The organism is Prevotella sp. HMSC077E09 (assembly GCF_001814685.1).
Lineage (GTDB): Bacteria > Bacteroidota > Bacteroidia > Bacteroidales > Bacteroidaceae > Prevotella > Prevotella oris.
In genome coordinates, this window is the sequence record NZ_KV817502.1 from 1 (window position 1) to 57,671 (window position 57,671).

Consider the following 57,671-nt stretch of genomic DNA (forward strand, 5'->3'; position numbering starts at 1 on the left):
GACTGTCGCATTTACTAATTTAAACTGCACTTCATAGCTCCACCAAATAGAAATGGAAACTCCATTTTTCCGTTTGTGCGAGGCCATTTTATGGCTTCGATGACTCCGTTTTTATCTTCTTGCTGTGCAACTCCATTCACCATGCACTGCATTTTGACGCAGATTACACCGCTATTTGCACCAAATTGCGTGGTAATCTGATGCAGTTTGGAAGCTCATTTGATGCAAATTGCATGGATTTTCAACGTGAATACAGGGCGTTATTTGAATGCAATTTCATAACAACCTGATAGTCAACATATTGCAAAATCATAAAAATGAGGCGTATTTGAGACAAGAGTGCGCCTTCGGTTTAAATTTACAAATTTAATGAAAGTAATTGTAAAGTTAATTGATAAGATTTAACCTATTTCCCGCTTGTCATGATTTTCAATCTTCTCCTTACTGTAAAGAGAACTTCACAGACAACCCTATCCTGTGCCGTGACATAGAGATAACGCAACATGCACATACAACTTACTACGCCAAACGAGAACAGGGAGAAGCATCGCTGCCCCTCCCTGCCATGTAAGAATACTGTAAATCGTAACTCCTTACCTATAATTCATGAAACAAAATCATTTGCTTTCCTTTATCGTCAGTACGCTCAGCGCACCCAATACCAAGCAGACTGCGGCCACAAACATCATGTTGGTCTGGTTTGAACCCACCAAGAGCAGCAGACCACCGCCACAAAGTGAGGCTATAATCTGGGGCACACAGATAGTTCCATTGAACAGTCCGAGGTAGGCACCCATATGTCCATAGCCCTGAAGAGCATTCGTAACGAAGGTGAACGGCATGGCCAACATCGCGGCCCAAGCACAGCCTATGAGCAGGAATGAAACGAACTGAACGTAAGGATGATGGATAAACGGCACGAGAGAGAAACCTACTGCACCAAGAACAAGACTCACAATATAGCCCAACTTGCGGTTCTTGAACTGTGGAAGTACCATGGCCCAGATCACACTTCCTACTGCCTGGACAGCATAGAGCATGCCAACCCAGTTGCCGGCTTCCTGATAAGCTTTGGAAGTTGAAGCGTGGGCATCCTGCATGTCGACTCCCCAACAGGTGTCGGCAATAGTGCCATTGGCGTAAACCCACATGTACATGAACGCAGCCCAGCAGAAGAACTGCACCAATCCGACACGCCAAAACGTGGCAGGTGCCTTCTTCAACAAGGTCAGCCAATTGCTTTCCTCTTTCTTTTCGTCCTGAGCCACCTTGGTCTCACCGTTATATCGCGCGTAATCCTGTGGGTTCCACTCTTTCACTTTGAGCGTAGTATAGAGCACACAGAGTATCAGTATGGCCGCTCCGCCATAGAAAGCCCAGATGACAGAGTCGGGAATTACACCCCTGGGGGCATCATTTCTAATGCCGATTTTCGTCAGGAAGAAAGGGAAAACAAAGCCCACGATACTGCCGGCATTGCAGAGAAAACTCTGAATACTGTAGGCTAAGGCTTTCTGTTTTCCGTTGACCATGTCACCAACGAGCATCTTGAAAGGCTGCATGGCCATGTTGATGCTCGTGTCGAGGAACATCAATGCAATGAGTCCGAATATCATGGCAGCTCCCAAGGTGAGCCCTAACGACCCGGCATTGGGCAGCATGCACATCACGAAAACAGCCATGGCAGCCCCTATAAATAAATAAGGTATGCGGCGACCGAAGCGACACCATGTCTTATCACTCAGTGTTCCGACGATGGGTTGCACCAGAATACCCATCAACGGGGGCAATATCCAGAAATAACTAAGGTTGTGAGGGTCAGCGCCGAGCGTGGCGAAGATTCTCGAAATGTTTGCACTTTGCAGGGCGTAAGCTATCTGTACGCCGAAGAAACCGAAGCTGAGGTTCCATAACCCCCAGAACTTCATGTCAGGTTTTTGTGTCAATCCGCTATTCATTTTTATTGTTTTGTTTGGTTCTTTCTGTCTTTATTGCCAATGGTATGGCCGTTCATGCTGTGAAATTCACAGGCTGATATCATCTCATAAAATTCAAAGTTCAACGCTCAAAGCTCAATATCTAACCCCTCAATGTTCAAAGTTTAAAGTTCAAACCTCAAAGCCTATCGCGTTGTTCCCCTCACAATCAGGCGTGTTCTGACGACGCGTTTCTCCACCTTACCCTTGGGGATGGAGCCTTCTGCCAAGCCAATGAGAATGTTGGCGGCCTCTTCTCCCACCACCATTCCACGCTGTTCGACCGTCGTAAGCATAGGATCACAGGCGATAGCTCGCTGCCCGTTGGTGAACCCGCAGATGCTGATATCATCGGGAACGCGTAGCCCCATGCGCTTAGCGGTATAGAGAATACCGATTGCAGTGTCGTCGTTGACGGCGAAGAATGCATCAGGACGGTCGTCATCGGCCAAGATGTCAGGTGTGATAACCTCGGCATCTGTGCGGTTGTCACACAGTTTGACAAACCGTTCATCGGGCTGTAATCCCTTATTGACCATAGCATCATGATAGCCATTATAACGGTTTTTCGTAATCTCAAGCTTCATGGAAGAGCCATAGAAAGCAATCTTTCGGCATCCCGTATCAATGAGATAGTTCACCGCTGTATAGGCTCCCATGTAATCATCTACCACGACCCGGCTGCAATTGACACCTGTACAGATGCGGTCATAGAACACCAATGGCACGCCATGGTCAATCAAATGCTGGAAATGATCGTATTGAATGGTGTCCTTAGCCTGCGACACAATGATGCCACAAACCTTGTTTTCATAAAACGACTTGCATATTTCTACCTCGCGACCATACTTTTCATTGCTCTGCGCTACCATGATTCTATAGCCTCGGGCAGATGCTTCTTCCTCAATACCACTAAGAATTGAAGAGAAATAGAAATGCGTAAACTGCGGGATAATGACGCCAATAACCTTGACAGGCTTCGTGCGACTGTTGCGCAAACTCTCTGCAATGACATTCCGAAAGAAATGATGTTCTTCTGCAAAGGCCTTGATAGCCTCGCGTTTCTCCTGGCTGATGCGGGGGCTGTCTTTCAGTGCGCGCGACACCGTAGCCACCGAAACACCAAGCTCGCGGGCTATATCTTTCATCGTTATAGGCGAAGTTTCTTTCATGGTTGGTAATTAGTTACGCAACAAAGATATGCAAAACTACAAAAAGTTTCTCGATTACTTAAGTTTTAAACAACAAAAGATTATGCAAACGTTTGCGCAACTTTACAAATAGATTTAACGTTAAAAAAGAAGAAAGTTGGTCAAACAAAATTACTTTTGCAGTATAAACCTAATGACAATATGCTATGTCATGAAAGCAACAACTAAGCAAATAAGAAAACGAAACGTGTTGCCTAAACGATAAAATAACAAATAAATATACTAACGTTAACTTAAATTCAAAGCAAATGATGAAGCAGGTAAAATTCAAATTGCCTCTGAGGAGTCTGGCCATTGCCGGTGGTCTGTTCCTTTCTGCAACGGCCTTTGCACAGTCAGGTTCTGTCAGAGGTCAGGTCAAGGATGCTTCCGGAGAGCCTATTATCGGTGCCACGATTATGGCAAACGGTAAACCCGTGGGCGTAACCGACCTTGATGGAAACTACGTTGTGAATGTACCTCAGGGCACAGAAATTACGATTACCTATGTCGGTATGACCCCAAAGAAGGTTAAGGCAACCGACAATCTCTCTACAACTCTCGAAGATGATAACAAAACACTCAATGAAGTTGTTGTTATCGGATATGGTGCCGTGAAGAAATCAGACCTTACCGGTTCGGTAAGTCAAATTCAACCGGACAGCAAGAACAAAGGTCTTGTTGTCAATGCACAGGATATGATGCAAGGCAAGATAGCCGGTGTGAACGTCACAACCGGTGGTGGTGTACCGGGTAGTGGTGCCAGTATCCGTATCCGTGGCGGTTCTTCGCTGAACGCGTCCAACGATCCGTTGATTGTGATTGACGGTGTTGCAATGGACAACAACGGCGTACAGGGACTGTCAAATCCTCTCTCTATGGTCAACCCTCAGGACATTGAAAGCTTCAATGTGCTGAAAGATGCTTCGGCAACTGCTATCTATGGTTCGCGAGGTTCCAATGGTGTTATCATCATTACGACCAAACGAGGACATGCCAACCAGCCTGTTAAGGTGTCGTATGCCGGTAGTGTGACGATGAGCATGAAGAAAAAGACACTCGATGTGATGACCGGTGACGAGTATCGTGAGTTCATCAAGAAGACCTATGCAGGCAACCAGCGTGAAGCTTTGGCGCTTTCGCTTCTTGGAAAAGCCAATACCGACTGGCAGAAAGAAATCTATCGCACGGCTTGGAGCCATGACCACAACGTCACAGTGTCGGGATCTCAGAGCTTAGGAAACCCAAAAGAATATCTTCCTTGGCGTGTTTCTGCCGGCTATACCAATCAGCAGGGTATCGTGAAGACCTCTAAGTTTGAGCGCTTCACAGCTGCATTGAACCTCAATCCACACTTGCTGAACGATCACCTTACGCTCAACATGAATGCCAAAGGCATGGTTGCCAAGAACCGTTATGCCGATGGTGACGCTATCGGTGCAGCTACACGCATGGACCCAACTCAGCCTGTTTATGACACAACTTCAGCTGACAAAGATAACTTCGGAGGATATTTCGCATGGCGTGGACCCGGTGCTTCTCTCAATGATCCGACTTATCCTTTCAACAAAAACAGCCTTGCTCCCAACAACCCTGTTGCTGACTTGATGCTCAAGAACGACCGGGCTACAAGCCGAGACTTTATCGGTAATGCCGATGTTGACTATCAGGTACACGGCTTCGAAGACCTCCGCTTGCATGCAACTGCCGGTGCTGACATTGCAGAAGGTAAGCAAACTACAGACGTTGACCGTACATCTCCGTTGGCTTTCTACTTTGGTTCTACCGGTTTCAAGAAGTCGTTGAAGCGCAATCTGTTGCTCAATGCCTATGCACAGTACTATCATGACTTCAAAGATAAATATCAGAACCACTTTGATATCATGGCTGGTTATGAATGGCAGCACTTCTGGAGAAAGGAAACAAAACGCTACCTATCTTATTATCCAAAGACAAACAGCGTGCATCCGGGTGAGCTTAACAGCGATTCCGGACAGGACTACAATGGTGATGGCAAGAAAGAAGACTACAAATATATGACAGAGAACTATCTCGTTTCATTCTTCGGGCGTGCCAACTGGAACTGGATGCAGCGCTATTATCTTACGGCAACTGTCCGTGCTGATGGTGCATCACGCTTCAAGAAGCACTGGGCTACATTCCCATCTTTCGCTTTCGCATGGCGCGTCAAAGATGAGAATAAGTTCAAAGAGATTAAATGGCTCTCTGATTTGAAACTGAGATTAGGTTGGGGTATGACCGGACAACAAGAAGGAATCGGCGACTATACCTACTTCGATATCTATCAGATTAACACAGGAACCAACAACTATTATCCTTTAACAGGTGACGGTTCAATGGTTCGTCCCGATGCAGTTAACAAGGATTTGACTTGGGAAACCACCACAACTTATAATGTAGGTCTCGACTGGGGTATCCTTGATCAGCGCCTCACAGGTAGCATTGATTGGTACTTCCGCAAGACAACCGACCTGTTAAACACGGTATATGTGCCCGCAGGTTCTAACTTCCGAAATCAGGTTTCATCGAATATCGGTAGCCTTACCAATACGGGTATCGAGGCAACTTTAAGCTGGACAATCCTCAATCAGCAGAATTCTAAAGACTGGTTCTGGAAAGTTGACTACAACTTCACTTACAACAAGAACAAGATTACGAAGCTAACCGGCGGTAGTTCAGACTACTATGTATCACCGGGTGGAATGGGAATATCCGCTGGAACGGGTCTAAACGTAGGCGCACATAAAGTCGGTTATCCTGCAAACTCATTTCTTGTATATCAGCAAGTGTATGATCAGAACGGCAAACCTATCGAAGGTGCTGTCGTAGATCGCAATGGAGATGGACAGATTACAGATGCCGACCGCTACATCTACAAGCAGGCTGCACCTCCTGTTACTATGGGCCTGTCATCTCGTTTGGAATATAAGAACTGGGACTTTGGCTTCAGTTTCCGTGCCAACATCGGCAACTATGTTTACAACGACAAGTATGCTGATCGTTCAAACATGAACCCTGCCGAGATTGTTTCACCCTCCAACTATCTCTCAAACCGTCCTCGTGCACTCCTGTCTGACAATTGGCAGACCTACGATGAGCGTGCTTTGCTGAGCGATCGCTGGATCCAGAATGCTTCATTCCTGAAACTTGACAACGTTACTTTAGGCTATAGTTTCAGCAAACTGTTCAATACAAGCATCTCAGGTCGCATTTATGGCACCGCTTCTAACCTATTAACGATTACCAAATATGACGGCATTGACCCTGAAGTTACAAACTTTGTTGACGGCAAATGGGTCATGGGAATTGACAATAATGTATATCCACGTCCGATGTCATTCATCCTTGGTGTCAACCTCAACTTCTAATTTTTAAAGAATACACAGTATGAAAAAATCTATTAAGAATATACTTCCAGCTGCAGCACTACTGCTGTCTATGGGATTGAGTTCTTGTATAGGCGACCTTGATGTAACCCCGATTGATCCTAACAAGAACACTAAAGCTAATCCCGATCAGCTATTTACCAAGTGTTACGCTGACCTCGCTTTAGCGGGTCAAAGTGGACCAGATGGAGACTGTGATATCGATGGTTTAGATGGTGGTACGACTGGTTTCGTACGCCAACTATTCAATACCAACGAGCTTCCTACAGACGAAGCAATCTGTAACTGGGGAGATCCTGGCATAGCAGAGTTCAATTATATCAGCTTCGATTCTAACCATCCAATGGCTAAAGGCTTTTATTATCGCCTGTATTTTGGCGTTACTATCTGCAATCAATACCTTGCAACCTTTGCTAAAGTGGATGAAACGAAGACAGCAGAAGTGCGTTTCCTGCGTGCATTGAACTATTATTATCTGATGGATCTTTATGGAAACGTGCCGTTTACAGAGCAAGTTTCTGCTGCAGCTGCACCTCAATACACACGCAAACAGATGTATGATTACCTTGAGAAAGAGTTGCTTGAGATTGAACCGAAACTCTCTGCAGCCACTCCAAAGAAATCAACCGAAGCTGGTTATGGCCGTGTTGACAAGGCTGCTGCATGGATGTTACTGGCTCGTTTGTATCTCAATGCACAGGTTTATACGGGAACAGCACAGTGGCAAAAGGCTGCTGAATACGCTAAAAAGGTAATGGATTCCAACTATAAGCTTTATACTGGTGCGACAAAGAACGGCTGGACGGCTTACCAACAGCTCTTTATGGGCGACAATGGAGAGAACGGTGCTTCTGTCGAAGCAATCTTTCCAGTACTTCAAGACGGTAAGAAGACTGCTTCATTTGGTACGACTTTGTTCCTCATGGCCAGCACATTCGATGCCGGAGTCATTGTAAATTCGAACGGAACTGCAGGTAACAACACGTCAGAGAACTGGGCTGGTAACCGCGCTCGCAAGAGTTTGGTCGACAAGTTCTTCCCCAACAACAACGCACCTTACGTTCATGCCAACCAAATGACTGCTGCTGCAGGTGATGACCGCGCCCTCTTCGATGCATTACAAGCCGATGGAAACAAGCGCAACATAGACCAGGCAAATGCTGATCAGGTAAGTGTTTTCTCCAATGGTTTCGCAGTTGCCAAGTTCACTAACTTCCATTCAGACGGTTCTGCCGGTCATGATGCCAAGTATCCGGATACCGATTTCTTCCTGATGCGTGTTGCAGAGGCCTATCTCACCTATGCAGAAGCAACGGCACGCCTAAACGGTAATCAGACGACAGCAGAGGGAACAGCTGCTGTTAACGCCCTCCGCAAACGTGCACATGCCCAAGAACGCACCGGCGGAAGCTATACTTTGGACGACATTCTCGATGAATGGAGCCGTGAATTCTACTTTGAAGGACGTCGTCGCAGCGACCTCATTCGCTTCGGACGCTTCGGTGGTAACAACAATTATACATGGCCTTGGAAGGGTGGCGTGCATGAAGGAACGCAGATTCCTGCTACAAAGAACATCTACGCCATACCTACAAACGACAAGAATGTCAATCCAAATATCAAACAGAACCCTGGTTATTAATTCAGAATATATAAGGGAAGGAGACTCGTTCTCCTTTCCTAACCAAACAACATTTTAAACTGAATAACAATGAAAAATATATTAAAGTCAACCTTGTTACTCATGTGCGGAGCCTTTATTTTGGCCTCATGTGCAGACGACAACGACTCTAATCCGGTGCTTCAGAAGCCTACGAAGTTCGTCTTGAACACGCCCGCATTAGCAACAAACGGCACGTACGACCTCGCCAACTCATCGACAGTAGAGTTCACATGCACACAACCTGACTACGGGTTTCCTATCACAACGAAATACACTATCGAGGTAGCGACCAAGGCCGACATGTCGAATGCCACCACAATGAGCAACAGTTTCAAGACTGCCAAGATGCAAGTTGACGCAGCAGAAATGGCAGCTGCACTGACCGAACAGGCCACAAAGGAAGGTAAAACCGAGGCCGATTTCCCTATTGACATTCCTGTTTATGTGCGTGTGAAAGCCACTCCACTGACTGCCATGGGCTCTGAAATCGACAGTTTGAACCACAGTTATGCCATACAGTCAAACATTGTGACGCTAAAACACGTTCATCTGGCCTTCTCATTGCCTCCGGTAAGTCTTCCTGAACATATCTATATTACGGGTAGTTTCAATAACTGGTCATGGGATAATCCATTGGATATGGTTATGGTTAATGGCGTTGACCACGTCTATTGGCATCTTGTTTACATTGACGGAACGGGTATCAAGTTCAACACTGCCAAGAAATGGGACGGCAACGAGAAAGGCTTTGCCGGCATTACTGTCAATGCTTCAAGTGAATTGGGCAGCGAAATCAAGGATGCAGGAGGCAATATTGCCTCGTCAAATCCTGGCTGGTATCTCATGATTGTAGATGCAAAGGTAGTAGGACGCGATATCAGTTACGACGTGACCTTCAATAAACCAAATGTATATCTCATTGGTACTGCCACACCAGGAGCATGGGCAGAGGAGCAACCTGATCAGGTTTTCACGGTTCCAACCACGAAAGATGGTCAGTTCGTTTCACCTGCTTTCGCCAATAACACAAGTGGTGACTCTGGTCTTCGTGTGTATGCAAAGATTCCTGGTTACGACTGGTGGAAGTCTGAGTTCATGGTATTCGACAAGAAGATCAAGTATCGTGGCAACGGAGGTGACCAGGAACGTGTCAATGCCACGGCCGGACAGAAGCTCTATCTGAACTTCACTTCTGAAACCGGAGAAATCAAGTAATCACCTAACAGATAAAGTATAACACAATGAAAAAGTTATCATTATATATCACACTCGCACTTGCAGGCCTCTTCATGGGGGCTTGCAGTGACGACTACACGGACTGGACAAGTCCTCAGTCGAATGCACAGGAAGACGCCATCACCTTTCCCGACTTCAAAGCAACGGCCGTGAAAGCCTTTGACTTGAATAATCCCGGTGCTCAGGTAAAGACCTTTGCACTCAACGAAGCTGCCCTTCCGGAGGGTTATAAGCTTGCCAATGCACGCATAGAACTAACGGCCGACGGCGTGGCCAATGCCAAAACTACAACTGTAAGCACTACCCTTGCAGGTTTGGCTGACAGTGCTACGATACAGAAAGTGGTTTCTGAAGCGTTCGGACTCCGCCCTATTCCCCGCACACTTAATGCACATGTATTTGTCAACGCCATTAAAAACGGACAAGCAGCTTATATCGATGCAGGTACCGTTAAGGTTGTTGCAACACCTAAAGCGCCGAAGATTGACACAGAATACTATCTGACTGGTAATATCAACAACTGGGAGAACAGCGACAACACGTATGCTGTGAAGAACAGTGGTGCCGATGTTTACACCGATCCTGTATTCAATATCACGCTCACAGCAGCGCAGGTTGCAGGCCAAAGCAAGGTAGAATTCAAACTCACACCAATATCCAAAATTGGCACAAAGGACTGGAGTGAGTGTATCGCTGCAGCCAAGGAAGATGGCAAACTTGTTGGCAACAATGCAGGAGGCAACATCAGCTTCGACGTTGTTCCTGGCGCAAAGGTATATAAACTCAGTTTCAACCTGCTCGACCAGACATGGACTTGCACTCCGTTGAGCTTTGATGACTATCTTTATATGGCTGGAGATGCCAACGGTTGGAAGCATATTGACTATCTCTATGGCAAGGAACACGACGGTAAGTACACAGGCTACATGTATCTGAACAAGAATGGTTTCAAGTTCTGTACACAGCCTTCATGGAATGGTGACAACTATGGCGCAGGCCTTTCTACTGCAGGTGGCGACATCACCATAAGCGAACCAGAGGGCTACTACAAAGTAGATGTCGACCTTGCCAATTCTACGATGAGCCTCACTGCTATCACTCGCATCGGCGTTATCGGTGATGCTACTGTAGGAGGTTGGGGAAGTGACCAGGCAATGACCTATAATGAAGCTGACCGTGCATGGGAAATCAGTAATATTACACTGACTAATGGAACGATAAAGTTCCGTGCCAACAACGATTGGAAGATTAGTTGGGGCGGCACTGTTAACAGCTTGACGACCGACAATGGTGATAATATTACAGTCACAGCAGGCACTTACAACATCAAACTCTATGCTTGGGCAGATGGTAAGGGCAAGTGTGAGTTGACTCAGGTTGCACCAGCTAAGCAAAACAAATAATATGAAACGAGAGTCTGTTTTGCAGTACTTTCATTCATGATAAATAGGGAGCAGCCATCGGATTTGACATTCGATGGCTGCTTTTTTATGGCAGCATCCTTTAAAGTGTGTAACTTATCTTTCTTTTATCTGTTTGGAAAAGCCATTCAAGTATTGTCCTGATTTCACTTTCAGAAAGTCGTCCTCTTACGATTTCTGAAACGTTTTCTATTACTGTTATGGGAAGTAAACATAGATTTTCTACTCTGTTCAACATTCAAATTCTTATCAAATTTATCAATAATACAGAAAGTTTCTATAGGTTTGTCTTGGGTTATCATCGCTTAATTATTTTTAAGTTATTGATTTTCAACTATGGAATCACAAAAGAACAACGAGTTCACTAACTTTTACAAGGACTTTCTTAACTCGAATTCGTGTAAAGATAAGAAAAATGACTTACACTTTCTTATAGGACTGTACCGAATAACCTAAAACTTATATAGAGCTGGAGTAAAATATATCTAATCTGAAAATGAAAGGTGCATTCGTTAATTCGAATGCACCATACAGAAGTTCAATTAATGTGTTGGGATAGAAATAAATTTATCCCCCCATTAGAAAATAAAAATAATTATCATATCAACCAAACCTATTCATCTGTACCAAACAGATTGAATTCAACAATACTAACACGACCTGTTGTAGGCATTTTCAAGATACTATATTTAAGATAACGTGCCTTAGGGCGACTCAAAAGTGTGATATTCTGATATCCACCACTCGTTTGAATAGTTCCCAACGACTTCCAAGTTACATTATCTTTCGACACAGCCACCTCAACTTCTTGGGGTGCATATCGGTTGGTAGTCCAAGACCACGAGGTCGTATTAATGCCTGTGATTGTCTTCACTCCACCTACATCAATCGTGATAGTGAAGCCTTGACCACTGCGTGCGACATCCGTCCAATAGTTTCCATCGATAAGATTCGTGCCAGGATTTTCTGCTCCTTCACTTAATGTAATCGTCCATGAGCTTCTATCAAGCACATTATTAACTTCAGGTTCTCCCATCTTCATCGTTTGCAGTGCTCCTTTCTCGATCTTAGCCGTGAGGTCATTGAGATCGGGAATGGGCGAAATATAAGTGTTTGCTTGCGCTGTTTCAATGCTCGTCAGTGCCACATCGAAGTTCAAGCTAACTTTCTGCTCATTCTTTTTCAGTTCGTTGATTTTGGTTGCCACAATATGGAACGTATCAGAATGTTGCTCACCAGCTTTGATAAGGATTTGTGAGGTTTCAATCTTTTTGCCCGTCTTATCTTGCAACTCCAATCCTACATTGGACGCCTTGGCATCACGGAGTTCTATATTCACACGCACATCTTGGCTTGTGGGCTTCTGCGTTTTAACCACAAAGGGCATGTTAACTCCTGCGGATAGTCCTTCGTCCGTATGATCAATACGGAATGTCTTTGGTGAAGGTGTTAAATAATCCACGCGTTGCAGATAGACATAAGTGGCAGTCCACTCATCTTCAACCGCATCGTTATCACTATGGCATCCGCTCAATAACAATAAACTTGCTATGATGAAGCCACTCATTTGGAATTTATTATATTTGCATTTCATAACTTTTTATTTTTATTTCCAGTCTGTATGCTCATCCGTAGACTTAATTCCTTGAACCCAAACAGGAGTCACATCCGTGGTGAGCGTGTGTCCTTTTCCTGTTGCATCTTTGAAAACATTACCAGTCCCCTCGTTAAATCGCCAATAAGCTTCTAAGCCTTTTGCCTTCGGGCTCACGGTTGATTGGTTTTTCTGTATTTGTGTTTCGGTGCGACAAACCGACCATACGCGGGCTTCGGTCATCAGAATTTTACAGCCACCCCAACGGCTAAAAGGATCGTCGCCTTTGGTAAACCATTTGAATTGCTTGAAGGTTGTAGCCCCAGCTGGAATATCTTTGACACCAGCAAAAGCACCATTGATATACAAACGATAGTGAGAGCCGTCGCAAGTAAGTGCCAAATGCTGCCATTTATTAGGTACGAAAGAGAACGTAGGGTTCATATAGATGCGGTTTCTACCCACGATTTGCACCAAAGAGTGTGCCTTATGACTGGCATTATTGCTTTGTGGATCTTCAAAACGAAGCAGTACAAAGTTGGGTTCACCGGGTCCATTGTTCAGAAAAACAGCACGGTCACGGTTACCCGTATTGCTCACTTGAAATTTCACCTCTATTGTATATTCATTATAAGTTTCATCACCCTTAGGCATTGCAGACTCCAACATAGCAGCGCCTGTAAACTGAGGAAGTGCCGAAGTGATTATAGCTTCTGTTGTAATGACAAAAGAGCCGGTCTTTGTCATAGCGGGAATATCGCTATCTTCGCTGACAAGACGTATGGGAATGGCATAACTTTCGCCAATCATTGCCTGTGTCAAAGGCTTAATATTAATTTTAACAGGAGCTATCGAGTATTCACCTTTGGGAATGACTACTTCTGAAGGCATTGTGAAAGCGCCTTCAGGGAGTGGCACATAACTTGTTCCCTGTTGCTCGTTATATTTATTCAACAGTGCAGTATCAACAACTATTTTCAACTTACAATCGTGCGGAGCCTCCTTCGTAAGGCACGGTGTAATCTCTGTTGTCGCACCATCATCAGTGATAATCACCTTTGCACTTGATGCCGTCCGGCTCTCATTGATGAAAGCACTATTATCAAGTGTTTTGTAATCTGCGTCATTACAGGATATAAGTAATATCAAATTACACAATAACATGTATCGAATCAGTTTCATAAGTCTATCATTTTAAAATTCATTTTGTACGGTATGAGCAGCTCAGCTTTCGTAATAGCTGAAGAAACCATACACTATAGAGTTACTCCATACCGCTTTTATTCATTACCTCACAGCAGGATTTTGCGCCTGAATAGCTCTCCTGAAATACTTATAAGAAGGATTGTTTACAGCTTCTCCGTCAATATGATAGGCACCAAATCCACCCTTCATATAGCCATTCAGAGGTTGCCAGCGTGCAAACCCCTCCAATGATCGATAGGGAGTTGCATGCCCGTCACGCGTTGTAAACGGGTACCCTCCATTCAAACAGTCTATGGCACTCTCCAAATTTTCAGTCATCACATATCGGTTTGTGATTTCCTCTTCGGTCATAACCGACTTGAATTTATCCAAACCGATTTGCAAACGGCCGTCCAAGTTGGCTTCCTTTGCAAAATAAGCCTGTATCACATAATAGCTGATGTAAGGTGCTGTTTTCGCATGTAAAGTCTGTGGTTCACCGTCAACGATGAGCAATTTTTCCGGATTGGGCGACTTAGGGCCAATACTCTTCCCAAGTTCTGTAATGAAAACATGCATCAAATCGTTGTTGCTTGCCAACTCTCCTCCGTAGCCATAATGGGGTTCAAAGTCGATATCAAAACCATCGTAATGATACTTATTGATGGTGTCGATAAGAGCATTAGCATATTTCCGGACAGCAGCTTCCTGCTTTTCCACATTACCAGATTCCCATCCCCAAAACTTATTTCGGGTCGCTTCGTCGGTATCATATTCTTTAGGTGTAGCATGTTGTCCTACATAACACGTGAAACTGCAGAACAAAACCTTTGTTCCTTTCACCTTTTGCACAAATTCAAGATCTTTCTTTTTGCCTTCTGTCAAATTGGTAGAATTGTCCCAGAGTGACACAACATCCATTGAATCGGGTAGTCCTGCCAACATGTTTGTAGTAGAAGCGCCGGGATTACTCCAACCTCCAAACCAACCGAACGAAATCGAATGCTTGGTCTTTTTCCACTCTCTGAGTGCTTGATAATAGGTCTCTTTCTTGGCAATCTCCGTGTTTGAGTATTGTGTCATCTGCAAAGCTTCTGCATCTGTCCAGTCACTACACGCGAATACTACCATGGAAAGACCAATCAATGATAGTGCTTTAAAAATACTATGCATAATGTATACTGTTATTCGTTTATAATTTTAAGCGACTCCTTTCGGACATCATGATATTTCCTCTGATAGTCCATAGAAGTCTATCGTTTAGTTTTTCTTTGCCCACGGCAAATCAGTAGCTTCATTATCTGCACCATTCAACAGCTTCACGGCATCTTCATAATTTTTTTTATTCAGATCTCTTTCCGTGTCAGGATAGTGCAAACGGCGCATACCTCGCTGTACATTGGTAATTACCTGTGGGTTCAGATTGTCCAATGAAGGCGCTAATTCAGGGAAGCCTGTACGTCGATATTCAGCCCAAGCTTCAAGCCCCATGGGATACATTGCAATCCATTTCTGGGTGATAATACGCTCCAAGTTCTGATCACTTCCCCCTGCATTCCACTGAATTTTAACTGTCGTATTACGGTGATAGTTATATTTCGAACCGCGGGGATCATTCGCATGACCATCAGGTGTAGCCGTATTATTGTTGATATAGGCTTGAATTGCGGTAGCATCAACACCATATTGCTCCATAGAAAGTTTGATTCCTTCTTCATAAAAGGCTTGTGCCGTTCCACCAACATTCCAACCTCGCAACGCACATTCAGCCTTCAGGAAAGCCACCTCTGCTGCAACACAGATAGGTAATGGCGAAGTTGCTTGAAGCTTTGGTAAAGAATAACCTGCCACATCTTGCTTTTGGAAAGAGGCTTCTCCCGTACGCATTCCTATATAGCGGGTGGGTTCGAAAGCTGAAGTCATGAAATAAGCAGCACAACGAGGATCACCGTAGCCATTCATATAATCCACAATTGAAGAACTTACACGAAGATCGCCCCAACCTGTAGAAGCCAACTGGTATGGATTTCCCTGCACTCCGGGAGACATCAAGGCATTGTATTGGTTAGCATCTATCAAGCCTGCAGGACTCGTGCAAATTTGTTCTGCTGCTGTTTGGTTGCCTATTCTGACCGCTGCACGCAATGCAATGGAGTTTGCCAAGCGTGCCCACTTGCTGTAATCACCACCATAAAGCAAATCATTCGCAGCCAAAGGATGTGATGTAGGATATTGCTTGCTATATTGATACAATATGTTGGCTGCAGAGGTTAAATCGGTAATGACATGTGCATAAACATCTTCAACCGATTCATAAGCCGTGTTAAACTTTCCATTAGCAATGCTGCTATAGGGTATCGGGCCATAACAATCGCACACTCTCATCAGCACTGAGGCTTTCAACAGCGTTGCCATAGCCCAGAAATGACCAGACTTGTGCGTAGCTTTCTCTATGTCATAGAGGTTAACGAGTCCTTTAAGAGGCGTATTAAAAGGTATCGCATTCCAACCTTCCGAGGCATTAAAAGTATCAAAATTTTGTCCTCCCCAACGGTTAGAGCATGTCATATAGCCTCCTAACGCGCCAACCATCTGATCAACCATCTGTGAATTGTTCTGTTGGACAAACATCAAAGGCTCCATCATTGCAGGGAGTAACATTGTCGGGTCGGCTTTATAGACAGCATATTTGTTCGTATTGTACTCTTCAAAATTGTCAGTACAGCCGACAACACCTAAAGTGAGGAAGAAGAGTCCTATTATTTTGCTTATATTTTTCATAAGAATATTCACCATTTTTAGAATTGAACTTTAACATTAAAACCGATGTTCCGAGTAGAGGGCTGCATGAAATAATCAACACCCTGATAGTAGTTGCTGCTTGTTGATGCCGAGAGTTCAGGATCAAATGGAGCTTTACAATAAATCATCCAAAGGTTACGCGCCAGCAAACCAACTGACAAGTTCATCTTGTTGTTAAACCACTTCTTGGGGAAGTCATAACTCAAACTCAACTCCTGCAGGCGCACATTTGTTGCGCTATACAGGTAATAGGCACCATAACCACCTTCTGCCGTAGAAATTGTCTGATAGTATTTCTTTGCATCAACCTTAGCGAAGTTGACTGGGACACCACCATTATCGCGTGCATCTGCAGTTGCTTTCGAACCACCGTAGTAGTCAAGTATACCTTGGGTTGCAGAGTATGCCAAGCCACCTACACGTGCTGCAACAACAAAACCAAGCGTAAATCCTTGATAAGAAACAGAGTTGTTCCAGCCCATGTTATAACAAGGTGCCAAGCGACCAACCTTGCGCTGCCCCACTTCCTGCATACTCAGATTTCCCGAAGAGGGGTCTATGGCAATACTTCCATTAGGATCTCGCTTCAACTCATGCTTGATATAGATATCACTCATGGTACCACCTTCACGCAGGATTACTTGTGGAGCGACAGAACTTGCACCCAGATAAGACTTTTGGATTTCAGGAATACCCTGACTGTTTACACTTGCTTTCGACAATTCCTTAATTCTATTCTGGTTTAATGTATAAGTGAGAGTTGATGAAACTCCAACCTTTCCAAAAGTGTTGCGATAGCCCAATGCCAATTCTATACCTTGGTTCTGTACATTTCCACTCTGTACAATCTGCTCTGAATACAGAGAAGATGTACTCGTTTTGCCATAAATCGTTTGATTATAAGTGTTCGAACGATAGAAGGTTACATCTAAATTAATGGTATTTTTCAAGAACTTTGCATTCAGACCAAGTTCCCATGAACGGGTATTTTCAGGCTTCATGTGCTCTAACGGGGCAACATTCGACTTTTCCCACAAATGAGTTTGATTGTTGAAATGGTAGCTTGGATTTGAAAGGAAACGATCAAATGCCGATGCTACATTTGAATAAGAAGCGCGAACCTTTGCAAAAGTAATCCATTCCGGAAGTTTAGTCATATTTGAAATTACAGCCGATAAACCTACCGAAGGATAGAAGAATGACGACTGATCGGAATAAGCCAACTGAGAAGCCCAGTCATTTCGTCCCGTAACGGTCAGGTAAAGCATATCCCTATAGCCTAATTCTATCGAGCCAAAGATAGATTGTGTCTGGTCATGCCAACCTTCCTGTATCGTCTTATACTTATTGGCGTAGTTGATATTATTCATCGCAAAGAAGTTTGGTATCAGCAAGTTACCTGCACCACCCGCAGCTTCAAACACCTGATCTTTAATCGATGTGCCGATATTTGCAGTGAGATTATAATCTTGTCCAAAGCGCTTGTTGATGTTAACTATCACATCTCCGTACAGTGTTCGGTCGTGTTGCGTCTGATCTCCATAACCACCATTCGCATCAGAGATTGTCAATAGTGTTGAAGCATAGTTCTTATTCAACAGACGATATTCCGAGTTGTCAACCCGAACACGTCCTACAACATTCAGCCAGTCAAGCACATTCCACTTTAAGGATGCATTCAACATATAACGATGTTTATCGGTTGTGCGTTCCATTCTGTTTTGTATCCAATAAGGATTTTGCAAAGAATGCACACCTTCACCATAAGGCCAATACTGCGTCATATAGCCCAATACGGGATCCCAACGTTCATAATTACGAATTTCATTGAAGTCATCACCACGTGGAAAGAGGTATAATGCCGGCAGAGGGTTGTTATATTTTCCCTGAGAGACTATATTTGCATCTTTCTGCAGAATATAATTCGCGCCGAAATCCAACACGAGTTTATCATCAAGAAACGAGGTTGTATTGCGTGCCGTAAAGTTATAACGCGAGTAAGAATTCCTTGGAACAATTCCCTTTGCATTTGTTGTTGAAAGCGATATGTAAGTTTGGTTCTTGCTGTTACCCGTCGACAAAGATACCGAGTTTATGATATTAGAGCCGGTATTAAAGAATTTGGCGATATCAAAATCACCATTTTGCTTAGTTCCCCAACTCATCAGACCTGAGCTTGTGCCATAGCTGTTCTGAATTTTAGGCAGGAAAGTAGCACGTGAGAAAGTGCTGCTGTTGCTCACTGTGACTGTTGTCTTATCTTTACTTCCTCGCTTCGTATTGATAATAACTACACCATTAGCTGCATCACTACCATACAGTGCAGCAGCAGAGGGGCCTGTCAGCATGTTCACACTCTCGATATCTTCGGGGTTGATATCGGCAGAACTTTCGGAACCCATAGGGGTTGAATAGGCACCTTCACCACCACCAAAAGAATGGTTGTACATGGGTACACCATCTATCACATACAACACATTGTTGCTTTTCTCAATAGATTTTATACCACGCATCACTACACGCACTGCACTTCCAGCGCCACCGGCACCCGAATTGATTTGAACACCCGCAACCTTACCAACCAATGAATTCACGAAATTGGCATCTTTGTTGCGCGTAAGTTCTTCGGCCGACACTTTCTGAACATTATAACTCAAGGCTTTTTCAGCGCGTTTGATACCCAAGGCCGTTACAACCACCTGATCAATCGTGTGTGCCTCCGGCTTGAGAGTAATATTCAGATTACCGCTTCCTGTTACCTTTACCTCTTGAGAATTCATGCCAATGTAACTCACTGAAAGGACTGCACCTTTTGGAGCAGTTAATGTGAACTTGCCATCAATGTCAGTAATTACGCCATTGGCTCCGGTCTTACCACCTTTTATGCGAACCGTTGCACCAATGACAGGTTCACCTGCATCATCGACAACTCTTCCTGTTACCTTTACATCACCATTAGTTTGTCGTGTTTCCATGCTTTTTAGAACTGTCACATCCATAGTTGCAGCAATCAGGTTCCTACTGGAATTTCCAGCAAAGGCGACATGATTACCGGCAAAAACTTCCAGACAACAGCAAGACAGAAGAACACTTACCGGGAGGATTTTTCCTGTTTTCATTAGATTAATATATTTGTTAACATTTTAATTAGTTAAGAGAGCCTTAGTAATGGATATAAGGACATCTTATCACTATGGTATTGTTATTAATTATTTCGATATTTAGGTTTATGTTTGCAAATATAACATAAGAAGCTGTTACAATTTAATGTAATACATAAAATTTAGTGTTTATAAACAAATTTGTATGGTGATTTAAAATAAATTAAGCTATAAGAAAGGTTTACCATATCTAAATTATTAATTTATCTAAACTTATAATTTGAAAGCAAACCCAGAGAAAACGACACTTTCTGAAATAAAAAAGAGTAAGAAACAACATTAACACAAAGTTTATCCCGATAAAATAACGGAAGTTCTACATTCTTCTCCTTCAATAATCTTTTTGTATTTTACACATAATATTTTAAACAATTCATTCTCCTTAAAGTATCTTCTGTTTTTCATCAACTTTTCCACGACTTTTCAATAAATGAGAAATAAAAGGAAAGAAATTTAGAAACATCAACAAAAGAGAGATTTGATAATCAACAAGTTAACTTTCCTAAAAGCAACAACTATAACAAGAACAAGAATAATAAAAGAGGAAAAGAGAAAGAAAATATCCTCCCCAATCCTCCCAGAAGGAGGAAGTTCGCCGATAACAAGATTACCCATATCCCGAAAACGGCACACGACAATCGATAAGAGTAAAAGGACTGCCAGCGCCGCTGACCTGCAGGGGCATTGCAATCTGCGTCAAAACAGCGTGTAATCTGCATCAAGTTATCGTGTCATCTGCGTCAGATTGCGTGGTAATCTGCATCAAGTTACAGCGCAATCTGCATCAAGTTACAATCTAATCTGCAACTGATTAAAAACAAAGGAGCAGCGGGAGACACAACCACCCGCAATGACATCAAACAGGGAAGACCTCTGACGGGAATTCCAAACATAAGCTGTGAAGCATCAGCAAGATATCAAAGGCGAAAGGCGGACAAATGAGAACACCAAAGAAAAATAGCCTTTTGTTTTGCTATTCCACGCGTTTACCTTATCTTTGCAATCAAAAATAAAACCGAAAAAGATGAATCTTAAAATCAGACTAACCGTGATGAACTTCCTGGAATTTGCCGTCTGGGGAGCCTATCTTACCTGCATGGGAATTTATTTGGGCAACATTGGCATGGGTACACATATCGGAACATTCTATGCCGTGCAAGGCATCGTCTCTATATTTATGCCTGCTGTTATGGGAATTATAGCCGACCGATGGATACAGGCACAACGCTTGATGGGCTTCTGCCACCTGCTTGCCGGCCTATTCATGTTTGGCACAGCCTGGTATGGCTATCAAGCCGGCCACAATGCCAACTTCACCACGCTGTTCCTGCTCTATTCCTTGAGCGTCGCTTTCTATATGCCTACATTGGCATTGACCAATTCTGTGGCCTATTCTGCACTCACCCAAGCGGGCCTCGACACCGTGAAAGCCTTTCCTCCGATACGCGTTTTCGGAACCATCGGCTTCATCTGCACGATGTGGTTCGTTGACATCATGGGCTATAAGAGCACGCAGATGCAATTCGTTGTGAGCGGTGTACTGAGCATACTGTTGTTTCTCTACTCTTTCACGCTGCCCAAATGCGCTGTCTGCAAGACAGGACAGAAGAAGAGTCTTGTCGATGCTTTCGGACTCAAGGCCTTTGCACTTTTCAAGCAAAAGAAGATGGCTATCTTCTTCATCTTCTCCATGTTGCTCGGTGTCAGTCTGCAGATTACCAATGGCTTTGCCACTCCATTCATTGAAAGTTTCAAGAGCATACCTGAATATGCAGGTACGTTCGGCGTGAAATATCCCGTCATCCTCTACTCTATCTCACAGATCAGCGAAACCCTCTGCATTCTGATGATTCCGTTCTTCATGAAGCGTTATGGCATCAAGAACGTCATGCTCATCGCTATGTTTGCTTGGGTGTTGCGCTTCGGACTGCTCGGATTGGGCAATCCCGGTGGTGGAGTATGGATGTTCATCACTTCAATGATTATCTATGGCGTGGCATTCGACTTCTTCAACATCTCCGGATCGCTCTTCGTTGACAAGGCTACCGACCCATCGATACGTTCCAGTGCACAAGGACTTTTCATGCTCATGACGAATGGTATCGGGGCAACCGTAGGTTCATTTGCTGCACAGGCGGTCGTCGACAGCCACACCACTGCCGGCATAACCACGTGGCCCAGCTGCTGGTTCACCTTTGCCGGCTATGCCCTTCTGGTATGCGTCAGCTTCGCACTGATGTTCCGTCCGGGCACTAAATCAAAAGAATAATGGGGAAAATCAGACTGAAATTCAATAACATTTCCGAAATAGTCGGCACGATGGGCATTGGTGTTATCGTGCTGACTGACGAGGCTTTGACGCGCCAAATCTCCATCACATGCGATGAAGACATGATAAGAGCGTTCGGTCTTCGCATGGCCCACGCCCCGGGAGTAGACAAACTACTTGCCGAAGCAACGGGAAAACTGCTGAAAGAGACCGGACACATGCTTGAAGTATATATCTTCAACCTGACTGATGGGCAATATCGTACATTGCTGATAGACAATGAAACCAAGGCCGTGACCAACGTCAGAGCCAGTGACGGTGTGCTCATGGCATTGGCCAACGACCTGCCTATCTATATCGACGAAGCCTTGATGAATAGTCAGTCTACCCCCTTTGACATGGCAAAGACCAACCGAATGTCACTGCCTATCAATGCCCTGACCGATGAGATGCTGCAAATGGCACTCGACAAGAGCATCAAAGACGAGGACTATAAAATGGCTGAATACCTGAACGAGGAGCTGAAACGCCGCAAGAGTAAGGAAGCATGAAAGAGGAAAGATATTTTTATGTGCCCGATGCAGCCTCAACAAATGAACTTCCTGCTGAAGAAGCAACCCACGCTCTGCGCGTGCTTAGGCTGCAAAATGGCGATGACATGTATCTGATGGACGGCCGGGGAAACTTCTATCATGCTGAAGTGAGTCTGGCTACCCACAAGAAATGCCTCTACACTATCAAGGAGAACCTGCCTCAACAGAAGACTTGGCGCGGACATATCCACCTGGCCATTGCCCCAACCAAAAACATAGACCGCATGGAATGGCTTGCAGAAAAGGCCACGGAAATAGGCTTTGACGAGTTGAGTTTCCTGCATTGCGCCTTTTCTGAACGTAAAGTGCTGCGTGCTGACCGCATCGAAAAGATTGTCGTTTCAGCGGCCAAGCAGAGTCGCAAGCCGTGGATGCCACAGGTGAATGCACTTGAGAGCTTCAAGGATTTTATAACAAGACCACGCGAAGGACGCAAGTTCATTGCCCACTGCTATGAAGAAATAGAGAAAAAAGACTTCTTCAACGAAATCATGGGCGACAAAAAGAACGAGCAGATAACAGTGCTTGTTGGGCCGGAAGGTGACTTTTCGATTGATGAAGTGCAGTTGGCCATGGCGCAAGGCTACGAAAGCATTTCGCTCGGAGAGAGCCGACTGCGCACTGAAACGGCAGGACTCATGGCCGTCACCATGGCACAAATCTCTTTAAGATTATGAAGAAACTAAGTTATATGCTTGTCGGTCTGTTGCTGATTTGCTTGTCAGCCTGCACCGACAACAGCTATCTGAACGCCATTCCCGGCGAGAGTACAGCCCTTATTTCGATGGATCCTGCCCGAATGAGTGGCGTGAACAATGTGGCCGTACTCAAGACTTTACTCTACATGACGAATACCAACAAGAGCGGTATTGATGTCAGTCACAGGATTTTTCTTTTCGAATCGCCCGACGGGAACCTTGGTCTCTGTGCCAAAGTAAAGGATGCTGACGAACTGGATGAGACATTCAAAGGCCTCGCCGCTAAGGGCTTGTGTCCTAATCCGGTGAAAAGAAGAGGCTTTCATTTCACGGTTTTGAAAGACACATGGGTGGCAGGCTGGAGCGACCAGGCTTTCCTCGTAATGGGACCTGTCACAGCTGACGCACAGGCTGCCCTGCAACAGCAGATATCTCAATATCTGAAACAAGACGAAAACGAAGGAATCATGAGCAGCAGACTATATGCCAAGCTCGATTCTATTGATGCGCCGATGAGCATGGTGGCCCAGGCTGCTGCACTTCCCGAGCAGTTTGTTGCCCCTTTCACACTCGGAGCACCCAAAGGAGCAGATGCTTCGCAGGTGCTGATTGCTGCAGAAATGAATATCAAAGCACAGGTGATGCACATCAATGGCGAGACTTTCTCGTTTAATTCCCGTGTGAACGAAGCCTTGAAAGCTGCCCATAAGATTTACCGTCCCATTCAAGGCAAATACATTTCAGCCATGCCTCGCGATGCCATGATGGGCATGTTTCTCAATGTCGACGGTCAGAAATTCCTGCCTCTCATGCAGTCCAACAAAGGCATTCAGGCACTGTTGACAGGCATAAACACGGCCATTGACATGGATAATATTATTCGAAGCATCAACGGTGAAATGGCAATCATCACGCCTACGTATAGTTCGGACAGGCTTTCCATGAGTATGACGGCACAATTGGCCAACACCAACTGGATCAAGGACATTGACTATTGGAAACAAAGTTGCCCTGCCGGTGGGAGAATCCTTGATTGGAAACCCAATGCCTGGTATTATACGAGCGACAAAACCACTTTCTTTTTCGGCGTCAGCAATGACAAACAGTTCTTCAGCGGGAGTGATAAGGAAGAGGCAGAGAACTCCATTTACCCCGCCAAAGAGCAACTTGATGCTGCCATTCAGAAAGAAGTGAAAGGCCAAAAACTTGTGATGATTATCAACATGGCAGCCATATCAGAGGGCAAGGCAGGCGCCGTAACCACAATGCTGAAGCCAGTCTTCGGCAATATCAATACGATTGTTTATACCTTAAAATAGAGAAATTGGAAACCATAAGATTTAATTCTGTTGTTCCAAAGGTCTTTGCTTCGCTTGCCAATCAACTGAATTCAGAGATCTGGAACACGGAAGCTATCTTCAAAAAAGGACATCTTTACCTCGTTGAAGCAGACTCCGGAAAAGGCAAAAGCACCTTTTGCAGCTATGTTATTGGCTATCGCCGTGACTACAGCGGACGTGTGATGTTTGATGAAAACGACACGATGAACTTCAAAGTGAGAGACTGGGTAGAGCTGCGCCAGCGCCACATCAGCCATCTCTTTCAGGAACTTCGCCTCTTCCCTGAACTCACAGCATTGGAGAATGTGGAGATCAAGAACAAGATAACAGGCTTCAAGAGTCGCGAACAGATTGTGGAATGGTTCGACATGTTGGGCCTTGGCGACAAACTGAATGCAAAGATCGGCCATATGTCGTTTGGTCAACAGCAACGTGTGGCCATGCTTCGCGCACTCGTGCAACCCTTTGACTTCATTCTTGCCGACGAGCCTATCAGTCACCTTGACGACACCAATGCCGGCATCATGGCCGACATCATGATGCGCGAAGCCAAGGCGCAAGGGGCCGGAGTGATTGTGACCAGCATCGGCAAACACATGAACCTTGAATACGAAAAGACGTTTAAGCTATGATTTTAGTTTGGAAATTACTACGTCAGCATATCAGCATTCCACAGTTTGCAGGCTTCTTCTTTGCCAATCTTTTCGGCATGTTGATTGTTCTGTTGGGCTATCAGTTCTACAATGATGTGGCTCCTGTGTTCACCGCTGAAGACAGTTTCATGAAGAGCGACTTTCTGATTGTCAACAAGAAGATAGGCACAGCGAGTACTATCAGCGGTCGCAGCAACACATTCACGGATGAAGAGATTGACGATTTGAGCCAACAACCGTTTGTCAGCAGTGTGGGAAAGTTCACGGGAACAGCCTACAAAGTTGATGCTAACATGAGTGTGAACGGCACTTCGGTGCTCAACAACGGCGAAATCAGCTTTGAAAGTATTCCCAATGCTTTTGTAGACACAAAACTGAGCAACTGGCAATACAACCCCGGTGACAGGACTGTGCCGATTATTCTGCCGCGCATTTACTTGACCATGTATAACTTTGGGTTCGCCCAGAGCCATTCATTACCCAAAATCAGCGAGGGACTTGTGGGCATGATTGACTTCCAAATATTCATTCATGGGCACAACAAGGAAGGGCAGTTCAAAGGAAAAGTCATCGGTTTTTCCAACCGATTGAGTTCAATTCTTGTCCCCCAAGCGTTCATGGACTGGAGTAATGAGGTCTATGCACCTGGAGATGTCCATGCCCCCACACGCCTGATCATAGACATGAGCAATCCCGGTGACCGGCAGTTTATGAAATATCTCGACCGCAAAGGATATGAAATCGAGAACGACAAGCTGAATACCGAGAAGACAACCTACTTTCTTCGTATGATGGTAACCATGGTGATGATTGTCGGACTGATTATCTCTGTCTTGAGTTTCTATATCCTCATGCTTAGCATCTATCTGCTTGTGCAGAAGAACTCGAGCAAACTTGAAAATCTCTTGCTCATTGGATATAAGCCCACGCAGGTGGCCCGCCCCTACCAGCTGCTGACTATCAGCCTGAACATTGCCGTGCTGCTCATTGCGCTTCACGTGCTTTTCTTTGTCCGCAACTATTATATGGATATCATCGAAAACCTCTTCCCCGACATGGAAGACGGCTCTATGCTCCCTGCCCTAACTTTGGGCGTTGCACTTCTTGTTCTTGTAAGTCTGTGCAACCTCGTGGTCATACGCAACAAAATTGTGAAAATCTGGAAACGTAAAGAATAAACCTATCATCTAAACAACAAAGAAATGAATGACAAGAAAATGATTTGGGGACATATTGTCGGCATCATCACCGTACTATGCTGGGGCGGCACATTCATCAATACGAAATATCTTATCATGGGAGGTCTGAAACCTCATGAGATATTCTTTCTGCGTTTCCTTATTGCCTACATCTGTATTTGGTTTATTTCTCCTCGCCGTTTGTTCTGCAATCATTGGAAAGACGAGGCCCTCATGGTGCTTATCGGCATCACAGGAGGCTCACTTTTCTTCCAGGCAGAGAACATGGGTGTGGCCCTGAGCTATACAACGAACGTGTCATTCATTGGCTGCACGGCACCACTTATCACCACCTGCATGGCTATCGCAATGGTAAAAAGCGTCAAAGCTGACACTCGGCTTGTTCTGGGTTCATTGATTGCACTTGCCGGAGTGGGCATAGTTATCTTCAATGGCCAGTTTGTTCTCCACCTCAATCCACTTGGCGACCTGCTTGCCTTGTTGTCTGCTATGGCCTGGGCGGTCTATAGCCTGCTGATGAAGCGGGCTTCCTCACGCTATGGTGCGGTATTCATCACGCGGAAAGTTTTCTTCTATGGACTCATAACAATACTTCCCATGTTTGCCATAGAGCCATGGACATTCCCACTTGACAACTTCCTCAAGCCCACCATCTGGCTCAATCTGCTTTTCTTGGGGTTTGTGGCATCATTCGTCTGCTTTGCACTTTGGAGCTGGGTTATCCGCAAAATCGGAGCCATGAAAGCCTCCAACTACATCTATCTCAACCCAATAACGACAGTCATTGCCAGTGCAATATTCCTCGATGAGCCAATGACAATCATGGCCTACTTGGGCAGTGCGCTCATTCTTGTGGGCGTATATGTGTCCAACCAAGCAAAAGGCATCTGATGTTTTCCTTTGAACTTTGAGGTTTGAACATTGAAGTTTGGTGATTACCTGCCTTCCATTACAATAGCACATATTATAAAAATCAATATTCAAATCTCAATCTTCAAATACTAAAAGCTCCTTCCTCAACGTTTTAATAGCATACTAACCATAGACATTAAAGTTCAGAACTCAATCTTTAAAGATTACAATCACATGAAAACAAGAATTATTTCAGCAGCCATTCTTGCCTTGGGCATCATGGCATTGGGGCTTTTCATCAAAGGCGGTATCGACAACTATGCCAACAAAGACCGTAAGGTGAGTGTGAAAGGATTGGCCGAACGCGAAGTTGCAGCAGATAAAGTGACATGGCCTATCGTGTCGAAAGAACTTGGCGATGATCTGCCGGAACTGTATAACCGCATAGCCATGAAACAGCAGAAAATCAAGAAATTCCTCATCGGTCATGGCATACGGACTGAAGAAATCACGGTCAATGCCCCAAAAGTAATAGACCTCAGCGCCGAACAGTATTCGAGTAACGACCGTCCCTACCGCTATAATGTAACATTGGTCATCACGGTTACATCGCGCAATGTGAACCTCGTGAGAGGTATTATTGCGCGTCAAGGCGAACTGTTGAAGCAGGGCATCGCCATTGTTGCAGGCGACTACGACACCAACATCAGCTACGAATACGTTTCGTTCAAGGCCATGAAATCCGGCATGATGCAGGAAGCTATCGCCAATGCAGAGACTACAGCGCAGCAATTTGCCAAGAACAGCCATTCAAAACTCGATAAAATCGTGAGTGCAGACCAAGGCCAATTCAGTATTGAAGACCGAGATTCAAACACTCCTTATATCAAGAAAGTGAGAGTGGTGACCACTGTGACCTATTCGCTGAAGGACTAAACACCCCTTTACTCCAGTCTCTCCTTTTTGTTTTCAACTCAACGGAGGGGCTTTTTTTATTTTCTTCAGATACGCTGTCGGATAGTCTCCAAACACTTCCTTGAAACTTTTTCGAAAATAACTCACACTGTTCATGCCAACGCGGAAAGCTGCATCGCTTACCGAACAATTCTCATTGAGCAGTAAACGTTCGGCATATTCCATTCGGTAATGACGGATATACTCGTTTGTACCAATTCCCGTGAGACCTTTCATCTTGCGATAAAGCGTTGAAGTACTCATGTTAAGAGCATCTGTCAGAAGACTGATATCAAGGTCATCGCCGATGTGCTCATCGAGCAGTCGGTTCAGTCGGTCAAGGAAAGCGCGGTCTTTCTCTCCCATCGCCTGCATCAGAAGTTCATGTTTCTGTTGCAGGCTGTCAGTCCCGGCAATAGGTTTAGCATGGAAAACAGCCAACAGCCGTTGCCGTTGTTCCACCAAATTGTGCACACGAGTCCTTAATAAAGAACTGCTGAAAGGCTTCGTCAAGTAAGAATCGGCCCCCGACTCATAACCTTCTTCCTTTGCCTCATTGCCGTCTTTTGCCGTAAGTAGGATGATTGGCACATGACTTGTACGCACGTTTTCCTTTACTTTTCGACAGAGTTCGTTACCATCCATATTCGGCATCATGACGTCAGAAATAATCATATCAGGGATAATCTCCAACGCCATCTGCAATCCTTCTTGCCCATCAGCAGCTTGCCTTACATCGAAATCATTGGCAAATACATCGGCAATATAAGTTCTGATGTCAGGATTATCCTCAACGACAAGCAGGATTTCGCGCCCGTCATGCTGTGCAACCTCTTTCGGTTCAACATCCGAAAGAGGCGCTTTCTGCACTTCACCATGCAAAGCATTCGGATAAACTTCATCTTCCTGAAGACGCACAATAAACGAAGAACCTTTCTCAACTTCACTATCCACAAGGATCTCTGCTTCATGCAAGGCCACAAGGTTCTTCACCAAGGCCAATCCTATGCCCGTTCCTGAAGCTTGATGAGCACCGTTCTCCTGATAGAAACGGTCAAAGATACGGGGCAAGGCAGCTTTCGAAATACCGTGTCCAGTATCATGAACCCCAATTTCTACATATTTCTTCCCCTCTGTTTCCACGCGACCTACTGACACAGTGATACGTCCTTGATCGGTATATTTTATGGCATTCGACACCAAGTTGTCTACAATGATGTTTACAACCTCCTTATCATGATAAATAAGAATGGAATTATCATGAGCTTCAAAACGGATTTTCACAGCATTCTTTCTATTCAACTCCTCGTATTTCAGTTCCACTTCATGCACCGTTCTGACGATATCATCTCTGACAACACAGAGCCTTCGGTTGTCAGTCTCTGTTTTCCTGAATTCCAGGATCTGACCAATGAGTTTCTGTAATCGATGTGCACTGTTGCCAATCACTTGCAGTTTATGCCGCATTCCATCGCTAAGTTCGCTGTTTCGGGCAAAGTCTTCGAGAGGGCCGATAATCAGAGTCAGCGGCGTTCGGAGTTCATGTGTGATGTTCGTAAAGAAGCGCAGACGCTCATCATTGAGTTCCTGTTCATGCTCATGTTTCTTCTTTTCGGCTGCAAGCAGATATTCGAGTCGCATTTTCCGCATATAGAAACGAAAGCCCAAGAACAGAAGAATAAGCGCCAACATCGCATAAACGAGCTTTGCCCACCACGTGAGCCAAAGCGGTGGATTGACGGTCAATTCTAACGAAGTCAACTGCTGTCCCCACTCCTGATTGTGCAATCGGCATTTCACCTCAAGGCGATAGCTGCCATATGGAAGGTCGCTGAATGTGATATTATTATCTTCCGTAATCTGCCATTCGCTCTGCAATCCTACGAGCCGATAGCCATATTCAATGCGCCCGAGCAAGGCATAGTTGCGCACATTGAAATGTACGGTAAATGTGTTTTCGTCACTTTGCAGACTTACCTCCTGCTTTCCAATGAGGTTCAGCGTACTGTCTTTCATGAAAGTTGCGTCATGCGGGATATCCACAGCAGTCACAAACACCTCCGGGGCCTGCCGCCTGACCAGTACATTCCGCGGATTAAAACAGGTGAGTCCCTTCGTACTGCCGAAATAGAGCATGCCCGAAGCACTGACAGCCACGCTCCCCGGATTGTAGTTTCCCATGGCTACATTGTCGCGGTAGTCATAGTTGACGAAATAATCCTTGCCCCGTTTCATGCAACTGATACCCTTATTCGTGCTCACCCAAAGGTTTCCCTGCTCATCTTCTGCAACAGCCCGAATATGAAGATTGTTCAAACGGCTTGCCGCAGCATAGGTAGTGAAAACACGAACATCACCTTTAGGAAAGGAAACAAGCCCCTCGCCCGTAGCACACCAGATGCATCCGCATCGGTCAGCAATAACGGCATTCACCGTGTTTGATGGGAAACCCTTAAGTTTTGTCAATTGTTTGATGAACTTCATCTGGCTATCATAAATCAACAATCCACTGCCAAAAGTACCTATCCACATACGCCCCTGACGATCCTTGACTACAGAACGAACTAAATTATTCTTCAGATTATAATGCTTTATCACTTTCTGCGTGTTGATATCAACAACATAAAGTCCCTTGCTTGTGCCTATCCACATATGCATTCCGTCTTCAAAGAAACAGCGGACATCCTGCATTTCATCAAAGACTTTCCGCATACTGCCACCTGAACTCTTGACATAGGCATTGTCAGAAAAGGCTCCTATCCATATATTTCCTCTGCTGTCGCAATGGATTGTCTGTATCGAACGACCGGGAAGTTCTATCGGAGCAGCCACACGCGCCATGTCTTTATCAAACAAGTTCAGTCCGTCACCATCCGTTCCTGCCCATAACAAGCCGTGATGATCAACCGCCAGACCCATCACCGACTTTGTAGAAAGATGATAAACAGGGTCTACCTGCCCGTAAGTAACCAATTTGAACAGAGGCTGTTCTCGGCTGACGAAGTCGATACCGGCCCCATAAAGACCTAACCACACATTGTGATAACGGTCTTCAAGCATGCAGCGCACACTGCTTCCACCAAGATGTCCGTTGCCCTCTCCTTCTGAAATATAGTCAAACTTGAAGTTTCCAAACGACTGACCGAGCGACTGACGAATGTCTACAATGACCACACCACCCAACTCGGTAGCCAACCAAAGTCGCCCGTCCGACATCTGCTTTATCTGGAAAACGGGACGTGTGGTGCCACGAGGATCGGCAACATGATGGAATTTTCCCTGCAGCGGATCGAAAAGATCGAGTCCCTTATTGGTGCCAACCCATATCAATCCGTTTGCACTCCGAAAGACACAATGCACCTCATTGCCCGATATGCTCTGCGGATTTCGGTCATCATGCCGATAATTATAGGCTGCACGGCTCTTCACATCAATGACAGAAAGGCCATCATACACATGCCCCACATAAACCATTCCGTTACCTGCATCGAAAGCGGTCCACATCTGATTGGAAACCAGTCCGCGTACGGTTTTCTGATTGAAATGGTGGAAACGCTCTCTTTTTCGGTCGAAATATTCGAGTCCTGCCCAATAAGTTGTGAGCCAAAGGTTCTTATCTTTGGCCAACGATAGCGAAGTAATATCGTTTGTGATAAGGCTATGAGGATCATCGGCACGATGCTGATAGCATGAAAACTCATCGCGGTCATAGTCGAAGACATTAAGTCCTTCGCGCTGAGTCCCTATCCACATCTTGTTTTCCTGTGGGTCATCAAGCAGACAGTTCAACTCGTTTGCTGTGATGCTGTTGCGGTCTTTCACATGATAATAACTGAAAAAGCGCGATCCGTCAAAGCGATTCAACCCCTCTTCTGTGGCAACCCAGATGAAACCATACTTGTCCATGGCCATCTGCATCACGTAGTCGCTTGAGAGTCCGTTGGTCACATCAAGTGATTTCACCATGAAACGCTGGACCAAAGCGTGAGCCCAAAAGTATGAAATCAACAGGGTTAATAAGATTGTTCTTTTCATCATAGAAGATTGGATTGCGCAACAAAGGTATGACTTTTTTATGAAAACAAGCATAGAATAAAACAGATATACATGCAAAAAGCCTGTCCCCAATCCTGCTCTAAAGAAAGAGTGAAACACCACGGCATTCACTCTTGTTTCTCATTTGCGTCATATCACGCTGTAATCTGAGTCAAGTTACAACGCAATCTGCGTCAAGTTACAACGTAATCTGCGTCAAGTTACGAAGTAATCTGCGTCAAGTTACGAGGTAATCTGCATCAAGTTACAAAGGCTTCTCATAGAGGAGGAAATGGTTTTCCAAATAACAAGAGTAACCTTATAACATGTCTGAATCTCTATCTAACGGATATCCAGAACCATAGATCATTCGAATAAGCTTTCAACAAGTTTAGAAACCTTAGTTAATTACGCTTATTAATCAAGTTCACTACTACTTTCACCATCACATCTTTCTCTTCAGTCCTACTTTCAGCAATCATCAGTGTAAGGGCTACAAGCGTGTTGTCTGCAATACGTTTAGAACCATCTTCACGATAAAGGATACCATTATTATTCATAAACCAAAGGAAAAGTGTGGCTGCAATGCGCTTGTTGCCATCACTGAATGAATGGTTCTTCGTGACAAGATAAAGGAGCATGGCAGCCTTTTCCTCTACACTTGGATAGAGTTCCACCTCCGCACCGTTGAGCATATTGCCTTCCCCTCCCTCTTTTCCTCTACACTTGGATAGAGTTCCACCCCATCAAAGGTCTGATAGATTTGTCCTATACTGCTCTTAAAAGAGTCATCTTTCTCGTTACCAAAAAGTTCTGAGCTTCCAAACTTATTTCGAAGTTGCTCTATCTCATATATGGCTTTCTCGTAAGTGGCATGGAAATATTCTTCCTTTGTAGTCTTATTGATATTCAGCCGCTGATAATCATAGTTGTCAAGAGTATCAAGAGCATAGGTATAATCTACAACCACATCAAACAATTGATGACTCTCGTTGCTTGCAGGAACAGGCTGTTGCACGATAGTTCTGCTGACTACCTGCACAAGTTGCCGCAATTCAGCTATCTGTTGCTTACGAATTCGATCGTTCACAGCATATCCTTTAATCAGATACTGCTTCAAAACCCTATTTGCCCAACGGCGAAACTCAACACCACGCTTGCTCTTTACACGATAGCCAACAGAGATTATCATGTCAAGATTGTAATATTCTATGCTGCGTGTAACCTCTCGATTACCTTCCGTTTGAACTGTCGTAAATTTTGCGACAGTTGATATTGTATCGTCCAGCTCCTCTTTCAAGGCATTATTTATATGCTTACCAATAGTCTTTATATCTCTGCCGAATAATTCAGAGAGCTGCTGTCGGTTCAGCCATACAGTTTCATTCTCCAGCTTAACATCAAGTTGTATTTTTCCATCCTTACTCTGATAGATAACAATTTGATTATTTAGGTTTAGTGATTCTTTCATTACTTATGGTTTCCTTTTGATGTGTTTGCAAAGTTACAAAAAAGTAATGACTATTCAAGAATAACCCGATGTTTCTCAAACATGCAAGATATAAAGAAGATTTCTCAATAAACATAAAGAAATAGAGTATAAGATCTATGTCTCTTTCTCGTATTCAACTCTACATCTCAAAACAGCTTCTTTCACATTGAAAACAGAAGAAAACATTCAAAAAGATACCCAAATACATCATTGAACGATTTGAACATCATTTTGAACGATTAGAGAATAGCAAATATGTTACAAAAGATTAAATTTGCAGATAATAACATAAACCATCAAAACAAACCTATTATCTATGACAACAAAATTTCGTGTACGTTGGCTTTTGCTGACGATGTTGACGGTATTTGCCGGCCTTTGTCTCACCTCTTGCAGCAGTGATGACGACTATCCTACTGTTGACGGCAAAGCACCAACATTAACATTAAATCCCACAAGTATTAAAACCGAACCCGGACGCAGCTTCACAATCAAGGGAGTGGCTAATGATGCCGACGGATTGAAATCTATCAGATTGGTCAACAAAAGCCTTTATCTCGACAAGACGATTGACTTTCTGACCTACTATCCCGACACCTTGCTCCATGAATATCAGCTCAGCTATGCCTATCCAGGCAATGAAGCATGGAGCGAAAACAACACGTTCCCCATTGAAATCACCGTAGAAGACGTGGGAGGAAGAACTACCACGCAGACCGTGACCGTCACCACAAACGGCGACTTCAGTAATCCGGTCTTCACTTCGGTACCTTCTTCAGAACTGACCGTACTGCTGCAAAATCCTAAGTTGTCGTTAAACACCACTGTCAGTGACAACAAGAACTTGGGCTACATCCTTGTTTCTATTCCCGGACTCAGCATTCATGACAGCATTCCTATAAGTGGAAAAAGCTATCAGTTGCAGAAGGAATACAATATTCCTGCAAATGAAGCAAGCTATGACATGACGCTTACCGTGGGAGATGCTGAGGGTAATACCACTACGACAACAAGCAAAATCAAGGTGAGTGACCTACCCGATTTCGAGAAACTCTACCTTGCCGATGTGAATGATGCAGCCGACCTCAGCACTGCACTCTATGGTGTTCCCATGCTCATCGAGCACACAGGAAAGTATCAGTATAAAGCACATTATTATAATAGTAAGGTCGGAACACCTATCCGTTTCATTCCACAAAAGACTGATTTCCAACCTATCTGCTTCGGTGAAGACCCGGCAACAGGACTGCTGACCAGTAATCCTTCAGTAGCAAAACCTATCATTCTCGACAAGACGGGCTATATTGAGATTACTTTCAACACCGTTACGGGAGACTATGACATCCATTCTTGGACACCAACAACAGCGAGCATGGTGCTTGATGGCAGCAAGAAAGTTGACTTTGGTGACGGTTCCGGTGAACAACCGGCACAGATTTGTTTAGCCGGAGAAGGGCTTCCAGGTGTAGGAAATTGGGTGACTAATCCTAACACAGGCGTCTTCTTGCTGAAGCAGGACAAGGGCAATCCTTATCGTCTCTATGCAGAAATGAAGCTCAAGAAAGGCACAAAGATAGCCTTCACCATTACCCAGACACACTGGTGGGGCTGGTGGCCCGAACCATACTGGCGTTTTGACAACTCTGGAATGAATGAGAAAAATGTCCTGAACGGCGGTGACAATATGAAAGCCGTTATTGCAAAACAAGATGGAACCTACCTCTTCGAGTTCGACTATGCCCTGCTGCGCAGCCGTATCACACTCGTGAAATAAAACGAAACACCTAATAACACAGTTTATAATTTATGAAAAGATCTTTCTTTATATTATTGGTTAGTCTCTTTGCACTTAGCCTTCATGCTCAAAGTGTAAAGATTACGGGCAAAGTAATGTCCTCTGCTGACAACGAACCACTGATTGGTGCTTATGTCAAAGTACCTGGTACATCTATCGGAGCAGTTACCGATATTGACGGAAACTTTGCTATAACAGCCGATAAGAATGCCACCATTGAAGTTACTATGGTGGGGTATAACACTCAAAAGATTGCTCTCGGCGGCCGCACATCGCTGAACATTACGCTGAAAGACGCTGTCTCTGACCTGAATGAAGTGGTTGTTATCGGTTACGGTGCAGTGAAGAAAGGCGACCTCACCAGCAGTATTTCTGCTATAAAAGGTGACAAATTAGAGAAGCTGAGCACGGGTAATGTGATGAATGCCCTGCAAGGTCAGGTCAATGGTGTGCAGATTAGCAACTCCGGAGCGCCTGGAGCTTCACCTCGTGTCATTATTCGTGGTGTCAGCACGATTAATGGTTCTGATCCTCTTTACGTAGTTGACGGCATGCCTGTAGGTACGAATATCAACTTTCTTAACCAAAATGACATTGAGAGTATGCAGGTATTGAAAGATGCTTCTGCGGCAGCTATCTATGGAACACGTGCCAGTAACGGTGTCGTTTTGATTACCACCAAGAAAGGAGCAAAGGGCGAAACCAAGTTCACAGCATCTGCAACAATAGGTTTTCAGACACTGAGTAAGCCTGATATTGCAAAAGCCTCAGAATTTGAAAAGGTGTTCAAAACCCGCTATACCAACGATGGTCAAACAGCAAATTATCATGGCATTGAAAATATCACCGACGCTCAAGGTACTGATTGGTGGAACGAAACTCTGCGCAATGTAGCCCTTCAACAGAACTATAATGTCGGCTTTACAGGTGGTAATGACAAACTGCTTTATTCTGCAAGTATCGGCTATTTCCGTCAGAACTCACAGTATAAAGTGGGTGAATGGCAGAAACTTACTGCCCGCTTCTCTATGGAATACAAGTTTAATAACATTGTAAGAGCAGGTGTAGACTTCACTCCAAAATACGAGAATTGGATAGACACACCAAATCTAATGGGAGCTATCATGGCCATGGATCCAACTACTCCTGTCATGCGAGAACAAAGTACATGGACCTCAAATCCCTATAGTAACTATGCCCGTTCGAACAACAACCAAGAATGGAACCCAGTAGCTTCGATGAACAGACTCGATGCTCACTCTGATGAATACGGTCTATTAGCAACACCATATCTTCAAATCTGTCCTATTGAAGGGCTTACTTATCGGACACAGTTCGGTGTAAATGCACGTTTCCGTCTTAGCGACAGCTATACCCCGAACTTCTTCATAGACAACCTTGAGCAAGCCGAAAAGAGCAAAGCAAGCCGTAAAATGGAAAATTGGGTAGATTGGAACTGGACCAACACGCTCACTTACATGAAGACATTCAACAAGGTTCACAACCTTAATGTCATGGTGGGCTACACGATGGAACGTTTCCAAGACTACTATCTTGATGGTAGTCGTGATGAAATTCCATCCAATACAGCCACCATGCGCTATGTCAGTGCAGGTACAAGCAATATGCAAGTAAGTGGTAACAACGCTTATTCCTCACTCATTTCATATCTTGGTCGTGTGATGTATAACTACGATGAGCGCTACTATCTGACAGCTTCCCTGCGTCGTGATGGTTCATCTAAGTTCCCCACTGGCAACAAATATGCCACCTTCCCAGCTGTCAGCGTAGCATGGCGCATAACAGGTGAGGAGTTCATGAAACAACAACATATATTCGATGACTTAAAGCTTCGCCTCGGTTGGGGTAAGGTTGGAAACCAGAATATATCCAATTCTGCCTATACAAGTTCCATTGCTACTACGCGCTATGTCTTTGGACGTGACGCAGCAACCGCCATAGGTTCTACTATCGGTTCTATCGGCAATGCCAATGTGAAATGGGAAACTGTTGAAGATTACAACATCGGTCTCGACATGTCTTTACTCAACAACCGCCTTAAAGTGACAGCCGACTGGTTTACCAAGAAGAGTCATGACATGCTCATGAAAAAAGACAACTTGCTCATTCTGGGCTATCCTATGTGGAATGGGCAGATGTGGGAGAACATCGGTTCAATGAAAGCAACGGGTTGGGAACTTGGCATCAACTGGCAAGACCATGTGGCTGATCTCAGCTATGGTGTCGGTTTGAACCTCAGTTCTACGCGCAACAAGGCCATTAACTTGAATGGGAACTACATCTATACAGGTGGAAGAAATGGAGACTTCGTTATTCGTAATGAAGAGGGGAAATTGATTTCACAGTTCTATGGCTATGTCGTCGATGGCATTTTCCAAAACAAAACTGAGGTAACTTCCTACACTGACGAGCACGGAATACCGATGCAGCCCAATGCACAGCCTGGAGATTTTCGCTATAAAGACATCAACCACGATGGTAAGATTAATGAGAAAGACAAGCAATATATCGGTAATCCATTCCCTGATTTGATGATTGGTCTTAATCTCAATGCTGCATATAAGGGCTTCGACATCCTCGCTCAATTCTATGGAACCTTAGGAAACGACATCTATAATCTCAACCGTGAGCGCTATTTCGGCACAAACGGCACCAATGTTTATGCCGGAACACTCGACAAAGCATGGCATGGTGAGGGCACAAGCACGGAGTTTCCACGTCTAAGTGTCAACGATAGCAACGGTAACTTTACCAAACCATCCACTTTCTTCGTAGAAAACGGTTCTTATTTCCGCTGCAAACTCCTGCAAATTGGCTACACACTACCCAAGAATATGATAAAGAACGTAACGATGCGCGTTACATTAAGTGCACAGAACTTCTTCACATTGACAAAGTATACAGGTGCAGATCCAGAGACAGCCTCTATGGGTAGCGTAACCGAAGCAGGTATAGACTGGACCGGTTATCCCAACCCGCGTACTTTCCTCATTGGTATTAACATGAACTTCTAACCTTTAACACAAATTGAAATCAATATGAAAAGATATATATTAGGGCTGACTTTTGCAACGGCCTGTGCCTTTTCACTTTCCAGTTGCTCTGATTTTTTAGAAGAACCGATCCTTGGTCAGCAGGGTATGGACAACTACTTCACTACTGAAGAAGAATGTGCCAAGCAGGTTATTGGCTGCTATCAGGGTATTGCTTGTGACGACTGGTGGCAAATCTACAAGTTCTACAATGCTTCTGAAATGTGTACTGATGATGCATGGATGGGCAATACTACTCAAGATGCAGGTGACTATCGTCACCTTACCATGTACACTGGCAACACCATTGAGGCAGGAAATGCCTGCCAAAACTTCTGGCAATACCGTTATAAGGGCATCCTGCAATGTAATATTGCCATTCAGAAGATACCGGGACTCACCTTTAACAACGAGACTTATAAACAACGTCTCCTCGGCGAAGCCAAGTTCCTCCGTGCCTATCAATATTTTGAATTGGTGCGCAATTTCGGTGGTGTTCCATTGATAAAAGAACTCAAGATGCCAAATGAAATCAAGGGAATTACCCGTGCATCTGTAGCGGATAGCTATGCCATGATTGAGCAGGATCTGCTTGATGCCATAGCAGTTCTACCTCTACGGTCTGCTCAAAGCAGTGCTGATATAGGGCGTGCCACCAAAGGAGCAGCCCAGGGTTTATTAGCAAAAGTCTATCTCTATCAGGAAAAGTATAAGGAGGCTGAGACCCAATTACAGGCAGTTATCAACAGCAATGAATATAAGTTGCTGCCTAACTTCGGTGATGTTTGGAGCATGGATCATAACAACAGCGAGGAGTCTTTGTTTGAAATCCAGACCTCTGGCGAAATATCTTATAATCTCGGTCAACGCTATTCAGTTGTTGTAGGCTCACGTGATGACTCAGGATGGTCATGGGGATTGCCTTCAAGTTATCTTGAAAAAGCTTTCACAGATGAAGGTGATGACATCCGTCTGCTGTGGACTATTCTGCATCACAATCAGACTTATGTCCCCAATGACAATACTTGGAGTGCTACAAATCCCTACATTATAACACCTTCAAAGCATAAGAGTGCACGTTGTAATATGAAGCTTTACATTCCAATGGCAAAGCGTGTGAAACCTTATGATGCACCACATGTCGCCCTCAACTACCGTCTATTACGCTATGCCGACATTCTGTTGATGTATGCAGAAGTAGAGAATCAGTTAGGCAAAGACACAGAAGCGCAACAAGCACTCAACCAAGTGCGCAAGCGTGTGAACCTCGCCAACGTCACTGCCACAGGCAAACAGTTGCGTGATGCTATTCGGAAAGAACGCCGATTAGAATTAGCTTTCGAAAACAACCGACTCTACGACCTGCGTCGTTGGAAGGATGATAATGGTAAAGCTGCTATTTGTAATGTCATGGGACCTAATGGATCATGGGTTATCTACAACACGAAAACCAGCACCGATCAATACGAAAAGAGTAATCAGAATGAGTCAAGCAGCGAAGGTTCTGCCTTCACAGAGGGGCGCGATGAACTCTTCCCTATTCCAAACTCAGAGATAATCCTTTCTGGAGGAAGTATCAAGCAGAACCCAGGATATAACTAAGAATAAACGAATTCATCCCAAATACCTCTTCCTACCTTTTAAAAAGAGATAATGATTACAACTCTTTCAAGGGGCTGGAAGAGGTCTTTAAGACCCAAACAATACAGATATGAGAAGATGCTATCTATATGCCTTAACGCTGGCTTGTATCACATCATCCTACGCTCAATCCACTTTTAACATTGCTATCAACCCTAATACAAAGTATCAAACTATTGCGGACTTCGGTGCATCCGATTGTTGGACTGCTGAATATGTAGGACATTATTTCAATGATATCCAGAAAAAACAAGCTGCCGAATGGCTTTTCAGCAAAGATATTGAAAGTGATGGTAAGCCCAAAGGCATCGGCTTATCAGCCTGGCGCATAAATCTTGGTGCAGGAAGTGCCGAACAAAGTGCAGCAAGTAATATTGCCGATGAGAGCAGACGTGTTGAATGTTACCTCAACAGCGATGGTACTTACAATTGGAATAAGGCCCAAGGACAACAGTTTTTCATGCAACAGGCCAAGCAATACGGTGTAGAGCATTTGGTTCTCTTCTCCAATTCCGCTCCCGTATACATGACAAAGAATGGACTCGCCAACAACAAGAACAATGCTTCCAACGCCAATCTGAAGGATGATGCCTATGATAAATTCGCCGAGTTCCTGGCCACCTGTGCCGAGCATTTCACCACAAAAGGTTATCCCATTACTTACATTTCACCCGTCAATGAGCCGGCTTTCAACTGGACAGATGGGCAGGAAGGTTCGCCCTGGCAGAACAAAGAAATCAGCAAGTTGGTACGTGAACTCGACAAATCACTTTCAAACCACAGCCTCTCCACACTAATTATGACTCCGGAAGCAAGTTCTTGGGACCGCACTTATCAACACGCCAACGACTATGGCGGACGTGCTTCCAATCAGATAGAAGCCTTTTGGAATCCTGCCAATACCGATACTTATATCGGCAATCTCAGCCATATTGCCAAGATTGTTGCAGGTCATGACTACTGGACTTTTGGGAGTAACAACGCTTTAATAACTACACGAACCAAGGCTTTAGCTGCCGCACAAAAATACGGTTTACAACTCATGCAGACCGAATGGAGTATGCTTGATCGCGAACCTTCTGCAGAAACAGGCTTCCCTTCGTCATACGATGCTGCCTCAGACATGGATATTGCCCTCTTTATGGGTAAACTGATACACATCGGACTCACACAAGGTAACATGATTTCATGGTCATATTGGACCGCCATGGCACAATCACGCTACTCACAGAAAAACCGCTTTGAACTGCTTCGTCTCAACGCTACGGGCGATAACGGATATGAAAGCTACGGTGACATCAAGAATGGTGGCACTGTCACTGCAACCCCTAACCTGTGGGTTTTAGGCAACTACAGCCGTTTCATCCGCCCAGGTTACTGTCGTATCTCACTCACAGGAGCTGATGATATCAATTCCCTGATGGGCAGTGCTTACCTTTCTCCCAATGGCAAAGAAGTGATTGCAGTGTTTGTCAACATGAAGAATGTGGCCAAAGGTATCAAGATGAACAACGACAGCTTCGTGCAGAATGTCAGCTCTGTCAAGGCATACATCACCGACAAAGACAACAACCTGACGCCCGACCTGTCGTTTACCAATCTGACAACACGCAATATTATCAAACCCCGAAGTGTCGTAACATTAGTATTCAACCTGTCAGTTCCTATGAATGTCAAAGCTATCCAAGCTGACAAGTCCGCTCAACAGGAAGGCATTTTTAATCTCTGTGGTCAGAAGGCGGCAAACTCTTCAGCCGATATTGACAAACTTCCCGAAGGCATATATATCATTAACGGCACAAAAATCTCCAAATGAAAATCCATAAACTTATATTTGCAGGGACTTTGAGTCTATGTATTTATGAAGCAGTTTCAGCGCAAACTTCCACCTATCGTATCATGACCGACAGGCCCGAACAGACCATTATGCACTTCGGAGCATCTGACGCATGGAGCATGAAATACGTAGGATTGTGGCCCAAACAGCAGCAGGAACAGATTGCCGACTGGCTTTTCAGTACTAAAAATGATGCCAACGGTCAGCCACGTGGCATTGGATTGTCAGTCTGGCGCTTCAATCTTGGCGCTGGAAGTGAGGAACAAGGCGACAGTTCACACATCAATCCACCGACACGGACGGAGTGTTTCCTACGCCCTGACGGTACTTATGACTGGACCAAACAACAGGGACAACGCAACTTCCTCAAGTTAGCCAAGGAGCGTGGTGTACCCCATTTCCTGGCTTTCATGAACTCTGTTCCTGTTTATTTCACGAAAAACGGTTGGGCCACAAACACAGGGCGAGGGGGCACTATCAATCTGCGTGATGATGCATATGACAAGGTTGCTCGCTTCACGGCTAACGTCATGCGAGGTATTGAACAGCATGACAGCATCCATTTTGACTACCTTTGCCCTGTCAACGAACCCGATGGTCACTGGAATTGGATAGGACCTAAGCAAGAAGGCTCACCTGCCACGAATGCCGAAGTAGCACGTTTAGCCAAAGCAATCAGCAAGGAATTCAAACGTCAACGCCTGCAAACAAAGATTATGGTCAACGAAAGCAGTAACCTCTTATGCCTTTTGAGAACGCACGAAACAGATTGGCAACGTGGCTATCAAATCCGCACTTTCTTCTCAAAAGACAGTACACGAACCTATCTCGGAGATTGCTATGGCATTCCAAATGTTATCATGGCACACAGCTATTGGACCAATACACCTGTCAAAGAGATGCGCCGTATTCGTGAAGAGTTACGTGACACACTGCGTCATTATGGACTACGCTACTGGCAGACGGAGCTTTGCATTATGGACAACGACAAAGAAATCGGTGGCGGACATTACTTTGATTATTCCATGCGCACAGCGCTCTATGTGGCTCGTGTCATTCATCACGACCTCGTTTATGGCAATGCCGAGAGCTGGTCTTGGTGGAGAGCACTCGGTGGCGACTATCGCGACGGACTCATTCGGGTATTGAGCAACGACGGTTGGAGAACCGGAAAGGCCATTGATGCAAAACTTCTTTGGGCCTTGGGAAACTACAGTCGCTTCATCAGACCGGGTGCCAGACGCTACGACATGCAGGTTTTCGATACGCAAGGCAGTCTTATTAAGGACGGTGAAACCGAGCCTTACGGTCTTATGCTGTCGGCCTACAAGAACCAAGACGGCAGTTGGGTCGTTGTAGCTATCAACTATTCAGAAGGCACCCGCACGATAAACCTGCCCTTACCCGAAAGAAAACCTGCGTGGAAACAATATCGCACATCAGACGTAACAGGCGAAAATCTTCGTCCTGTAGGTGCCACCAATGGCCATATCACCCTCGAACCGCAATCCATAACGACATTCATCACACCATAGACATGAACAGAAAGTTTCACATCAAAACTATCATTGCCACATTGGTTCTAAGCCTTGCCACACTCACGGCACAGGCCCGCGGTGGCGATTTCACGGTCGGCAAGAACACATTCCTACTTAATGGGCAGCCCTTTGTGGTCAAAGCAGCCGAGCTTCACTATCCCCGCATCCCGCGTCCCTACTGGGAACAGCGCATTAAAATGTGCAGATCGCTCGGCATGAACACCGTTTGCCTCTATGTCTTCTGGAACATCCACGAACAACAAGAGGGAAAATTCGACTTCACGGGCAACAATGACGTGGCTGCTTTCTGCCGATTGGCGCAGAAAAACGGCATGTATGTCATCGTGCGCCCTGGTCCTTACGTGTGTGCTGAATGGGAAATGGGGGGACTTCCCTGGTGGCTTTTGAAAAAGAAAGATATTCGATTGCGCGAAGACGACCCCTATTTCATGGCGCGCGTAAAGGCTTTCGAGGCAGAAGTGGGGCGCCAGTTGGCCCCGCTGACCATACAAAATGGTGGACCAATCATCATGGTGCAAGTAGAGAATGAATATGGTTCCTACGGCGTAAATAAGAAATATGTGAGCCAAATTCGCGACATCGTGAAGGCTTCGGGCTTCGACAAAGTAACGCTGTTTCAATGCGATTGGGCCAGCAACTTCGAGAACAACGGACTCAACGACTTGGTCTGGACGATGAATTTCGGCACAGGTTCGAACATTGATGCACAGTTCAAGCGCCTCAAAGAGCTACACCCCGAAGCCCCACTGATGTGTTCTGAATTCTGGAGTGGTTGGTTTGACAAGTGGGGAGCACGTCATGAAACGCGCCCGGCAAAGGCAATGGTAGAAGGCATTGACGAGATGTTGAGCAAGAATATCTCCTTTTCGCTCTACATGACTCACGGAGGAACCTCCTTCGGTCATTGGGCAGGAGCCAACAGTCCGGGCTTTGCACCCGACGTTACGTCCTACGATTACGATGCCCCTATCAACGAATATGGCCATGCTACGCCTAAGTTTTGGGAACTACGCAAGACAATGCAGAAGTACAACGGAGGCAAACCGCTTCCCAAGGTGCCTAAACCGGCAGCGCCAATCATCACGATTCCGAAGATGACGCTTACCGAATTCTCTCCTCTCACCTTAGGAATTGGTCTGCCAACAACAAGCCATGACATCAAGAGTTTTGAGGAAATGGATCTTGGTTGGGGCGCTATGTTCTACACAACCAAACTTCCTCAAATTGAAAAGTCAAGTCGGCTGTCGCTCAACGATGCACACGATTATGCACAAATCTTTATTGATAACAAACTCATCGGTACCATAGACCGCACCAAGAATGAGAAAAGCATCATGCTTCCACCTGTGAAACAAGGGGCAACCCTAAACATTCTTATCGAAGCTATGGGGCGCATCAACTTCGGACGGGCCGTGAAAGACTTTAAGGGTATCACTGAAAGTGTGACTATCCACGCAGAAATGAATGGGCACGAACTAACCTATAATCTCAAGAATTGGGTGATTGCACCGATTTCCGATAGCCATAAAACGGCACAACATGCCTTCGATAAACTGAATGAAACCTATCGTTGCTTCAGTCCTATCAACTTTTCTTCGCCGTCTATCGGCTATTATCGCGGTTACTTCAACCTGAAAAAGGTGGGCGACACGTTCCTAAATCTTGAACAATGGGGCAAAGGTCAGGTCTATGTCAATGGGCATGCGCTCGGTCGTTTCTGGCGTATCGGGCCTCAACAGACACTCTACCTCCCAGGTTGCTGGCTGAAGAAAGGACGCAATGAAATCATCGTCATGGATATTGTCGGCCCAAAAGCGCCCGTTGTTTGGGGACAAGACCAACCTGAACTGAATAAACTGCAGTTGGAAAAGACCAACAAACACAATAATCAAGGTGACCGCCCAGACCTCAACTCGGCCCAACCTGTGGCACAAGGAGAACTCGTTGCTACTGACCTCTGCCAAACCGTACAATTCGATCGCCCTGCCAAAGGCCGCTACATCGCCATAGAATGTCAGAACGTTCATGGCAACAAAGACTATGTCGCCATAGCCGAACTCTACGCCCTCAATGCTGAAGACTACCGCATCTCACGCGATTCGTGGTCTGTAAAATATGCAGACAGTGAGGAAGAAGACGGTAATCACACGGGAGACAAGGCTTTTGATCAACAGGAAACAACGTATTGGAAGACACAAGAAGGCAGCTCTTTCCCCCATTTGCTCGTCATAGATCTCGGCGAAGTGCGAACGCTCACGGGCCTACAAATCCTCTCTCGCACCGAAAAAGGAACTCCAGGAGCAATGAAAGGATATAAGATTTATGTATATTAGCAAGCAAGTTGGGCTGTAATATGCCCCTTATAGGATTTCCTACAGACAAGGCAGGGTCGGCGCATCTACGCCAACCCTGCCTCTTGCTTATAAAGAAAGGCCATACGCTAACCGTCATCAGCCAGTCTCTTTTCATATCAACCAAAGTGCAAAGATAGGGAAATAGCTTCCTCTTTTGCAATCTCCCTTCTTAACATCATGGTTTCCTCAGTTGGTTTTCTTCGGCATTATATTGGGCAATCCTTCTGATTCTTTCTTGGTTTTCGACAGCACACGCAGGCAGATATAGCCCATATAGTCTGTGCGGAAACCAGTTTCCTTCACCTCAATAACATACTCATAACCTGGTTCATAGTCCAGATTTTCAATGAAAGTGGGACTCCAAGTGCTGCCTGAAGGTGTTTTTACATAGTACAATCTTGTTGGTTGTCCCTCTCCATAGGGCAGAACTACAGTCTTTGATGCCACAGTAAAAACTTGTTTTTCTTCGTCATCAGACGAACATGCACTTGACAATAAAGCTATCATTACCGAAAGCAATACTAAGGAATAATATTTTTTCATACTATTTTAATTTAGAATTGAAATGTAAATAGTCGCTTATGACAGAAGATTTTGCTTCTTTATAGTTCGTGAGAGAGCCTATTAAAAACTTTGAGAACACGATATAGTGCATAAAAAATGTAGTATCTTGATCCATAGACTCTTTTCATATTATGTTTTTATTTTAGATTATCAACAGCACAAAATTATATAAAAAAAATGAATATAGCAAGCATTCTTATCAGGAAAAAGACATTTAATGTTAATTTAATTATATTGAAATGGGAGAATCTTCAATAATTAAAACAGTAGCTTGTAGTAATCAGCAACTTCTAAATTCGGGTTTCAAAAGTTTAATATACAAATGCTTGCTACATAAAAAATAAAGCATTATATTTGCCAATAGTACACAAAGAAGCAACCATGTCAAGAGAAGAATTAAATCAGATTAGATACGTCATAGCCTTCATTAGCGAGTTTGCCAGGAAGTTTAATCTTGGACAAAAGCAGGCTTTCAACTATCTGAAACGCTTTAAAGGATTGGATTATCTCTATTCATTCTATGATGTTTTGCACACGCAATCATTCGAAGACGCCATTCACGATATATCCATTATCTGCCTGCGCAATGGTGGAAGACTGCAAAACTACAGACAATGATACTCTATCATGACACTGACTGAAGGACAAATAGAGATAATGAAAGAAGATATAAGCACCAAACTCATCTGTCTGTTGATGCAAAACTGGCACTTTTCACAACAAAAAGCCGTGGACATACTGTACAACTCTGACACGTTCAACAGGCTTCAAGACGAACAAACAGGCTTTTTCTATCAGAGTGCAGGCTACGTGTACTCCTATCTCCAGCAGGAATTGACAACCGGAGACTACCGCCGTTAACCACTCTCCAGCAACTCTTCGTCTGCCAATATATCCGGTATTAAATCCGTATCAGCTACGAAAAACGATTATTTCTGTATGCAGGAAAACCCTATTAAACGTTTCCTTTTCTCATGCTTTCAAGCCTCATGATAAACAGTCTTTTTGAGAAGGCCATGAAAGTGCTATGAGAATGGTTTGCAATATGCCTCATATTACACGGTAATCTGACTGAGATTACAAGGCAAAGTGACTGAGATTGCACGATGAAATGACCCAAATGAGAACACAAGTACTATACTGTTGATTTTCAACACGTTAGGATTTACATGGCATAAAGAGGCACTGTCAGTGGTGCCGAGCCATGAGATTTTGCGAAAAAAGAGTCGAACGGGGAGATTGGAGAAAGGAAACTGATGCGCCTAAGGAATAATTTCACAGGGCAATCATAAAGGGTTTAGGAAACTTTCACTATCTTTGCAGTGAACATTCAAGCACTGATGATGATAAAAGCTCTATTCTTTGATATTGACGGAACATTGGTTTCGTTTCGCACACACACGATACCCCAATCGACCATTGATGCGCTCACGGAGGCAAAAGCCAAGGGCATCAGCATCTATATATCTACAGGACGCCCTGTCTCGATTATCACAAACATCAGTGCTATCAGCCATCTCATCGACGGATATATCACGGCCAACGGTGCCTTTTGCTTCATCAACCGCGACGGAGAACGTGAGGTTGTCTGCTGTCATGATATCCCTATGCCCGAAGTCCGACAGATTCTTGATGCTGCCTTACGTTGGGAACGGCCGGTGGTTGTCGTAGGAATTGACGACATTGCTATCTACAACTACAAGGATATCGTAGACAAAGTGTTTCGAAAGGGGCTTGGAGTCAACACCATTGACTACGACAAGCCCGCAGAAGAGTTACTCGCGAACCCCATACTTCAGCTTACTCCTTTCATCTCTGAAGCGCAGGAAGCTGAACTTATGCCGCAGGTAAAGCACTGTACTTCAGGGCGGTGGTGTGATGATTTCACTGATATCACACACGTGAAAGCCGACAAGGGACAAGGTCTTTTGGCCATAGCTGCCCATGAAGGATTGGCTATCAGCGAGACCATGGCCTTTGGTGACGGAGGCAACGACATCAGTATTATCCGACAAGCCGGCATTGGCGTAGCTATGGGAAACGCTCGGGAAAGCGTGAAAAGCGTGGCTGATGACGTAACCACTTCTGTTGATGATGACGGCATACGCAATGCCCTTATCGCCCATGGCATTATCAAAGGAGATGCAAAAAAGGCTTAAATGCTTGGAAACATCAAGGGGATTTTCTACTTTTGTCAAATAAACATTAAAAAGATAACATATGAAGAAGAGTATTATCCTCGCAGCAATCGCCCTTTCGTTTGGACTCACCGCCTGCAATCAACAAAAGAAAGTAAAGGCAGAAATGCCTACTGCTGAAATGCAGGAAGAACCGGTAGACACAGCTTTCATGCAGGCGAATGCCGGCGAATACAAAAGCTATGACGGTGGAAAGTCAATCACCTTGAAAGCCGACGGAACGGTGGAATGCAAGAACACCAAATATAACTATGAATCATGGGGAGTAATGGAAAAGAACGAAAGTCAGGCTTCCTGCCGACTCAGCCGCAAGGGTATTGACCGTCCAATCTCCGTCAGCGCATTCATGGATACCCATGAACATTCCATTGTTGTTGACAATGAAACGTTCAGAAAAGCAGTCAAAAAGAAAGAGAAATAAATCAGAAACAGAGGGTCAGACCGCTGAAAACAACGGCGTCTTATCTGCGAATGGGCAGACAAGACGCCTTTTAAGATCATCAAATGAAATATGTTAATGAAACTGTCCGCCGTCAAGACAGACTGATGGACGAGGCACGTGCCATTGAATTGCTCAGCACTTCAGAATATGGTGTACTAAGTATGGTCGACCAAGATGGAACAGCTTATGGCGTTCCTCTAAACTTTGTGTGGGACGGTGAGAGTTCCATTTATATGCATTGTGCACCTGAAGGTCGCAAATTAGAGGCCTTGGAGAAGAACCCCAACGTGAGTTTCTGCATCATTGGCAACGTAAATCTCCTGCCCGGTAAGTTCACTACGGAATATGAAAGCGTGGTACTGAAGGGAGTAGCTCATATTCATCTCACCCCCGAAGAACGCATGGCAGCCCTTTTGAAATTAGTGGATAAACTTTCACCCGACTTCAAAGCACTTGGTGCCAAATATTCCCAGAAATCTTTCCACCGTGTGAATATCATCCGCATTGATTTCAGTGAGTACAGCGGCAAATGCAAACATGTGCATACCGCAGACTGAAAAGGGAGATACAGACCAAGCTCTTATTTTGCGAGAGAAAGGCCATGAGCATTAAACTTGAGGTTTCTTTTCACAAGAACAGGTGTGCCTCCTTTAGCAATGCTATATCCATGACAAATCAACATGGGCTTGCCTTTCACTGTATAGACAGCACAATGGCCTACAGCTTCAAATTCTTTTTTGTCTCCTTCAAACAGAATATCACCGCCACCTTTCAGCATATCGCGCCCGTGACTGTCGAGATAAGGCCCCATAATCTGCCGACTCCGCCCCACAGCAATGCGATATGTGCTTTTCATGCCTTGGCAGCAATAGTCCCAACTCACAAAAAGATAATACCAACCTCGATGAAAATAGATGAAAGGGGCTTCTATTGCATTCGGTCCGGCCTCATCTGAAGTGGGATTATCTGCCACGTTTGGATGGGTCGGTGCATAGCGGCGGGCTATCGTAAAGGGTCGTTCTCCTGGAGCAACATGCAATGAACTGTCAAGACGCACAAGTTGAATTCCGTCCCAAAAGGAACCGAATGTGAGCCAAGGTGTACCATCTTGGGCAACGATAACATTGGGATCGATGGCATTCCAATTGTCTCTGCCGCCTCGGGAAGCAAGAATACAACCCTCATCATGCCACGGCTCATCGCTGTTGAGCGACGACTTGGAGAGCAATCCGATAGCCGACGTGTTCTTGCCAAAGGAAGAACAGGCATAAGAAAGATACCAACGACCGTTGAACTGAATGATGTCGGGCGCCCAGACATGCTGTGTAAACCCGGGAACAGAGTCGTGAGTCCATTGTGGAATGTCTGTAATGACGCCTTGACGACAGCCTGTCCAATGTTTCATATCATGGGATATGTAGTGGCTGAGGCCATTTCCTGTGGAGTAAAGGTGGTAGGTTCCGTTTTCAAAAGCCATGACGGGATCGTGAACGGAGGGTGTATCTACAGCGAAACTCCTCATTGATTCCTGCCCATAAGCAGCCACCGCACACAGCAAGCCACAAGTCCATGACAACGTCCTGAACCCTGTGGCTATGCTATGAAGACCGTATCGGAGTTGAAACTTCATTCCAAATCAGACTTTCTTTCCCCAATATGTGGTCTTACCATCCTTGCTGAGACCTACATAAACAATGGTCTCCTTACGGGGATTTGCCTCCCAATCAAGTTCACGTCTCAGGTAGAACCGTTCATTATCAATGGTCAACACATTCTTGGAAGCATCAAACGTCCATGCTTTACCGGCCTTCCAACCAGACTTTACCTTATGGTCGTTGCCCAATGTCATGGCTACTGACGCATCCTGTTTCTTATAGTGATAAGCTAAATTGATATGCTGCCAGTCGCCAAGCAATTCAGTTTCGGTGATTGCCTTTTGTGTTATGCCTGCATAACGCTCTGGAAGAACAAGCGGCCAACCGTCAGATGTCCAAATGATAGAACGCACACCACCTAACATCAAGGCATTACTGTTGGCATTACCCTTATAGTTTTCGGGGAAACGTTGTTGTGAAGCATAATACCAGTTGCCCTTTCCGTCATTGAAAACAGCACAGTGGCTGATGCCAACCCAACCATGATGATTGCCGAATTTATAGGGATGAGTCAGGATAGGATAAGCATCTCCGCCATGATTAGTAACATCCTTGCCCGTAATGTCATAGTAAGGACCGTCAATATTCTTGGAACGTACCACGCGGGTATTATAAGCAACCGAGAGTTCGTCATAGGCAATGAAGAGATAGTAATAGCCGTCATGATAGACAACTTCAGGCGCTTCGCTTGCCTGCCAACGGTTTCCATGTTGACGAGTATAGATAAACTTACCGTAAGAAGCCTCATTTTCCTTGCCCCATGGATTGCCTAAAGCGTGCAAGGGCTTGCCTGTTGAAGGGTCAAGTTGCATGGCAGCAAAGCCACTGTGCCATGAACCGTAAATCAACCAGTGTTCTCCTTTCTCATTGATAATCAGAGACGGGTCGATAGCATTATACTTGAAATAACAATGAGCGTAATCCGTTGCACTGACTTTATAATTGAGTTCAAGATCGGAATAGTTCGTAACAACATATCCTTTGTCTACCCATGAGTCGATATCTGCCGGATTTTTGGTTTCCATTAAACCGATGAAACAACGTTCGCTCCATGTTCCAGCACCATTGATTGTACCGGGAAGCGTCACGACATAGTACATCCGATAAAGGTCTTTGCTGATGCGACGCACACAAGGTGCCCAGTAACCAAACTGATTTTGATTTCGGAAATCAGTCGTAGAGGTGCCAAGTCCCATGGCTTTTCGTATCTCATTCAACTTTGCCTTCATCCATGTAGGCACACCATGCATCGTCGGCCCCATGAATTCCCAATTGACAAGGTCTTTTGATCTGCGGCAGTAGAAATGTCCACGAGCCTGGCCTTCGCCCACATGAGCATTGCCATAACTGGCATCTGTCTGGTACATATAGTAATAACCATCGTCAGCTAATACCACACTGGGGTCGTGAACATTGGCAAGGTTCCACTTGAAACGATTGCTCCAATCGGCAATATTCGTGTAATCATCATTGAGATTTTGACCATCAGTAATGACAACATCGGTCTTCACCTTACTTCCCGGATTGACATACTCTATATTGTCATCTTCCGAACATCCCGCAAAAGAGAGGGCTGTAAGGAATGAAATCAATAGCATCTTATTTGTTTTCATAGACTTGTTTTAGGAATAAAACGATTTGATTTAATTAAACACTAAGTGGCAACTGTCAATCGTGAAGCCGAAATTCAAGTCAGCTGGGTTCACAGTATTCACACCGATATAATATTGTGTATAGGTTTTCCCATCAGTTCCTTTCATCACCGCCTGTACGTCTGCAGTTCCATTATTGACATTGGTGACATAAACTGTGACCTTGGCACCATTCATGGCAGCAAGCCATGTAGCCCAATCGCCTTGAGTTCCCTCATGAGAACATGCCGCATAACCATTTCCCCAACCATAGTTATCAGAACGGAATACACCATATTCTGAATTATCACTTGCCCGAAGCACAATGACAAAGTTGTTCCAGTTATTTGCCTTGCTGCTATAGTTCGTGAATTTCACCATGCGAGTTTCACCCACCGGAACATTGATATTGTCGGTATGCAACGACCACCATGCGCTTGAATTATCCGTAGCACCCAAGAGAGAAGGCGTAACAGTGGCAGAAGTAACCTTAGAAGCTGAAACATTCACCGTTACAGTAGCAGTCTTCCCGTTTTCAGTCTTAATGGTTACGGTATGATTTCCAGCCTTTGCCGGTATCGCAGAGAACGAGAGCTTGGAATTATCTATCACAGCAACTTTGCCATTACCATAGGTGGCTGTTACCTCCAATCCTGTCTTATCGAACGCCAAAGTGCGGTCAGTAATGCCATGAATACCCTCAGCATTATAGAAATAATAATGTGTACGCGTCGGTTGTTTCGTCACTTTGATAGCATTAATCTTTGCTACAACATTGAATTTGGCATTGGCAACGATCGGCTTTGCAGCATTTTCGCCCTTGAAAGTCTTATTATAAATGACGACAAGCTGCTTCTCTCCAACCTCGTTGATGTCTGGAATTGCGGAGAAATAGAGTTCAGATGCAGGCACAATTTTGGTTACTCCTTCCTCATAAGTCACCTCTGCCGAAACGTTGGCCATGGCTTCTTCGAGTGTTACTCCTTGTCCTATTTCATCGGGAACATTCTGTAACTTCATCGAAAGCGGAGCCTTGTCCTTTGCAGAAGTCAAGCCACCGACAGGAACGATATTCGTTTGTAAGAAGTCGATGTAAGAGCCTTCAGGACACAAGAAGCACCGTATGTTATGATTAGAGGCATCAGCATTGCGATTAGCTAACTTGTAAGGTTGCGTGAAGGTCTTGGTAACAGCGCCATTAGTCATCTTCACCAAGAATGTATCCGGACGCGAACGGTCTACTGTCAGCGTAATCTTTCCACCCAATTGCTGCACTTTCTCATCCTTATTATCAACTGGCGAAAGCAACAGATTGCTTTTAGTATACTTGAAATAAAGCCCACCCCATTGTGAATTGAACTTTGCAGAGTCACCCGTGGCATCAAAACGGATGGCGCCATACTCCGAATATCCTTCCCCACCTCGGTCTACATCATTCGTTATAATCAAAGCAAAGTTCTTATAATAAGTATTGTCATTAGGATTTATGTTCAAATTAAACACAGCGTTCCACTTCGTATTTTCGGGTACAACATAATACTTTGAGAACTGCTGCCAAAAGCCCGAGGTGAAGTCTTTTGCCCCAATAGAATACACATCTTCCTGCATTCCGACAAGCACTTCCTCTCCTGTATTCTGCTTAGACTTATTGATTGAATCTATTTTCTGGGAAATCCAATCGGGCGCATCAACATTATAAAGGTCGCCACCCTCGCAACCTGTCAATGTCAGCAAGCCCATAACAGCCAGAAATATGACTGACTTTATTTGATGAATATATTTCATACGTTTGTTTTTTTGAAGTGAATGAATAGCTAACAGCTTAATGGCCAAGACTTACAACAGGGCGAACTGTCCAGCCCTTTCCCTGGAAATAAGTAGCGTTATTACTGCCATAATTGGCCGAATTACCATCAAGATTAGGATTCTTATTCGTTAATGACTGAACAATTGGCAAGAACTCATGCCCTTGAGTATAGGTATCGTAAGAGCTTTTCAGTTCTGGATCAATGCCCACCTGTGTATAACTGACGGCATCTTTAGCATGATGAACGGAGCGACGGAACGTGCCGTGTTCTTTCAATTGCTGTAATCTGTCAGCGCTATAGAAGAAGCCCCAGCGTATCAAATCAAAGCCACGACCGAACTCACAGCCGAATTCTTTCGGGCGTTCTACGTTGGCAATCTGCTCAAACAACTTATCCGCTGTGGGGAAATCAGCTAATTTCAGACCTACTAATCCTGCACGTTGACGTACTTGGTTAATCCAATCAATCGCCTGTTGCGTAGGTCCATTCACCTCGTTCTCACATTCGGCAGCACGCAAGAGCACATCAGAATAACGCATCAGACGTAAGTTAATACCATCGTGCAAGCCAGTCACAACCTTGTCATAAAGCCCAGTACGCATATTAGTATTCTTTGCGATGGGTAGTCCACCATTATTATTATTGGTCACCACTGTATCTGTTGCAGTCATTGGTTTGGTATACCCTACATTGCCATTCTCAAATCCTTCCCAATCAGTTTCATACGTTCCGATAGTCCAATAAAGGCGAGGATCAAGCTTACCCTTGGTTGTTCGCTCCTGCTTAAACAGCTGATAGAGCCAAGGAGAGGCCGAAACATCAGCCCAACCACCATAAACGCCAGGGGCAAAGTTGCTTTCTATCGCTGAGCCTTGTGTGGCATTGACGCTCGTATTGACTGGAGTCCACTCATCATCCGTTCCCTGTGAGTCTTTATCCAAGAACTGAACTTCAAACAGACTCTCGGCATTGTTCTCATATTTCGAGCCTTCCCTGAAGTTATCTCCATAGTTGGGCATCAGCTTATAAGTGCCATATTTCCTACCAATGATATCTTTCAGCACCGCAAGAGCCTCGCTATACTTATGGCGTTGCATCAATGTGCGGGCGTAATATCCGGCTGCTGCACCACTCGTAGCACGTCCACCGGCCCACTCTCCACCGGCATCACGTGATGGAAGTAAGGTCATAGCCTCTTGAAAATCCTTTTCCACTTGGTCCAAGACCTCGTCATACGAACTGTTCTTTCCATAAAGACCATCCAACGTAGAATAGCCGGCATAGTCGGTAATCAAAGGTGGATTCTGATAATATCCGGCAAGGTTGTAATAAGACAATGCACGAAGGAAGAGCATCTGTCCCTTGATACGGCGCATTCTCTCACTTAAAACCGCATCATTATCTCCACAACGCGAGATGCCGAAATTACACACATTAATGGTGTAATACCATTCACGCCAAGGCCAAAACGAAATGTCATGCGTCACTGGTGCATTCAAATCGTCGAATGGAAGATACCAAACCTGTGATGAGTTCCATGCCTCATCACCTCGGCATACATCAATCATATATCCCACACGAGCATAAGAACCTTCCATACGGATATGGTTATAAGCTGCTATAACGCTCTCTTCCAAGTCGTCAGCATTAAAGCCAAAGGTTCCCGTTGTCTGCTGATTGGGGTTCACCAACTCTAATTTATCGCCACAAGAAGCAAGCATGCCAAGCCCCAACACAAGGGCAAGAGATAGTTTATATAGTTTCATTTTGTATAATCTATTAATGTTTTACATGATGAATTGGATATATCTGCAAGCCATTAGAATGTAAAGTGAAGGCCAAACATCACACTGCGTGCACTCGGGAAAGAACAGAAATTATAGCCTGGAGTAAAGGTTCCACCTGCATAGTCAACGTTATAACCATGATATTTGGTGAAAGTATAGAGGTTTTGTGCCGAGATATAGGCACGCACACCACTGACAAGACCACCCAACCACTTATTAGGGAAATTGTAACCCAACTCTACATTAGCAATCTTCCAATAGGCTGCATTCTGTATTTTGCGCGAACTGAAGAGGTCGTTCCACCCCAAAGTTGCATTATTAGTCACATAGGTGCGGGGCACATCCGACAGATATGTTGCCCCATCTTCCGAATAACGGTTGGCATCAAGCATATCCACCGATTTGTTTCCCCAGCCATAGCAAGAGTTCAGACTATTGTAGATATCATCAGACACATGATAGTTGAGCGCACCATAGGTAGAGACATTCAAGTCAAAGTTCTTGTATTCCAACCTAACATTCACACCAAAGTTCACCTTGGGAAGTCCACTTCCCAAAACCACTTGGTCGTTTTCATCAATCTTGCCGTCAGGAACTCCGTTCGGCCCACTTACATCTTTATACAGGCAATCACCGATATTGGCTCCTTGCTGCGTAGCATGATTGTCTAAATCTGCCTGCGTACGGGCAATGCCTTCATACACCCAGCCATAGAATTTGCCGATTTCGCGCCCCACATATGTAGCATATGCGCCCGTGATATATTTGTCTCCAAATCCCAAAGAAGTGACCTTATTATTCAATGTGCTCAAATTGGCACCGATTTCATACTTCAACGCGTGGTCGCGATTGCGGTAAGTAGCCGAGAATTCAAAGCCACTGTTATCCATAGAAGCCGCATTCATCGTCACCGATGTGTTGGAAACGCCAGCCTGTTCGGGCACAGGAACACCATAGAGCAAGTCTTCCGAGCGGTTCTTATACCATTCGGCAGTGAACTCCAAGCGGTTGTTGAACATGGCAACATCAATTCCAACGTTCGTCGTTTTCTTCTTTTCCCAAGCTATGTTCTGATTGACAAAGGTTGAAACTGCCGAACCCGACACCGGTTTATTATTGAAACTGTAGGTCATATTGTTGCGTGCCATGGTTGCCATGTATTGATATTCGCCGATATTCTCATTGCCAAGCACACCATAACTGGCACGAAGCTTGAACATATTGACCACATCTCGACTGATAGGAAAGAACTTTTCCTTGTCGAAACGCCAACCTAATGACACTGAAGGAAACGTTCCCCAACGGATGGCTCGCGTCAGACGGGAGCTTCCGTCACGTCGAACGATCAATGAAAGCAGATATTTCTCATCGTAGTTGTAGTTCAAACGACCAATGAAAGAACTCAACGCATGGGTAAATTCAAAGGACTCGGCATACTGTTTCTTACTGTTTTGCAGCTGTAGGAAATAGGGCTCGTTCATATTAATGCCCTGCCCTGTTAACAAATCGGTATGCTCTTCCTCGTAGGTCTGACCCAACACGAGGTTGATGTTGTGCTTACCGACATGCCCATCATAAGTCAGTGTGTTCTCAATCAAGGCATCTGTATAGTCACGGCTGCCTTTCG

The 57,671-nt window shown here is 44.8% G+C and carries 37 protein-coding genes and 1 pseudogene (1 of these 38 running past the window's edge); 23 read left to right on the plus strand and 15 right to left on the minus strand.

The window, feature by feature from the left end; genetic code table 11:
* Nucleotides 1–617: 617 nt before the first annotated feature.
* Together HMPREF2983_RS01855 and HMPREF2983_RS01860 are read right to left on the minus strand one after the other, a co-directional pair.
* The gene (locus tag HMPREF2983_RS01855) at nucleotides 618–1,958 is read right to left on the minus strand and encodes an MFS transporter (RefSeq protein WP_004378434.1); all 1,341 of its coding nucleotides are present in this window, start codon (nucleotides 1,956–1,958) and stop codon (nucleotides 618–620) included.
* A 164-nt stretch (nucleotides 1,959–2,122) separates the two neighbouring features.
* The gene (locus HMPREF2983_RS01860) at nucleotides 2,123–3,148 is read right to left on the minus strand and encodes a LacI family DNA-binding transcriptional regulator (RefSeq protein WP_070666128.1); all 1,026 of its coding nucleotides are present in this window, start codon (nucleotides 3,146–3,148) and stop codon (nucleotides 2,123–2,125) included.
* A 287-nt stretch (nucleotides 3,149–3,435) separates the two neighbouring features.
* Between HMPREF2983_RS01860 and HMPREF2983_RS01865 the strand changes: the two genes are divergently transcribed.
* From HMPREF2983_RS01865 to HMPREF2983_RS01880, 4 genes are all read left to right on the plus strand, one after another.
* Entirely contained in the window at nucleotides 3,436–6,555 is a 3,120-nt protein-coding gene (locus tag HMPREF2983_RS01865; protein WP_070666131.1) for a SusC/RagA family TonB-linked outer membrane protein, read from the plus strand.
* Nucleotides 6,556–6,574: 19 nt separating this feature from the next.
* Nucleotides 6,575–8,215, plus strand: coding sequence for a RagB/SusD family nutrient uptake outer membrane protein (locus HMPREF2983_RS01870; RefSeq protein ID WP_070666134.1), 1,641 nt, complete (start codon nucleotides 6,575–6,577; stop codon nucleotides 8,213–8,215).
* 69 nt (nucleotides 8,216–8,284) lie between these two features.
* Nucleotides 8,285–9,451: a SusF/SusE family carbohydrate-binding protein gene (locus tag HMPREF2983_RS01875; RefSeq protein ID WP_070666137.1), complete on the plus strand. Its 1,167-nt coding sequence runs from the start codon at nucleotides 8,285–8,287 to the stop codon at nucleotides 9,449–9,451.
* A gap of 26 nt (nucleotides 9,452–9,477) precedes the next feature.
* On the plus strand, nucleotides 9,478–10,875 hold the full coding sequence (locus tag HMPREF2983_RS01880) for an Outer membrane protein SusF domain-containing protein (RefSeq protein ID WP_070666140.1): 1,398 nt from the start codon (nucleotides 9,478–9,480) through the stop codon (nucleotides 10,873–10,875).
* 631 nt (nucleotides 10,876–11,506) lie between these two features.
* Here HMPREF2983_RS01880 and HMPREF2983_RS01885 read toward each other — a convergent pair.
* The 5 genes from HMPREF2983_RS01885 to HMPREF2983_RS01905 form a co-directional block, all read right to left on the minus strand.
* The gene (locus HMPREF2983_RS01885; protein ID WP_070666143.1) at nucleotides 11,507–12,487 is read right to left on the minus strand and encodes a DUF4999 domain-containing protein; all 981 of its coding nucleotides are present in this window, start codon (nucleotides 12,485–12,487) and stop codon (nucleotides 11,507–11,509) included.
* A gap of 12 nt (nucleotides 12,488–12,499) precedes the next feature.
* Complete coding sequence (locus tag HMPREF2983_RS01890; RefSeq protein WP_070666146.1) at nucleotides 12,500–13,669, minus strand: DUF1735 and LamG domain-containing protein; 1,170 nt, start codon at nucleotides 13,667–13,669, stop codon at nucleotides 12,500–12,502.
* Nucleotides 13,670–13,774: 105 nt separating this feature from the next.
* Nucleotides 13,775–14,845, minus strand: coding sequence for a glycoside hydrolase family 18 (locus HMPREF2983_RS01895; protein WP_070666149.1), 1,071 nt, complete (start codon nucleotides 14,843–14,845; stop codon nucleotides 13,775–13,777).
* Nucleotides 14,846–14,932: 87 nt separating this feature from the next.
* Nucleotides 14,933–16,453 carry a SusD/RagB family nutrient-binding outer membrane lipoprotein gene (locus tag HMPREF2983_RS01900; protein WP_070666261.1) on the minus strand — a complete coding sequence of 507 codons (1,521 nt, stop codon included), beginning with the start codon at nucleotides 16,451–16,453 and terminating at the stop codon, nucleotides 14,933–14,935.
* A gap of 17 nt (nucleotides 16,454–16,470) precedes the next feature.
* Nucleotides 16,471–19,593 (minus strand): SusC/RagA family TonB-linked outer membrane protein, encoded by a 3,123-nt coding sequence (locus HMPREF2983_RS01905; RefSeq protein ID WP_070666152.1) that lies wholly within the window; start codon nucleotides 19,591–19,593, stop codon nucleotides 16,471–16,473.
* 1,066 nt (nucleotides 19,594–20,659) lie between these two features.
* Between HMPREF2983_RS01905 and HMPREF2983_RS01910 the strand changes: the two genes are divergently transcribed.
* The 8 genes from HMPREF2983_RS01910 (at nucleotide 20,660) to HMPREF2983_RS01945 (ending at nucleotide 28,175) form a co-directional block, all read left to right on the plus strand.
* The gene (locus tag HMPREF2983_RS01910) at nucleotides 20,660–21,904 is read left to right on the plus strand and encodes an MFS transporter (RefSeq protein ID WP_070666155.1); all 1,245 of its coding nucleotides are present in this window, start codon (nucleotides 20,660–20,662) and stop codon (nucleotides 21,902–21,904) included.
* Nucleotides 21,904–22,455 (plus strand): bifunctional nuclease domain-containing protein, encoded by a 552-nt coding sequence (locus tag HMPREF2983_RS01915; RefSeq protein ID WP_070666158.1) that lies wholly within the window; start codon nucleotides 21,904–21,906, stop codon nucleotides 22,453–22,455. Before HMPREF2983_RS01910 ends, HMPREF2983_RS01915 begins: the two co-directional genes overlap by 1 nt.
* Nucleotides 22,452–23,174: a 16S rRNA (uracil(1498)-N(3))-methyltransferase gene (locus HMPREF2983_RS01920; RefSeq protein WP_070666161.1), complete on the plus strand. Its 723-nt coding sequence runs from the start codon at nucleotides 22,452–22,454 to the stop codon at nucleotides 23,172–23,174. The genes HMPREF2983_RS01915 and HMPREF2983_RS01920 overlap by 4 nt, the downstream gene beginning before the upstream one ends.
* Nucleotides 23,171–24,514, plus strand: a complete 1,344-nt coding sequence (locus HMPREF2983_RS01925) for a DUF4836 family protein (RefSeq protein WP_070666164.1) — start codon at nucleotides 23,171–23,173, stop codon at nucleotides 24,512–24,514. Before HMPREF2983_RS01920 ends, HMPREF2983_RS01925 begins: the two co-directional genes overlap by 4 nt.
* 5 nt (nucleotides 24,515–24,519) lie before the next feature.
* Nucleotides 24,520–25,167, plus strand: coding sequence for an ATP-binding cassette domain-containing protein (locus HMPREF2983_RS01930; RefSeq protein ID WP_004378465.1), 648 nt, complete (start codon nucleotides 24,520–24,522; stop codon nucleotides 25,165–25,167).
* Complete coding sequence (locus tag HMPREF2983_RS01935) at nucleotides 25,164–26,366, plus strand: hypothetical protein (RefSeq protein WP_070666167.1); 1,203 nt, start codon at nucleotides 25,164–25,166, stop codon at nucleotides 26,364–26,366. Before HMPREF2983_RS01930 ends, HMPREF2983_RS01935 begins: the two co-directional genes overlap by 4 nt.
* 24 nt (nucleotides 26,367–26,390) lie before the next feature.
* Entirely contained in the window at nucleotides 26,391–27,278 is an 888-nt protein-coding gene (locus HMPREF2983_RS01940; RefSeq protein ID WP_070666170.1) for a DMT family transporter, read from the plus strand.
* A 195-nt stretch (nucleotides 27,279–27,473) separates the two neighbouring features.
* Entirely contained in the window at nucleotides 27,474–28,175 is a 702-nt protein-coding gene (locus tag HMPREF2983_RS01945; RefSeq protein WP_070666172.1) for an SIMPL domain-containing protein, read from the plus strand.
* A gap of 33 nt (nucleotides 28,176–28,208) precedes the next feature.
* Here HMPREF2983_RS01945 and HMPREF2983_RS01950 read toward each other — a convergent pair whose 3' ends face one another.
* Both HMPREF2983_RS01950 and rhuM read right to left on the minus strand, forming a co-directional pair.
* Nucleotides 28,209–32,231 carry a hybrid sensor histidine kinase/response regulator transcription factor gene (locus HMPREF2983_RS01950; RefSeq protein ID WP_070666175.1) on the minus strand — a complete coding sequence of 1,341 codons (4,023 nt, stop codon included), beginning with the start codon at nucleotides 32,229–32,231 and terminating at the stop codon, nucleotides 28,209–28,211.
* 401 nt (nucleotides 32,232–32,632) lie between these two features.
* Nucleotides 32,633–33,699, minus strand: a pseudogene (gene rhuM, locus HMPREF2983_RS01955) (RhuM family protein).
* 337 nt (nucleotides 33,700–34,036) lie between these two features.
* Between rhuM and HMPREF2983_RS01960 the strand changes: the two are divergent.
* The 6 genes from HMPREF2983_RS01960 (at nucleotide 34,037) to HMPREF2983_RS01985 (ending at nucleotide 45,938) form a co-directional block, all read left to right on the plus strand.
* Nucleotides 34,037–35,494, plus strand: coding sequence for a hypothetical protein (locus HMPREF2983_RS01960; protein ID WP_246829316.1), 1,458 nt, complete (start codon nucleotides 34,037–34,039; stop codon nucleotides 35,492–35,494).
* A gap of 32 nt (nucleotides 35,495–35,526) precedes the next feature.
* Nucleotides 35,527–38,550 (plus strand): SusC/RagA family TonB-linked outer membrane protein, encoded by a 3,024-nt coding sequence (locus tag HMPREF2983_RS01965; protein WP_070666181.1) that lies wholly within the window; start codon nucleotides 35,527–35,529, stop codon nucleotides 38,548–38,550.
* Nucleotides 38,551–38,574: 24 nt separating this feature from the next.
* Complete coding sequence (locus tag HMPREF2983_RS01970; RefSeq protein ID WP_070666184.1) at nucleotides 38,575–40,170, plus strand: RagB/SusD family nutrient uptake outer membrane protein; 1,596 nt, start codon at nucleotides 38,575–38,577, stop codon at nucleotides 40,168–40,170.
* 109 nt (nucleotides 40,171–40,279) lie between these two features.
* Nucleotides 40,280–42,025: a glycoside hydrolase gene (locus HMPREF2983_RS01975; RefSeq protein ID WP_070666193.1), complete on the plus strand. Its 1,746-nt coding sequence runs from the start codon at nucleotides 40,280–40,282 to the stop codon at nucleotides 42,023–42,025.
* Nucleotides 42,022–43,581 carry a glycoside hydrolase gene (locus tag HMPREF2983_RS01980; protein ID WP_070666196.1) on the plus strand — a complete coding sequence of 520 codons (1,560 nt, stop codon included), beginning with the start codon at nucleotides 42,022–42,024 and terminating at the stop codon, nucleotides 43,579–43,581. The genes HMPREF2983_RS01975 and HMPREF2983_RS01980 overlap by 4 nt, the downstream gene beginning before the upstream one ends.
* Before the next feature lie 2 nt (nucleotides 43,582–43,583).
* Nucleotides 43,584–45,938, plus strand: a complete 2,355-nt coding sequence (locus HMPREF2983_RS01985; protein ID WP_070666199.1) for a beta-galactosidase — start codon at nucleotides 43,584–43,586, stop codon at nucleotides 45,936–45,938.
* Between the two features lie 207 nt (nucleotides 45,939–46,145).
* On the opposite strand, the gene HMPREF2983_RS01990 is transcribed toward HMPREF2983_RS01985, so the two are convergent.
* Entirely contained in the window at nucleotides 46,146–46,502 is a 357-nt protein-coding gene (locus HMPREF2983_RS01990; protein ID WP_004371324.1) for a DUF4377 domain-containing protein, read from the minus strand.
* A 402-nt stretch (nucleotides 46,503–46,904) separates the two neighbouring features.
* Here HMPREF2983_RS01990 and HMPREF2983_RS01995 point away from each other — a divergent pair, with 402 nt between their 5' ends.
* The 5 genes from HMPREF2983_RS01995 (at nucleotide 46,905) to HMPREF2983_RS02015 (ending at nucleotide 49,720) form a co-directional block, all read left to right on the plus strand.
* Nucleotides 46,905–47,141, plus strand: a complete 237-nt coding sequence (locus HMPREF2983_RS01995) for a DUF3791 domain-containing protein (protein ID WP_025879617.1) — start codon at nucleotides 46,905–46,907, stop codon at nucleotides 47,139–47,141.
* A 9-nt stretch (nucleotides 47,142–47,150) separates the two neighbouring features.
* Complete coding sequence (locus tag HMPREF2983_RS02000; RefSeq protein ID WP_070666207.1) at nucleotides 47,151–47,384, plus strand: hypothetical protein; 234 nt, start codon at nucleotides 47,151–47,153, stop codon at nucleotides 47,382–47,384.
* 479 nt (nucleotides 47,385–47,863) lie between these two features.
* Complete coding sequence (locus HMPREF2983_RS02005; RefSeq protein ID WP_070666210.1) at nucleotides 47,864–48,682, plus strand: Cof-type HAD-IIB family hydrolase; 819 nt, start codon at nucleotides 47,864–47,866, stop codon at nucleotides 48,680–48,682.
* A 61-nt stretch (nucleotides 48,683–48,743) separates the two neighbouring features.
* A complete protein-coding gene (locus HMPREF2983_RS02010; protein ID WP_070666213.1) occupies nucleotides 48,744–49,142 on the plus strand; it encodes a hypothetical protein in 399 nt (132 codons plus the stop codon).
* Between the two features lie 83 nt (nucleotides 49,143–49,225).
* A complete protein-coding gene (locus tag HMPREF2983_RS02015) occupies nucleotides 49,226–49,720 on the plus strand; it encodes a pyridoxamine 5'-phosphate oxidase family protein (RefSeq protein WP_070666219.1) in 495 nt (164 codons plus the stop codon).
* Nucleotides 49,721–49,743: 23 nt separating this feature from the next.
* Here the strand turns inward: HMPREF2983_RS02015 and HMPREF2983_RS02020 are convergent, their stop codons facing one another.
* The 5 genes in view from HMPREF2983_RS02020 to HMPREF2983_RS02040 are tightly spaced (at most 53 nt apart) and all read right to left on the minus strand, a layout consistent with a single transcriptional unit that may run on beyond the window.
* Complete coding sequence (locus tag HMPREF2983_RS02020) at nucleotides 49,744–50,793, minus strand: family 43 glycosylhydrolase (protein WP_070666222.1); 1,050 nt, start codon at nucleotides 50,791–50,793, stop codon at nucleotides 49,744–49,746.
* Nucleotides 50,794–50,799: 6 nt separating this feature from the next.
* Nucleotides 50,800–52,431, minus strand: coding sequence for an arabinan endo-1,5-alpha-L-arabinosidase (locus HMPREF2983_RS02025; RefSeq protein WP_070666225.1), 1,632 nt, complete (start codon nucleotides 52,429–52,431; stop codon nucleotides 50,800–50,802).
* 30 nt (nucleotides 52,432–52,461) lie between these two features.
* The gene (locus tag HMPREF2983_RS02030) at nucleotides 52,462–54,234 is read right to left on the minus strand and encodes a bacterial Ig-like domain-containing protein (protein ID WP_070666264.1); all 1,773 of its coding nucleotides are present in this window, start codon (nucleotides 54,232–54,234) and stop codon (nucleotides 52,462–52,464) included.
* A gap of 37 nt (nucleotides 54,235–54,271) precedes the next feature.
* A complete protein-coding gene (locus tag HMPREF2983_RS02035; protein ID WP_070666227.1) occupies nucleotides 54,272–56,023 on the minus strand; it encodes a RagB/SusD family nutrient uptake outer membrane protein in 1,752 nt (583 codons plus the stop codon).
* A 53-nt stretch (nucleotides 56,024–56,076) separates the two neighbouring features.
* Nucleotides 56,077–57,671, minus strand: the final stretch of a protein-coding gene (locus HMPREF2983_RS02040; RefSeq protein ID WP_070666230.1) for a SusC/RagA family TonB-linked outer membrane protein. 1,609 nt of this gene lie beyond the right edge of the window; the window shows 1,595 of its 3,204 coding nt (coding positions 1,610–3,204); its start codon lies beyond the right edge, outside the window; it ends in the stop codon at nucleotides 56,077–56,079.

What these genes read in the sequence shown, in the direction of transcription:
- HMPREF2983_RS01855 (WP_004378434.1), bottom strand. Translation starts at nt 1,958, where the DNA reads ATGAATAGCGGATTGACACAAAAACCTGACATGAAGTTCTGGGGGTTA.
- HMPREF2983_RS01860 (WP_070666128.1), bottom strand. Translation starts at nt 3,148, where the DNA reads ATGAAAGAAACTTCGCCTATAACGATGAAAGATATAGCCCGCGAGCTT.
- HMPREF2983_RS01865 (WP_070666131.1), top strand. Translation starts at nt 3,436, where the DNA reads ATGATGAAGCAGGTAAAATTCAAATTGCCTCTGAGGAGTCTGGCCATT.
- HMPREF2983_RS01870 (WP_070666134.1), top strand. Translation starts at nt 6,575, where the DNA reads ATGAAAAAATCTATTAAGAATATACTTCCAGCTGCAGCACTACTGCTG.
- HMPREF2983_RS01875 (WP_070666137.1), top strand. Translation starts at nt 8,285, where the DNA reads ATGAAAAATATATTAAAGTCAACCTTGTTACTCATGTGCGGAGCCTTT.
- HMPREF2983_RS01880 (WP_070666140.1), top strand. Translation starts at nt 9,478, where the DNA reads ATGAAAAAGTTATCATTATATATCACACTCGCACTTGCAGGCCTCTTC.
- HMPREF2983_RS01885 (WP_070666143.1), bottom strand. Translation starts at nt 12,487, where the DNA reads ATGAAATGCAAATATAATAAATTCCAAATGAGTGGCTTCATCATAGCA.
- HMPREF2983_RS01890 (WP_070666146.1), bottom strand. Translation starts at nt 13,669, where the DNA reads ATGAAACTGATTCGATACATGTTATTGTGTAATTTGATATTACTTATA.
- HMPREF2983_RS01895 (WP_070666149.1), bottom strand. Translation starts at nt 14,845, where the DNA reads ATGCATAGTATTTTTAAAGCACTATCATTGATTGGTCTTTCCATGGTA.
- HMPREF2983_RS01900 (WP_070666261.1), bottom strand. Translation starts at nt 16,453, where the DNA reads ATGAAAAATATAAGCAAAATAATAGGACTCTTCTTCCTCACTTTAGGT.
- HMPREF2983_RS01905 (WP_070666152.1), bottom strand. Translation starts at nt 19,593, where the DNA reads ATGAAAACAGGAAAAATCCTCCCGGTAAGTGTTCTTCTGTCTTGCTGT.
- HMPREF2983_RS01910 (WP_070666155.1), top strand. Translation starts at nt 20,660, where the DNA reads ATGAATCTTAAAATCAGACTAACCGTGATGAACTTCCTGGAATTTGCC.
- HMPREF2983_RS01915 (WP_070666158.1), top strand. Translation starts at nt 21,904, where the DNA reads ATGGGGAAAATCAGACTGAAATTCAATAACATTTCCGAAATAGTCGGC.
- HMPREF2983_RS01920 (WP_070666161.1), top strand. Translation starts at nt 22,452, where the DNA reads ATGAAAGAGGAAAGATATTTTTATGTGCCCGATGCAGCCTCAACAAAT.
- HMPREF2983_RS01925 (WP_070666164.1), top strand. Translation starts at nt 23,171, where the DNA reads ATGAAGAAACTAAGTTATATGCTTGTCGGTCTGTTGCTGATTTGCTTG.
- HMPREF2983_RS01935 (WP_070666167.1), top strand. Translation starts at nt 25,164, where the DNA reads ATGATTTTAGTTTGGAAATTACTACGTCAGCATATCAGCATTCCACAG.
- HMPREF2983_RS01940 (WP_070666170.1), top strand. Translation starts at nt 26,391, where the DNA reads ATGAATGACAAGAAAATGATTTGGGGACATATTGTCGGCATCATCACC.
- HMPREF2983_RS01945 (WP_070666172.1), top strand. Translation starts at nt 27,474, where the DNA reads ATGAAAACAAGAATTATTTCAGCAGCCATTCTTGCCTTGGGCATCATG.
- HMPREF2983_RS01950 (WP_070666175.1), bottom strand. Translation starts at nt 32,231, where the DNA reads ATGATGAAAAGAACAATCTTATTAACCCTGTTGATTTCATACTTTTGG.
- HMPREF2983_RS01960 (WP_246829316.1), top strand. Translation starts at nt 34,037, where the DNA reads ATGACAACAAAATTTCGTGTACGTTGGCTTTTGCTGACGATGTTGACG.
- HMPREF2983_RS01965 (WP_070666181.1), top strand. Translation starts at nt 35,527, where the DNA reads ATGAAAAGATCTTTCTTTATATTATTGGTTAGTCTCTTTGCACTTAGC.
- HMPREF2983_RS01970 (WP_070666184.1), top strand. Translation starts at nt 38,575, where the DNA reads ATGAAAAGATATATATTAGGGCTGACTTTTGCAACGGCCTGTGCCTTT.
- HMPREF2983_RS01975 (WP_070666193.1), top strand. Translation starts at nt 40,280, where the DNA reads ATGAGAAGATGCTATCTATATGCCTTAACGCTGGCTTGTATCACATCA.
- HMPREF2983_RS01980 (WP_070666196.1), top strand. Translation starts at nt 42,022, where the DNA reads ATGAAAATCCATAAACTTATATTTGCAGGGACTTTGAGTCTATGTATT.
- HMPREF2983_RS01985 (WP_070666199.1), top strand. Translation starts at nt 43,584, where the DNA reads ATGAACAGAAAGTTTCACATCAAAACTATCATTGCCACATTGGTTCTA.
- HMPREF2983_RS01990 (WP_004371324.1), bottom strand. Translation starts at nt 46,502, where the DNA reads ATGAAAAAATATTATTCCTTAGTATTGCTTTCGGTAATGATAGCTTTA.
- HMPREF2983_RS01995 (WP_025879617.1), top strand. Translation starts at nt 46,905, where the DNA reads ATGTCAAGAGAAGAATTAAATCAGATTAGATACGTCATAGCCTTCATT.
- HMPREF2983_RS02000 (WP_070666207.1), top strand. Translation starts at nt 47,151, where the DNA reads ATGACACTGACTGAAGGACAAATAGAGATAATGAAAGAAGATATAAGC.
- HMPREF2983_RS02005 (WP_070666210.1), top strand. Translation starts at nt 47,864, where the DNA reads ATGATGATAAAAGCTCTATTCTTTGATATTGACGGAACATTGGTTTCG.
- HMPREF2983_RS02010 (WP_070666213.1), top strand. Translation starts at nt 48,744, where the DNA reads ATGAAGAAGAGTATTATCCTCGCAGCAATCGCCCTTTCGTTTGGACTC.
- HMPREF2983_RS02015 (WP_070666219.1), top strand. Translation starts at nt 49,226, where the DNA reads ATGAAATATGTTAATGAAACTGTCCGCCGTCAAGACAGACTGATGGAC.
- HMPREF2983_RS02020 (WP_070666222.1), bottom strand. Translation starts at nt 50,793, where the DNA reads ATGAAGTTTCAACTCCGATACGGTCTTCATAGCATAGCCACAGGGTTC.
- HMPREF2983_RS02025 (WP_070666225.1), bottom strand. Translation starts at nt 52,431, where the DNA reads ATGAAAACAAATAAGATGCTATTGATTTCATTCCTTACAGCCCTCTCT.
- HMPREF2983_RS02030 (WP_070666264.1), bottom strand. Translation starts at nt 54,234, where the DNA reads ATGAAATATATTCATCAAATAAAGTCAGTCATATTTCTGGCTGTTATG.
- HMPREF2983_RS02035 (WP_070666227.1), bottom strand. Translation starts at nt 56,023, where the DNA reads ATGAAACTATATAAACTATCTCTTGCCCTTGTGTTGGGGCTTGGCATG.